General features: G+C 61.2%; 51 protein-coding genes and 1 tRNA gene (2 of these 52 cut by a window edge). 26 read left to right on the top strand and 26 right to left on the bottom strand.

The window, feature by feature from the left end; all coding sequences use genetic code 11:
• A protein-coding gene (locus Q8K08_RS17910; RefSeq protein ID WP_304804393.1) for a leucyl aminopeptidase crosses the window boundary here: on the bottom strand, positions 1-306 show its start. Its footprint begins 1,167 nt before the window's first position; the window shows 306 of its 1,473 coding nt (coding positions 1-306); it begins with the start codon at positions 304-306; the stop codon falls past the left edge of the window.
• Positions 307-453: 147 nt separating this feature from the next.
• On the opposite strand from Q8K08_RS17910, the gene lptF reads away from it, so the two are divergent.
• The 6 genes from lptF to rsmA all read left to right on the top strand — a co-directional run bounded on the left by lptF (position 454) and on the right by rsmA (position 8,089).
• A complete protein-coding gene (gene lptF / locus Q8K08_RS17915) occupies positions 454-1,590 on the top strand; it encodes an LPS export ABC transporter permease LptF (RefSeq protein WP_305251023.1) in 1,137 nt (378 codons plus the stop codon).
• Complete coding sequence (lptG, locus tag Q8K08_RS17920; protein WP_305251025.1) at positions 1,587-2,684, top strand: LPS export ABC transporter permease LptG; 1,098 nt, start codon at positions 1,587-1,589, stop codon at positions 2,682-2,684. Before lptF ends, lptG begins: the two co-directional genes overlap by 4 nt.
• Complete coding sequence (locus tag Q8K08_RS17925; protein ID WP_304804790.1) at positions 2,684-4,852, top strand: LPS-assembly protein LptD; 2,169 nt, start codon at positions 2,684-2,686, stop codon at positions 4,850-4,852. The genes lptG and Q8K08_RS17925 overlap by 1 nt, the downstream gene beginning before the upstream one ends.
• A 104-nt stretch (positions 4,853-4,956) precedes the next feature.
• Positions 4,957-6,156: a peptidylprolyl isomerase gene (locus Q8K08_RS17930; RefSeq protein WP_305251028.1), complete on the top strand. Its 1,200-nt coding sequence runs from the start codon at positions 4,957-4,959 to the stop codon at positions 6,154-6,156.
• Positions 6,157-6,173: 17 nt separating this feature from the next.
• Positions 6,174-7,139, top strand: coding sequence for a 4-hydroxythreonine-4-phosphate dehydrogenase PdxA (gene pdxA, locus Q8K08_RS17935; protein ID WP_370870563.1), 966 nt, complete (start codon positions 6,174-6,176; stop codon positions 7,137-7,139).
• 107 nt (positions 7,140-7,246) lie between these two features.
• Positions 7,247-8,089: a 16S rRNA (adenine(1518)-N(6)/adenine(1519)-N(6))-dimethyltransferase RsmA gene (rsmA, locus tag Q8K08_RS17940; RefSeq protein WP_305251030.1), complete on the top strand. Its 843-nt coding sequence runs from the start codon at positions 7,247-7,249 to the stop codon at positions 8,087-8,089.
• 53 nt (positions 8,090-8,142) lie between these two features.
• On the opposite strand, the gene Q8K08_RS17945 is transcribed toward rsmA, so the two are convergent.
• From Q8K08_RS17945 to prfA, 3 genes are all read right to left on the bottom strand, one after another.
• A complete protein-coding gene (locus Q8K08_RS17945; protein WP_304797314.1) occupies positions 8,143-8,988 on the bottom strand; it encodes a DUF4167 domain-containing protein in 846 nt (281 codons plus the stop codon).
• A 254-nt stretch (positions 8,989-9,242) separates the two neighbouring features.
• Positions 9,243-10,061, bottom strand: coding sequence for a peptide chain release factor N(5)-glutamine methyltransferase (gene prmC, locus Q8K08_RS17950; RefSeq protein WP_305251098.1), 819 nt, complete (start codon positions 10,059-10,061; stop codon positions 9,243-9,245).
• An 11-nt stretch (positions 10,062-10,072) separates the two neighbouring features.
• Positions 10,073-11,128, bottom strand: coding sequence for a peptide chain release factor 1 (gene prfA / locus Q8K08_RS17955; protein ID WP_304797316.1), 1,056 nt, complete (start codon positions 11,126-11,128; stop codon positions 10,073-10,075).
• Positions 11,129-11,377: 249 nt separating this feature from the next.
• Here prfA and Q8K08_RS17960 point away from each other — a divergent pair, with 249 nt between their 5' ends.
• Positions 11,378-12,436, top strand: coding sequence for an AI-2E family transporter (locus Q8K08_RS17960; protein WP_305251032.1), 1,059 nt, complete (start codon positions 11,378-11,380; stop codon positions 12,434-12,436).
• Positions 12,437-12,452: 16 nt separating this feature from the next.
• On the opposite strand, the gene Q8K08_RS17965 is transcribed toward Q8K08_RS17960, so the two are convergent.
• From Q8K08_RS17965 to Q8K08_RS17980, 4 genes are all read right to left on the bottom strand, one after another.
• Positions 12,453-12,983, bottom strand: a complete 531-nt coding sequence (locus Q8K08_RS17965) for a dihydrofolate reductase family protein (protein ID WP_304797320.1) — start codon at positions 12,981-12,983, stop codon at positions 12,453-12,455.
• Positions 12,984-12,993: 10 nt separating this feature from the next.
• Entirely contained in the window at positions 12,994-13,416 is a 423-nt protein-coding gene (locus tag Q8K08_RS17970; protein ID WP_304797322.1) for a DUF1499 domain-containing protein, read from the bottom strand.
• 69 nt (positions 13,417-13,485) lie between these two features.
• Positions 13,486-14,451: an agmatinase gene (gene speB, locus Q8K08_RS17975; RefSeq protein WP_305251035.1), complete on the bottom strand. Its 966-nt coding sequence runs from the start codon at positions 14,449-14,451 to the stop codon at positions 13,486-13,488.
• Between the two features lie 123 nt (positions 14,452-14,574).
• Complete coding sequence (locus Q8K08_RS17980) at positions 14,575-15,738, bottom strand: M20 aminoacylase family protein (RefSeq protein ID WP_305251037.1); 1,164 nt, start codon at positions 15,736-15,738, stop codon at positions 14,575-14,577.
• Positions 15,739-15,795: 57 nt separating this feature from the next.
• Here Q8K08_RS17980 and mazG point away from each other — a divergent pair, with 57 nt between their 5' ends.
• From mazG to Q8K08_RS17995, 3 genes are all read left to right on the top strand, one after another.
• Positions 15,796-16,638 carry a nucleoside triphosphate pyrophosphohydrolase gene (mazG, locus tag Q8K08_RS17985; RefSeq protein WP_305251038.1) on the top strand — a complete coding sequence of 281 codons (843 nt, stop codon included), beginning with the start codon at positions 15,796-15,798 and terminating at the stop codon, positions 16,636-16,638.
• A 78-nt stretch (positions 16,639-16,716) separates the two neighbouring features.
• Complete coding sequence (locus tag Q8K08_RS17990; protein ID WP_304800227.1) at positions 16,717-17,724, top strand: Fe(3+) ABC transporter substrate-binding protein; 1,008 nt, start codon at positions 16,717-16,719, stop codon at positions 17,722-17,724.
• Positions 17,725-18,105: 381 nt separating this feature from the next.
• On the top strand, positions 18,106-19,053 hold the full coding sequence (locus Q8K08_RS17995) for a nucleoside hydrolase (RefSeq protein WP_304800229.1): 948 nt from the start codon (positions 18,106-18,108) through the stop codon (positions 19,051-19,053).
• On the opposite strand, the gene Q8K08_RS18000 is transcribed toward Q8K08_RS17995, so the two are convergent.
• Positions 19,054-20,076: an ATP-binding protein gene (locus tag Q8K08_RS18000; protein WP_305251041.1), complete on the bottom strand. Its 1,023-nt coding sequence runs from the start codon at positions 20,074-20,076 to the stop codon at positions 19,054-19,056.
• Positions 20,077-20,244: 168 nt separating this feature from the next.
• Between Q8K08_RS18000 and Q8K08_RS18005 the strand changes: the two genes are divergently transcribed.
• Positions 20,245-20,607, top strand: a complete 363-nt coding sequence (locus Q8K08_RS18005) for a hypothetical protein (protein WP_304803082.1) — start codon at positions 20,245-20,247, stop codon at positions 20,605-20,607.
• On the opposite strand, the gene Q8K08_RS18010 is transcribed toward Q8K08_RS18005, so the two are convergent.
• The 3 genes from Q8K08_RS18010 to Q8K08_RS18020 are packed head-to-tail and all read right to left on the bottom strand — an operon-like array spanning position 20,604 to position 22,662.
• Complete coding sequence (locus Q8K08_RS18010; protein ID WP_304803080.1) at positions 20,604-21,131, bottom strand: gamma carbonic anhydrase family protein; 528 nt, start codon at positions 21,129-21,131, stop codon at positions 20,604-20,606. The two genes, Q8K08_RS18005 and Q8K08_RS18010, sit on opposite strands and share 4 nt — an antisense overlap.
• Positions 21,128-21,763 (bottom strand): guanylate kinase, encoded by a 636-nt coding sequence (gene gmk / locus Q8K08_RS18015; protein ID WP_304803078.1) that lies wholly within the window; start codon positions 21,761-21,763, stop codon positions 21,128-21,130. Before gmk ends, Q8K08_RS18010 begins: the two co-directional genes overlap by 4 nt.
• Positions 21,764-21,765: 2 nt before the next feature.
• On the bottom strand, positions 21,766-22,662 hold the full coding sequence (locus Q8K08_RS18020; protein WP_304803076.1) for a YicC/YloC family endoribonuclease: 897 nt from the start codon (positions 22,660-22,662) through the stop codon (positions 21,766-21,768).
• Between the two features lie 244 nt (positions 22,663-22,906).
• Between Q8K08_RS18020 and Q8K08_RS18025 the strand changes: the two genes are divergently transcribed.
• Positions 22,907-23,545, top strand: coding sequence for a PAS domain-containing protein (locus Q8K08_RS18025; protein ID WP_305251044.1), 639 nt, complete (start codon positions 22,907-22,909; stop codon positions 23,543-23,545).
• A gap of 59 nt (positions 23,546-23,604) precedes the next feature.
• Here Q8K08_RS18025 and Q8K08_RS18030 read toward each other — a convergent pair whose 3' ends face one another.
• The gene (locus tag Q8K08_RS18030) at positions 23,605-24,975 is read right to left on the bottom strand and encodes a class II 3-deoxy-7-phosphoheptulonate synthase (protein WP_305251046.1); all 1,371 of its coding nucleotides are present in this window, start codon (positions 24,973-24,975) and stop codon (positions 23,605-23,607) included.
• A gap of 168 nt (positions 24,976-25,143) precedes the next feature.
• Between Q8K08_RS18030 and Q8K08_RS18035 the strand changes: the two genes are divergently transcribed.
• The 3 genes from Q8K08_RS18035 (at position 25,144) to Q8K08_RS18045 (ending at position 28,093) form a co-directional block, all read left to right on the top strand.
• Entirely contained in the window at positions 25,144-26,160 is a 1,017-nt protein-coding gene (locus Q8K08_RS18035) for a GlxA family transcriptional regulator (RefSeq protein WP_304796902.1), read from the top strand.
• A gap of 62 nt (positions 26,161-26,222) precedes the next feature.
• On the top strand, positions 26,223-27,317 hold the full coding sequence (locus Q8K08_RS18040) for a caspase family protein (protein WP_305251050.1): 1,095 nt from the start codon (positions 26,223-26,225) through the stop codon (positions 27,315-27,317).
• Positions 27,314-28,093: a M15 family metallopeptidase gene (locus Q8K08_RS18045; protein WP_305251052.1), complete on the top strand. Its 780-nt coding sequence runs from the start codon at positions 27,314-27,316 to the stop codon at positions 28,091-28,093. Before Q8K08_RS18040 ends, Q8K08_RS18045 begins: the two co-directional genes overlap by 4 nt.
• Here the strand turns inward: Q8K08_RS18045 and Q8K08_RS18050 are convergent.
• Positions 28,090-29,217, bottom strand: coding sequence for a PQQ-dependent sugar dehydrogenase (locus Q8K08_RS18050; RefSeq protein WP_305251054.1), 1,128 nt, complete (start codon positions 29,215-29,217; stop codon positions 28,090-28,092). The genes Q8K08_RS18045 and Q8K08_RS18050 overlap by 4 nt on opposite strands.
• A gap of 234 nt (positions 29,218-29,451) precedes the next feature.
• Here Q8K08_RS18050 and Q8K08_RS18055 point away from each other — a divergent pair, with 234 nt between their 5' ends.
• The 6 genes from Q8K08_RS18055 to Q8K08_RS18080 all read left to right on the top strand — a co-directional run bounded on the left by Q8K08_RS18055 (position 29,452) and on the right by Q8K08_RS18080 (position 37,272).
• Entirely contained in the window at positions 29,452-30,633 is a 1,182-nt protein-coding gene (locus Q8K08_RS18055) for an ABC transporter substrate-binding protein (protein WP_304796913.1), read from the top strand.
• A 120-nt stretch (positions 30,634-30,753) separates the two neighbouring features.
• Entirely contained in the window at positions 30,754-31,545 is a 792-nt protein-coding gene (locus Q8K08_RS18060) for an ABC transporter ATP-binding protein (RefSeq protein WP_305251057.1), read from the top strand.
• Complete coding sequence (locus tag Q8K08_RS18065) at positions 31,538-32,248, top strand: ABC transporter ATP-binding protein (RefSeq protein ID WP_304796919.1); 711 nt, start codon at positions 31,538-31,540, stop codon at positions 32,246-32,248. Before Q8K08_RS18060 ends, Q8K08_RS18065 begins: the two co-directional genes overlap by 8 nt.
• 3 nt (positions 32,249-32,251) lie before the next feature.
• Positions 32,252-33,262 (top strand): branched-chain amino acid ABC transporter permease, encoded by a 1,011-nt coding sequence (locus Q8K08_RS18070; protein ID WP_305251060.1) that lies wholly within the window; start codon positions 32,252-32,254, stop codon positions 33,260-33,262.
• On the top strand, positions 33,259-34,593 hold the full coding sequence (locus Q8K08_RS18075; RefSeq protein ID WP_305251062.1) for a branched-chain amino acid ABC transporter permease: 1,335 nt from the start codon (positions 33,259-33,261) through the stop codon (positions 34,591-34,593). Before Q8K08_RS18070 ends, Q8K08_RS18075 begins: the two co-directional genes overlap by 4 nt.
• A 258-nt stretch (positions 34,594-34,851) precedes the next feature.
• Complete coding sequence (locus tag Q8K08_RS18080) at positions 34,852-37,272, top strand: FAD-dependent oxidoreductase (protein WP_305251064.1); 2,421 nt, start codon at positions 34,852-34,854, stop codon at positions 37,270-37,272.
• A gap of 59 nt (positions 37,273-37,331) precedes the next feature.
• Here Q8K08_RS18080 and Q8K08_RS18085 read toward each other — a convergent pair whose 3' ends face one another.
• On the bottom strand, positions 37,332-38,366 hold the full coding sequence (locus tag Q8K08_RS18085; RefSeq protein WP_305251066.1) for a DUF2332 domain-containing protein: 1,035 nt from the start codon (positions 38,364-38,366) through the stop codon (positions 37,332-37,334).
• Between the two features lie 152 nt (positions 38,367-38,518).
• Here Q8K08_RS18085 and Q8K08_RS18090 point away from each other — a divergent pair, with 152 nt between their 5' ends.
• A complete protein-coding gene (locus Q8K08_RS18090) occupies positions 38,519-39,118 on the top strand; it encodes a nucleotidyltransferase family protein (protein ID WP_305251068.1) in 600 nt (199 codons plus the stop codon).
• Here Q8K08_RS18090 and Q8K08_RS18095 read toward each other — a convergent pair.
• The 4 genes from Q8K08_RS18095 to Q8K08_RS18110 form a co-directional block, all read right to left on the bottom strand.
• Positions 39,104-41,590 carry a Hint domain-containing protein gene (locus Q8K08_RS18095; protein WP_305251070.1) on the bottom strand — a complete coding sequence of 829 codons (2,487 nt, stop codon included), beginning with the start codon at positions 41,588-41,590 and terminating at the stop codon, positions 39,104-39,106. The genes Q8K08_RS18090 and Q8K08_RS18095 overlap by 15 nt on opposite strands.
• A gap of 223 nt (positions 41,591-41,813) precedes the next feature.
• Positions 41,814-46,301 (bottom strand): Hint domain-containing protein, encoded by a 4,488-nt coding sequence (locus Q8K08_RS18100; protein WP_305251072.1) that lies wholly within the window; start codon positions 46,299-46,301, stop codon positions 41,814-41,816.
• Positions 46,302-47,061: 760 nt separating this feature from the next.
• Positions 47,062-47,146 (bottom strand) — tRNA-Leu (locus tag Q8K08_RS18105).
• Between the two features lie 55 nt (positions 47,147-47,201).
• Positions 47,202-48,044, bottom strand: a complete 843-nt coding sequence (locus tag Q8K08_RS18110) for a neutral zinc metallopeptidase (RefSeq protein WP_304799738.1) — start codon at positions 48,042-48,044, stop codon at positions 47,202-47,204.
• 147 nt (positions 48,045-48,191) lie between these two features.
• On the opposite strand from Q8K08_RS18110, the gene Q8K08_RS18115 reads away from it, so the two are divergent.
• Positions 48,192-48,770 carry a YqaA family protein gene (locus tag Q8K08_RS18115; RefSeq protein WP_304799736.1) on the top strand — a complete coding sequence of 193 codons (579 nt, stop codon included), beginning with the start codon at positions 48,192-48,194 and terminating at the stop codon, positions 48,768-48,770.
• The gene (locus tag Q8K08_RS18120; RefSeq protein WP_305251075.1) at positions 48,770-49,243 is read left to right on the top strand and encodes a disulfide bond formation protein B; all 474 of its coding nucleotides are present in this window, start codon (positions 48,770-48,772) and stop codon (positions 49,241-49,243) included. The genes Q8K08_RS18115 and Q8K08_RS18120 overlap by 1 nt, the downstream gene beginning before the upstream one ends.
• Before the next feature lie 7 nt (positions 49,244-49,250).
• On the opposite strand, the gene Q8K08_RS18125 is transcribed toward Q8K08_RS18120, so the two are convergent.
• On the bottom strand, positions 49,251-50,456 hold the full coding sequence (locus Q8K08_RS18125; protein ID WP_305251077.1) for a deoxyguanosinetriphosphate triphosphohydrolase: 1,206 nt from the start codon (positions 50,454-50,456) through the stop codon (positions 49,251-49,253).
• 81 nt (positions 50,457-50,537) lie between these two features.
• Between Q8K08_RS18125 and Q8K08_RS18130 the strand changes: the two genes are divergently transcribed.
• Positions 50,538-50,864 (top strand): iron-sulfur cluster assembly accessory protein, encoded by a 327-nt coding sequence (locus Q8K08_RS18130; RefSeq protein WP_304799740.1) that lies wholly within the window; start codon positions 50,538-50,540, stop codon positions 50,862-50,864.
• A gap of 61 nt (positions 50,865-50,925) precedes the next feature.
• On the opposite strand, the gene Q8K08_RS18135 is transcribed toward Q8K08_RS18130, so the two are convergent.
• The 3 genes from Q8K08_RS18135 to Q8K08_RS18145 all read right to left on the bottom strand — a co-directional run bounded on the left by Q8K08_RS18135 (position 50,926) and on the right by Q8K08_RS18145 (position 53,300).
• The gene (locus tag Q8K08_RS18135; RefSeq protein ID WP_304799730.1) at positions 50,926-51,864 is read right to left on the bottom strand and encodes a DMT family transporter; all 939 of its coding nucleotides are present in this window, start codon (positions 51,862-51,864) and stop codon (positions 50,926-50,928) included.
• Entirely contained in the window at positions 51,861-52,928 is a 1,068-nt protein-coding gene (locus tag Q8K08_RS18140; protein WP_305251079.1) for a hypothetical protein, read from the bottom strand. Before Q8K08_RS18140 ends, Q8K08_RS18135 begins: the two co-directional genes overlap by 4 nt.
• A gap of 69 nt (positions 52,929-52,997) precedes the next feature.
• Positions 52,998-53,300, bottom strand: a complete 303-nt coding sequence (locus Q8K08_RS18145) for a hypothetical protein (RefSeq protein WP_304799726.1) — start codon at positions 53,298-53,300, stop codon at positions 52,998-53,000.
• A gap of 201 nt (positions 53,301-53,501) precedes the next feature.
• Between Q8K08_RS18145 and xth the strand changes: the two genes are divergently transcribed.
• Positions 53,502-54,281 carry an exodeoxyribonuclease III gene (gene xth / locus Q8K08_RS18150; protein WP_304799722.1) on the top strand — a complete coding sequence of 260 codons (780 nt, stop codon included), beginning with the start codon at positions 53,502-53,504 and terminating at the stop codon, positions 54,279-54,281.
• On the opposite strand, the gene rarD is transcribed toward xth, so the two are convergent.
• The 3 genes from rarD to eno form a co-directional block, all read right to left on the bottom strand.
• Positions 54,248-55,195 carry an EamA family transporter RarD gene (gene rarD, locus Q8K08_RS18155; protein WP_305251081.1) on the bottom strand — a complete coding sequence of 316 codons (948 nt, stop codon included), beginning with the start codon at positions 55,193-55,195 and terminating at the stop codon, positions 54,248-54,250. The two genes, xth and rarD, sit on opposite strands and share 34 nt — an antisense overlap.
• A 71-nt stretch (positions 55,196-55,266) precedes the next feature.
• Positions 55,267-55,683: a cupin domain-containing protein gene (locus Q8K08_RS18160; protein ID WP_304799717.1), complete on the bottom strand. Its 417-nt coding sequence runs from the start codon at positions 55,681-55,683 to the stop codon at positions 55,267-55,269.
• A 93-nt stretch (positions 55,684-55,776) separates the two neighbouring features.
• Positions 55,777-56,902 carry the 3' portion of a phosphopyruvate hydratase gene (eno, locus tag Q8K08_RS18165; protein ID WP_305251083.1) on the bottom strand. Its footprint extends 152 nt past the window's final position, so the window shows 1,126 of its 1,278 coding nt (coding positions 153-1,278); its start codon lies beyond the right edge, outside the window; it ends in the stop codon at positions 55,777-55,779.

Consider the following 56,902-nt stretch of genomic DNA (forward strand, 5'->3'; position numbering starts at 1 on the left):
CCCCACCGCAGCGCCCGCTTTGCGCGCCTGATCCTGCGTCACCTTGCGCGCAAGCCGGATGATCTGCACCCCATCGGCCGCCAGCCCGGTGGGAAAGCCCAGATCCAGCGACTCGCCGGGTTTAAGCGCGGCAAAGGCCTCAGACCCGACTGCCCGCATCACCGCACCACGGGTCAGTTTGTCCAGCTTGCGCGCAAGTGGCGCAAGGCTGGCCCCCTGCTCGGCCAAAAGCGCAATCCGGCCGGGCTGGCTGGCAAGGGCATCGGCATCGCTGTCGCGGAACTGGATCGGCACGGGTTGGGTCATTATGGTCCTCAGGGCTTGGCTCGGGCGGATATGCGTGCCCTTCGGCAAAGGCTAGCCCGCGCCTGCCGCAATGACCAGATACCAGTTTCCAACCGCGCGCATTTGGCCTAGTTTGACGGCAACGCGAGTGAGGGAGCGATTGCAGCCGTGCCAAGATTCGACAGATACCTGCTGTCGCAACTTCTTGCGCTGTTCGGGTTCTTTTCCCTATTGCTGGTGTCTGTCTACTGGGTGAACCGCGCCGTCGGGCTGTTTGACCAGTTGATCGGTGACGGGCAATCGGCGCTGGTTTTCGTGGAATTCTCGCTTTTGACCCTGCCCAATGTGATCCGGCTTGTGCTGCCGATTTCATCTTTTGCTGCCGCCGTCTACATCGCCAACCGGCTGATGAGCGACAGTGAGCTGGTGGTGATGCAGGCGACCGGGTTTTCGTCCTTTCGTCTGGCGCGTCCGGTGATTGTCTTCGGGCTGATCGTCATGCTGATGATGTCGGCGCTGACACATGTTCTGGTTCCCGCCAGCCGCGCCGCCCTGACCGAGCGCAGCGCCGAGATTGCCGACAATGTGACCGCCCGCTTCCTGCGCGATGGCCAGTTCATGCACCCGGCCACTGGCATGACCTTGTATATCCGCGAGATCAGCCAGAACGGTGAGTTGCGTGATGTGTTCTTGTCAGACGACCGCAACGCAGGCACGACTGTCACCTATACAGCCCGCCGAGCGCTGCTGGCGCGGGGCGATCAGGGGCCAAAACTGTTGATGTTTGATGGCATGACACAGGATCTGGACCACGCCAGCCGCCGCTTGTCAGTCACGCGTTTTGCCGATGTCACCTATGATTTGGGGGCCTTGCTGGGCGGAGGTGTGCAGGGTGCGCGCACCGTGGATGAGGTCTCAACGCTGGAGTTGTTGCGCGCTGACGACGCTTTGGTGGCCGAGGTGCGCTCGACCCGCGCCAACCTGCTGCAAGAAGGTCACAGCCGCATCGCGCAGCCGTTTCTGGCGGTGGCGGCGGCGCTGATCGGCTTTGGCGCGCTGCTTTTGGGCGCGTTCAGTCGTTTTGGTCTTTGGCGTCAGATCGGGGTGGCGGTGGTGCTGCTGATCGTGGTGCAGATGATCAACACCCAAGGCACTGGACTTGCCATCCGGTCAGAGAACGCCTGGCCTGCGGTATATGCGGCTCCGATTGTGGGGATCGCCATTGGTCTGGCGCTGCTGTGGTTGTCGCAGCGCCCGCGCTGGCTCAGCCGCGAACAACGCGCGGCGGCGGGGGCTTTGGCATGATCTTGTCAACTTATATCGCGCGGCGGTTTCTCTGGGCCTATGCACAGGTGCTTGGCACGTTCTGGGCGATCATGATGCTGATCGACATGGTGGAACAGCTGCGCCGCTTTTCCGGGCGCGGCATCGGCACGGCGGGGGCCTTGCATCTGGCCGCGATGAACACGCCTGCCAGCCTGTACCGCATTTTGCCGCTGATCACCATTCTCGCCGCGATCACGCTGTTCTTGTCGCTGGCGCGGTCCTCTGAACTGGTGGTGATCCGGGCGGCGGGGCGATCTGCCCTGCGCTTTCTGGTGGCTCCGGTCCTGATGGCGCTGATGATCGGCGGGCTTACGATTGCGGTTTTCAACCCGCTCGTAGCGGCCACTCAAAAGGAATACGACCGCCTTTGGGCTGCCGCTGCCGATGGCGCGTCAAGCACGCTGTCTCTGGCCGATTCCGGGTTGTGGCTACGCCAAGGGACCGAGGACGGGCAGACCGTCATCCGGGCGGCCCGCGCCAATTCCGACGGGACCGAGCTTTTTGGCGTGACCTTCATTCTGTTCGGGGCCGATAGTCTGGCCGCCGAACGGGTCGAGGCCGACAGCGCGCGGCTGATCCCCGGCGCTTGGGCGTTGACGGGGGCCAAGCGTTGGGACATGTCAGGCGCAAACCCTGAACGAGAGGCCGTGATCCTGCCCGCCGATGCCACCCTTGCCTCGAACCTGACCGCTGCTGGTATCCGTGACAGCTTTGGCGAGCCGTCGGCGGTGCCGTTCTGGGGCCTGCCCGCCTATATCGCCGGGCTTGAACGGGCAGGCTTTTCGGCGCGCGCGCACCGGGTCTGGTATCAGATGGAACTGGCGCAACCCTTGCTGCTGGCCGCCATGGTGCTGATTGCCGCGGGGTTCACCATGCGCCATGCCCGCTTTGGGAAAACCGGGGTTTATGTCTTGCTTGCGATCCTTGGCGGATTCTTCATATTTTTTCTTAGAAACTTTGCGCAAGTTCTTGGTAATAACGGTCAAATACCAATAATCTTTGCCGCCTGGGCCGCTCCTGTAGCCGCCGCTTTACTGGCGCTTGGTCTGCTTTTGCATCTGGAGGATGGCTGATGCGTCCGCGCTCTTTCCGCCATCTGCTGACAGCGCTTGCGACCATCGGTCTGCTGACGTTCGCCCCCGTCAAATCTACCCTTGCGCAGGATATGGCGGCGCTTGTTGCCAACAGCGTGCGGATTGATGCTTCTGGCCAGTTGATTGCCGAGGGCGGGGTCGAGGTGTTTTATCAAGGCCGCACCTTGCGCGCGTCGCGAATTGTCTATGACCGCGCCGCCGACCGGCTGACCATCTCTGGCCCGATTGTGCTGGTCGATGGCGATACGGTCATTCTGGTGGCCGATCAGGCCGATCTTGCCGCAGACCTGACCGAAGGCGTGCTGATCAGCGCGCGCCTTGTCCTGAACCGCGAACTGCAGCTTGCCGCCAATCAGATTCAGCGCGTGGGCGGGCGCTATACGCAACTGGACAATGCCGTTGCCTCGTCGTGCAAGATCTGTGCTGATGCAGCGCCCTTGTGGGAAATCCGGGCACGACGGGTGATCCATGACCAAGAGGAACGGCAGATCTATTTCGATCACGCACAGTTCCGCGTCTCGGGCCTGCCGATCCTGTATTTCCCACGGCTGCGCATGCCCGACCCGACGCTGGCGCGGACCTCGGGCTTTATGATGCCGCAGTTGCGCACCACCTCTGGCCTCGGCACCGGGGTCAAGCTGCCATATTTTCTGACGCTTGGGCCGCATCGTGACCTGACGATCACGCCTTATCTGTCCACCAAATCAGGCCGCACGGTTGAACTGCGCTACCGGCAAGCCTTTGCCACCGGCGAGATTGAGGTGAACGGTGCGCTGTCGCGTGACAGGCTGGTGCCCGGCGACACCCGGCACTTTCTGACAGCCAAGGGCGCATTCGATCTGCCGCGCGGTTTCGGGCTGACCTTTGACGGTATCATCGTCAGCGATCCGGCCTATCTGCTGGATTACGGCCTGCCCGCCGCTGACCGTCTGACCAGCCGGATCGAGGTCAGCCGTACCCGGCGCAATGAGCATCTTTCGGGCCGTCTGATCGGTATACGCTCGATCCGCGCGGGCGAGATCAACTCGACCCTGCCCACGATCATCACCGATTTCACCTATCACCGCCGCTTTTCCGGCGGGCCGTTGGGCGGCGAGGCCGGATTGCAGTTCCAGACCCATGGCCACTACCGAAGCTCGACCGACCCGACCGATCCCGATGGTGCGGCGGGCCCCCTGCCAGCCCTTGGTCGCGATGTCAGCCGTGCGTCCTTGCGGCTGGATTGGCGGCGCAACTGGGAATTGCCGATGGGCATCATGGCCAGCGTGCTGGGTGAGGTCACGGCGGACGCCTATAAAATCGGGCAAGATGACAGCTTTGGCGGCGGCCCCTCACGCCTGCACGGCGGAGCAGCGATGGAATTGCGCTGGCCATGGGCCAAGTCCGGGGCGCAAGGTGTAGGCCATCTGATTGAACCGGTGGTGCAATTCGTGTGGGCCCCAAAGGGCACAGAGAACCTGCCGAATGAAGATTCCATTCTAGTCGAGTTTGACGAGGGCAACCTGTTTTCGATCAACCGCTATCCTGGATCAGATGCGACAGAACGCGGCGGGCGGATCAATGTCGGCCTGTCCTATACCCGCGTTGATCCGGCGGGCTGGACCCTGTCCACAGCCGTTGGCCGGGTGTTTCGCACCGAAGATCTGGGCCAGTTCACTGTCGCATCGGGCCTTGATGGCCGTCGGTCGGACTGGCTGGCGGCAGCCCAGTTGAGCCTGCCGATGGGTATGGGGATCACGCAGCGCCTGTTGATTGACGATGATTTCAAGCTGACCAAATCCGAAACCCGGCTCGCGCTTGCTGGCGAACGATACGGCGTGTCCGGGTCTTATGTCTTTTTGACCGCAGATCCGTTTGAGGAGCGCCCCGATGACATTGCCGAACTGGCTGTTGACGGCAGCTATAAGGTCAACGAGGTCTGGACCGCCCGCGCCGGGGCGCGGTATGATATCGAAGCAAAACGCGCCAACCGGGCCGGGCTTGGCCTTCAGTTCCGCAATGAATGCGTTTCGCTCGATCTTTCTCTCTCGCGTCGGTTCACATCCTCGACTAGTGTGAAGCCGACAACGGATTTCGGCCTTTCGGTCGATCTGGTCGGCTTTGGCGCCGGAACAGGCGCCGGACCCTCTCGCAGCTGCAGGCGCTGACTGTGAACGGGTATGGGCAGACCAATCGGGCGCAAGACGTGAAAGGCGCAAGAGCAGTGACGGCAGAACGCATGACAACAGCAGTGTCTCATATCCTTCGGGCCATGGCCCTGACCGCAACCCTTGCTGCCCCGCTTGTGGCCCTGCCCCAGATCGCAGCGGCGCAGGAAGGATCGCCGTTTCAGGTGGTTCTACGGATCAATGACGGGGTTATCACCCGCTATGAGATGGAGCAGCGCAAGCTGTTTCTGAAACTGTTGCGCGTGCCGGGCGACCCCGAGGCCGAAGCGCTGAAGGGCCTGACGCAAGACCGTCTTGCCACCGCCGAAGCCAAGCGTTTCGGCCTGCGCCTGACGCGTGAACAGCTGAACGCCGGGATGGAAGAATTCGCCGCCCGCGCCCAGCTGACCGCCGACCAATTTGTCGAGGCATTGGCTCAGGCCGGGGTGTCGATGGAAACCTTCCGCGATTTTGTCGGCAACGGGCTTTTGTGGCGCGAACTGGTGCGCGGGCGCTATGTCGGCACCTTCTCGATCACCGAGACAGAGATTGACCGCGCCATCGTCAGCGCCACGGTCAACACCGCGATGCAGCTTTTGCTGTCGGAAATCATCCTTCCTGTCCAAGGCGACCCTGAGGCACAGCACGAGCTGGCACGCCAGTTGCGCCGTGACATCAGCACTGAAGACGGCTTTGCCGCAGCGGCCCGGCGCTATTCCGCATCTCCTTCTGCCGGGCGCGGCGGTCGGCTGGACTGGACGCCAACCTCGGAACTGCCCCCCCAGATCGTCGAACTGGTGCTTGCGCTTGGCCCCGGTCAGGTGTCGGAACCTGTTACGCTGCCAAGCGCGGTCGCCGTGTTCCAGCTGCGCGACGTGGTCGAAGACAAAACTGCCTCTGCCCCGCTGGTGCAGGTGGAATATGCCGAGTTTCTGTTGGCCAATACCCCCGATGTTCAGGCCCGCGCTGCGGCCTTGCACAACCGTGTAGACACCTGCAAAGACCTGTATGAGGAAGCACGCGGCCTGCCCGAAAGCCAGTTGAAGGTCGAAACCCGCACCGTGCCGGAACTGCCTGCCGATGTGGCACTGCAGCTAGCCCAGTTGGACCCCGGTGAATACTCCACCGCGATCACCCGTGGCGGCGCACGCGTGTTCCTGATGCTCTGCGCGCGTGGCCCGAAGCTTGAGACAGCGATTGACCGAGCGGCGATCCGTGAACAGCTTGTCTCGCGCAGACTGACGTTGCTGGCCGAGGCGTATCTGGAAGAGCTGCGCTCGGAAGCCATCATCGTCACACCGTGATCCCGCTTCCTTTGGTCATGACCTGTGGGGAGCCGGCCGGGATCGGCCCCGAGCTTTCCGTGCAGGCGCGCGCCATTCTGGGGGCGGACGTGCCCTTTGTCTGGCTGGGTGACCCACGCCATCTACCCCCCGGCACCACATGGACCGAGGTGCGCACGCCCTCGGATGCGGCTGATGTGCCGTCCGATGTGCTGCCAGTGCTGACCCACCGCTTCGCCGCGCCCAATACTCCTGGTCAGCCTGACCCCGCCAACGCGATTGGCGTGATCGAGGTGATTTCCCGCGCGGTGGCGCTGGTGCAGTCCGGGGCTGCGTCCGCAATTGTGACAGCACCTTTGCATAAAAAGGCGCTGAAGGACGGCGCAGGATTCGCGTTTCCCGGCCATACCGAATATCTGGCGCATCTGGCGGGCGATGTGCCGGTGGTGATGATGCTGGCCTCGCCCCTGTTGCGCGTGGTGCCAGCCACAATCCACATTCCGCTGGCTGGTGTGCCGGGCGCGCTGACGCCCGCCCTGCTGGAGCAGGTGATCCGTCTGACCCATGCTGGGTTGATCCGCGACTTCGGGATTGCCAAGCCGCGCATTGCCGTGGCCGGGCTGAACCCGCACGCGGGCGAAGGCGGCGCGATGGGACATGAAGACGCCGCCGTGATCGCGCCGGTGGTGGCGCGTCTGGCGCAAGAGGGCATGGCGGTGACCGGGCCGCTGCCCGCCGACACGATGTTTCACACCCGCGCCCGCGCCCGCTATGACGCGGCAGTCTGCGCCTATCATGATCAGGCGCTGATCCCTATCAAGACGCTGGATTTTGACGGCGGGGTGAATGTGACGCTGGGCCTGCCCTTTGTGCGCACCTCGCCCGATCATGGCACGGCGTTTGACATTGCGGGCAAAGGCATCGCGCTGCCGGACTCTTTGGTTGCGGCGGCGCGGATGGCGTGGGACATGGCAGCCGCAAGGTCAGTCCAGAGCTCGCGGTGAGGGCGGACTGGGGCACTGCCGCCAGCCCATTGGTTTCTTGAACCAATGGCGAAACCACTAAGCTACCTGTGATATTTGAGAACAGAAAATGAAAAGGGTGCGGGGATATGGCGACGATTGATGGATTGCCACCCCTGCGCGAGGTGATCCGGGCGCATGATCTGGTGGCGAAAAAACAGCTGGGGCAGAACTTTCTGCTCGATCTGAACCTGACCGCCAAGATCGCGCGGATGGCGGGCGATCTGGCGGGCTGCGATGTGCTGGAGGTGGGACCGGGACCGGGGGGGCTGACGCGCGGGCTGTTGGCAGAGGGCGCACGCCGGGTGCTGGTCGTAGAGAAAGACCCGCGCTGTGTGCCGGCGCTGGAGGAGATTGCCGCGACCTATCCGGGGCGGCTGGAGATTGTGCAGGGCGATGCGTTGGAGCTGGATGTGGCGTCGCGGCTGAACGCGCCGATCCGGGTGGTGTCAAACCTGCCCTATAATGTGGGGACGGAGCTGTTGATCCGTTGGCTGTCGCCTGCTGTCTGGCCGCCGTTCTGGACCTCGCTGACGCTGATGTTCCAAAAGGAAGTGGCCGAGCGCATTGTGGCCCGCCCGCGCAGCGACCACTACGGGCGGCTGGCCTTGCTGACGCAATGGCGGGCGGAGCCGAAGATCGTCATGCATCTGCCCCCCGAGGCGTTCACGCCTGCGCCGAAGGTGCATTCGGCAGTTGTGCATCTGACCCGGTTGGAGGCGCCGCGCTTTCCTGCCGATGCAGCGGTTCTGTCGCGCGTGACGGCGATGGCTTTCAACCAGCGCCGCAAGATGCTGCGGTCAAGCCTCAAGGGGCTTGGCGGCGATGTCGAGGCGTTGCTTGAAGGTGTGGGAATTGTGCCGACCCAGAGGGCCGAAGAAATCGGGCTGGAGCAGTTTTGCGCGCTGGCCAGAGCGGTGGCGGCGCGTTGAGCCGCAAAGCACAACGCCGCCTCTGAAGGGCGGCGTTGCGGGGTGTTTCACCTTTATTCAGCAGCTTCGCGTGGGCTACCATCGTCCGGTGCTGCACTGGCCTCACCGGCATCTTTGGGTTTTTTCGGCGCGCGGGCGCGGCGGGGCTTCGGCTCTGCCGCCGGGGCTGCCACATCGGCAACCGGCGCAGGTGCTGGTTGCGGCGCAGGTGTTGGCTGCGGCGCGGGGGCTTCTGCGTGCTGAGGTGCGACCTCTGCCGGACGGTCCTCAACGTTGCGCTCGGGGCGCGGCGGGCGCGGACCACGGGTGTTGCGGTTTTCGTCGCGGTTGCGATTGCGCTCGCCTTCGGGGCGGTCATTGCGGCGCGGACGGTCTTCGCGGCGCGGCGCATCACCCACCGGGCGCGCTTCGGGTGTCTCTACCAGACCGCTATCCTGACCGCGCGGATCGTCGATCATGCCGAGTTCGGGCTGATCGCCCTGCCCGGAATCGGTATGGCGGTCATCGCGCCAAGGACGCGCATCGCGCCCGTCACGGGTATTGTTGTTATTGTTATTGCCCTGCTGGCCACCCTGCTGACTGCTATGTTGGCCATTCTGCTGGCCTCCATTCTGGCCAAACTGCTGCTGGCGCGCCTCTTGCTCGGCCGCCATTTCTCGCTGTGCCTCACTGAGCATACGGGTATAATGTTCGGCGTGCTGCAGAAAATTCTCGGCCGCCACACGGTCATTCGACAGCTGCGCGTCACGCGCCAGAAGCTGATACTTTTCGATGATCTGCTGCGGGGTGCCACGCACCTTGCCCTCGGGGCCCGAGCTTTCGAACACCCGGTTGATGATATTGCCGAGCGTGCGCGGGCGGTTCTGCTTGGAACGCGAACGGGACTTGGAAGAGCGCATCTTGTCCTTTGATCCGACTGTCCGACTTGCCCGCATGTAAAGCACCGGGATGGCGCACCCCCTGTTCAGGGCAAATGAGGCAAGTTCGGGTTTAAGCATTGTCTGAACGGGGGCTGAGATGCCCACCGCGCTGTAACAACGCCTAAGTTTGAATAATCATGTGGCGCGGCGTCTGACAAGCCGATTCTGCATCAATTTATGTGGATTACTGCCCCAGTGACGCTTTTCCGCCGCTTTGTGAGCCAAAGTCGCGCTTAGGCAACCTGCCCCGCAACCACCCGGTCACGGCCGTCCATATCCGGCAAGACCCGGATTCTGTGCAAACCGGCGCCTTCTAACAGCCGCGAAACCGCTACCCCTTGGGTCGGCCCGATTTCCAGCACAAGCCTTCCCCCCGATGCCAGATGTGCCACCGCGCCCGCCGCAATAGCGCGATACGCGTCCAGCCCGTCACCGCCGGGGGTAAGCGCCAGATGTGGCTCGTACAGGCGCACTTCGGGGGACAGATCCGTCATTTCGGACGCCGCAATATAGGGCGGGTTTGACACGATCAGATCGAACCTGCCCTGCACCGGATCAAACCAGGAACCTGTAGCAAAGCTGCACCGGCCTGAAAGACCCATCGCTTGGGCATTGGCTTTTGCCACCTCCAGCGCGGCGGGCGACAGATCAACCGCCATGCCGTTGGCCGCAGGCCGATCGGCCAGCAGCGACAGCATGATCGCGCCTGACCCGGTGCCAAGGTCTAGAACGCTTGCAAAGGGGGCTGTCAGCGCCTCGGCCACCAGCGCTTCGGTCTCGGGGCGCGGGTCCAGCACATCGGGGGTGACGATGAAGCGCCGACCCCAGAACAGCCGCCCCCCGGTCAGATGCGATACCGGCTCACGCAGGCTGCGCCGCTGGACCAAGGACGCAAAGCGCGCGAGGACGTCCGCCGCCGTATCATCGGGCAGATGCAGGGTCAGCCGGTCGGGCGCAATGCCCGCCGCATGAGCCAAAAGCACGCGCGCATCTTTTGACGAATCCGGCACGCCAGCGGCGCGCAGATCGCGCACCGCCTGGGCCAAGGCCATTGCATAAGTGCTCACAACCCGGCCTCGGACAGCTTTTGCGCCTGATCTTCGGCTTGCAGGGCGTCAATGATCGAATCCAGATCGCCCGCCATCACCTGTGCCAGCGAATAAAGCGTCAGGTTGATCCGGTGATCGGTCATCCGGCCCTGCGGGAAATTATAGGTGCGGATGCGTTCGGACCGGTCGCCTGACCCCACCTGCGCCTTGCGGTCGGCGGATCGTGCGGCGTCAATCCGCTCGCGCTCCATCTCGAAGAGACGCGCACGCAAGACCTGCATCGCAATCTCGCGGTTGCGGTGTTGCGACTTTTCCGCACTGGTCACGATGATACCTGTCGGCAAATGGGTGATCCGCACCGCGCTGTCGGTCGTGTTCACATGCTGGCCGCCGGCGCCCGACGCCCGCATCGTATCGATGCGGATGTCGCTTGCGGGGATGTCCAGATCGACTTCCTCGGCCTCGGGCAGCACTGCGACCGTGGCGGCGCTGGTGTGGATGCGGCCCTGCGCCTCGGTTTCGGGCACGCGCTGCACGCGGTGGGTGCCGGCCTCATACTTCAGCCGGGCGAAAACTCCTTCGCCCTGCACATGCGCCGTCACCGATTTGATGCCGCCAAGGTCAGACAGCTGCTGCTCCAGTATCTCAAACCGCCAGCCCTTGGCCTCGGCATAGCGCTGATACATCCGCAAAAGATCGCCCGCGAACAAGGATGCCTCATCCCCCCCGGTGCCGGGCCGGATTTCAAGGATCGCAGGCCGCGCATCGGCGGCGTCGCGCGGCAACAGCGCCACCCGCAAGGCCTGCTCAATCTCGGGGATACGCGCGCGCAGGCGGGGCAGTTCTTCTTCGGCAAGCGCCTTCATCTCGGGGTCGGCCAGCCAGCCCTCGGCGTCGGCCATATCATCCAGCGCGCGGCGATAGGCGGCGACCTGATCGACCACGGGTTTCAGCTCGGAATACTCGCGACTGAGCGCCGCGATGTCACCGGGGGCTGCCCCGGCATTCAGGCGCGCTTCGAGAAACTCGAACCGCTGGGTGATCTGCGCAAGTTTATCAAAAGGAACCATCCGCGCGGTGTCGCGCGATTGCGGGGGCTGGTCAAGGGTTCGCCCTGTTACAGCTGCATATCCCTGAAAATTTCTTGAAAGAAAGGAACCCATGGCTACCATCGGCGTTGTGTCTGGTCATGCGATGCTTTGGGCACGCTTTTTAGGGGACTGTGGGTCAAAATGGCGCCTGTGAATTATCAAGCGGTCCACAAATTTCCCACCAATCCCGAAAGTGCGACCGACCGGCCCAAACCGTCATGGCCCCTGGTGGGCCTGTTCATTCTGGCCATGATCGCAGCAATAGCCTTTGCCCGCGATTTCCTGATGCCGATCACCTTTTCAGTGCTGTTGTTCTTTGTGTTTGTGCCCGTCCGCCGTCGCCTGTCACGGCTGGGCGTGTCCCCCGGCATTACCGGCGCCGCGATTGTCTTTGGCCTGTTCTTCGGCATCATCGCTCTGTTCTGGTCGGTCTCTGGTCCGGCAGGACAATTGATCGCGGATATGCCGGAAATTCAGTCGGCCCTGACCGAAAAGCTGCAACGTCTGCGCGGCACGTTCGAGACCATCGACAGCGCCATGAGCCAGATGGAGGCCGAAGCCGACCCCGAGGCTGAAACCAGCCCCGGCTTTGACGTGGCGTCGGCTATTCTGAACGGGCTTTACACCACGCCCGGCGTTCTTGGGCAGGTGGCGTTGACGCTGTTCTTGCTGTTTTTCCTCATCGCCTCGGGTGACCTGATTTACCTCAAAATCGTGCAAAGCTTTGATACCTTGCGCGAAAAGCGCAACGCCTATTCCGCCCTGCGCGAGATTGAGGAAAGCCTTGGCAGCTATCTGGGAGCCATCACGTTGATCAACGCCTGCCTTGGCCTGACCATCGGGCTTGCCATGTGGGCGCTTGGCATGCCGTCGCCGCTGTTGTTCGGGCTGTTGGCATTTTCACTGAACTTCATTCCCTATCTGGGGGCGATTACCGGGGTTGGTATTGCGCTTCTGGTGGCGCTGGTGACATTTTCCGATGTGTTCTGGCCCGTGATGATCGCCATGACCTACCTGACGATCACCACGTTAGAGGGGCAAGTGATCACCCCCTATTTCGTCGCGCGCCGCTTGCAGATGAATGCGGTGGTGGTGTTCTTGACAGTCGCGCTTTGGGCCTGGCTGTGGTCGGTGATCGGCATGATCATCGCGGTGCCGCTTCTGGTGGTGATCTCGGTCATCTGCGACCATGTGCCGGGTTTGGAAAAACTGGGCAATTTCCTTGCGGGGGATGATCCGGTCCCGCTGGCCGAAGAAGAGCCAAACCTGAAACCCGACACCACATAGGGCTTGGGCGTCCGCGCTAGTGCGGCACATAGCTCAGCCGCAGCACATCGCCTGCCATCTGGTCGCAACTGACCAGCCGCAATGCAGGGCGAGGGCTGGCGAAAAAGGGGGTGCCCTGCCCCAGCACCACCGGATGAAGATAGATGCGGTATTCGTCTATCAACCCAAGTGCGGTCAGGCTTTGTGCCAGACAGGGGCCCGCCACCTCGATCTCGCCGTCATGCTCGGCTTTCACCGCGCGCACCTCTGACTCCAGATCGCCCCCGATCAGTGTGGCATTGGGGCCGACGGCCCCCAACAAGCGCGAGGCCACCCATTTCGGCTGACGCCGCCACGCCGCCGCAAAGGCATGCTCCGCAGCTTCCCATTCCGGGTGGTCATCATCCCAATAGCGCATGATTTCATACATCTGACGGCCATATATGCTGCCCGTCTGGGCCTCGGCCTCTGCGATGAAATGGCGAAACAGCGCAGGCGCCGGAGCAAAGGCCATGTGATCGACATAGCCATCAAGTGACTGGTTCATCCCGAAAACAAGTCTTGCCATGCCTTGCTCCTTACAGTGCCGCCAGCCAGTCCTCCAGCCGTGCGGCATTCACGCCGATATCCTCACGGCCAAAGCGCAGGCGGGCGTGGACATAAAGCCCGTCCGGCCGCACCTCTGCCGTGGTAAAATCGGGAAATCCCCACAGGGCAGACCGCGTGACCCAGGTGATCCGCCCCTCGGCCACCGATCCGGCAAGCCGGGCCGTGCGGGGTGTCTCTTGTGCCAAGGCATCCAGCCACACCAGCAGTTCGCCCGGCGCACCCTTGCTCTGCGACAACCGCAACCGCGCGCCGCCGGGTTCGCGCAACACGCTGTCCCACGCCCCTGTCACATCGGGTGACACATGCCACCGCGCTGGCTCTATAGGGGCCAAGCGCACAAGGGCCATCAGCCCCAACAGCGCAATGATCCCAAAGGCAAATATCAGCCCCATATTGCGCACCCCTGCCCATCTCATCTGAAAAAACGTCTCATCTGAAAAAAGTCTCATTTGAAAAACGGCTCATCTGCGAAACTTTGCCCAATGATACAGACAAATCAGTTCATGCGCCACATGCGCGCCCGCAATCGCGGTGGCCCCGCTGGTGTCATAGGCGGGGGACACCTCGACCACATCGCCGCCGACCATGTTGATCCCGGCAAGATCCCGCAAACACGCCGCCGCCTGCCAAGAATGCAAGCCCCCCCACACCGGTGTGCCGGTGCCGGGTGCGCAGGACGGGTCAAGGCAGTCAATATCAAAGGTCACATAACAGGGCCGGTCGCCGACGATCTGCCTTGCCCGCGCCACCGCATGGGCTGTGCCCTTTTCATGCACCGTGCGGGCGTCGATATACTCGACCCCCAGATAATCATCACAATGAGTGCGGATGCCGATCTGAACGCTCGCCGCCGGATCAATCACGCCCGATTTCACCGCCTTGTAGAAAAACGTGCCGTGGTCGATCCGGTCCATAGCATCATCGGCCCAAAGGTCGGAATGGGCATCAAAATGGATAACCGCCATAGGCCCGTATTTCTCGGCATAGGCGCGCAGGATCGGCAGGGTGATGAAATGATCCCCCCCCAGGGTGACGGTCCCCGGCCCCGCCGCCAATATCCCTCGGATATGGTCGGTCAACAGCCCCGGAAAGCTGGGCGTATGGGCATAGTCAAACGCCAGATCGCCGTAATCGACGATGGCCATCTCCTCCAGCGGGCTGGTCGGCCAGCCATATGGAGGGTCAAACGGCTGCAACGCGCTCGCCTCGCGGATCGCGCGCGGGCCAAAGCGCGCGCCGGTCCGATGTGTCACCGCCTGATCGAACGGCACCCCGGTGATGGCCAGATCAACCCCCGCCAGATCCTTGGTATAGGTCCGGCGCAGAAAGCTGGTTGCCCCGGCAAAGGCGTTTTCGAAGGCCAGCCCTTTTAACCCCTTGCGGGTAAAAGCCGTATCCACCTGCTGTTTTGCATCTTCCAAAGCCATGTCAAAAAAACCCCGTTTGCCAAACGGTCGTCATTCTGTCCCTCGGAGACGCGCCAAATCCGGATGGGCCGAGATGGCCCGAGCGTTGCCTTGCTGTCAACCCCGGCCCCTGCCCTTGTGATGCTACCCCAAGGGCTGTGCGCGCTCGACCAGTCGGGCAAAGAAGCTGGCACCAATCGGGGCGGCATCATCGTTGAAGTCATAGGCGGCGTGGTGCAACCCCGCGCCCGGACCGATGCCCATGAACAGATAGGCCCCCGGTCGGGCCTCTAGCATGTAACTGAAATCCTCCGACCCCATTTCCCGGCCAGATCTGGCATTCACCGCCGCCTCACCCGACACTTCGACCGCGACCGACGCCGCGAAATCGGCTTCTTCCGGGTGGTTGATCGTGGCCGGATAGCCCCAGTCATAGTCAACCTCGGCGGTCACATTGAACGCGGTCGCTTGACCGGCCACGATCTCCAGCACCCGGCGCTTGAGCAGATCGCGCACATCGGGTTTGAAGGATCGGATCGTCGCGCAGAACGTGGCGACCTCGGGAATGATGTTTGACGCCGTTCCCGCATGGATTTGCGTGACCGAAATCACCGCCTCATCCATCGCGTAAACATTGCGCGGAATGATGGTCTGCACCGCCTGCACCATGGCCACCACCGCCACCACCGGGTCGATACATTCATGCGGTGTGGCCCCATGCCCGCCTTTGCCGGTCACCGTGACCCAAGCCGTATCGACCGACGCCATCAGCGGCCCCGGTGTGGTCTGGAAATAGCCCAAAGGAATGTTGGGCGCGTTGTGGATGCCAAAGACGCGGGCGATGTTGAACTGGTCCATCACGCCTTCCTGCACCATCACATTGCCGCCGCCACCTTCTTCCTCGGCAGGCTGGAACAGGATCGCCGCCCGCCCGGCAAAATTGCGCGTCTCGGCCAGATATTTCGCCGCGCCAAGCGCCATCGTCACATGCCCGTCATGCCCGCAGGCATGCATCCGGCCGGGTACGGTCGAGGCATAGTCAACGCCCGTCATTTCCTCGATCGGCAGCGCGTCCATATCGGCGCGCAGGCCAATCGTCGGCCCTGCGCCCTGCCCGTTGATAATCGCCACCACCCCGGTTTTCGCGATCCCTTCATGAATTTCATCCACCCCCATCTCGCGCAGGCGGTCGACGATGAAGGCGGCGGTGTTGTGGCAGGCAAACTCCAGCTCGGGATTTGCGTGCAGATGCCGACGCCAGCCCTTCATTTCTTCGGCAAAAGCCGCGATACGGTTCAGGACGGGCATGGGTCTTCTCCTTTGGACTTCGGCCTTTGATCAAATCGGAAAACGAAGGCCGCCGCAATGCCCCCAACCTCTGATGACCTGAGCAGACGCAACCAGCTTGTTCACGATCCCGATGGTGGCCTACCGCGCCTGCGCGAAATCATGGCGCGGTTGCGGGATCCCGCCACGGGTTGCCCGTGGGATCTGGAGCAGGATTTCGCAAGCATCGCCCCCTTTACGATTGAGGAAGCCTATGAGGTGGCCGACGCCATAGAGCGCAAGGCGTGGGATGAGTTGCGTGGCGAGTTGGGCGACTTGCTGTTTCAGTCGGTGTTTCACGCGCAAATGGCGTCCGAGGCCGGGCATTTTGATCTGGATGATGTGATCCGGTCCATTTCTGACAAGATGCTGGCCCGGCATCCGCATGTGTTTGGCACCGAGTCGCGCGACAAATCCGCCGAGCAACAAACCGCCGACTGGGAGGCGCTAAAGGCGCGCGAACGCGGCCCCGCGCGTGTGCTGGACGGTGTGGCGCTTGGTCTGCCGGCACTGATGCGCGCCGTCAAACTGCAACGGCGCGCGGCACGGGTGGGGTTTGACTGGCCCTCCACCGATGAGGTGGTGGCCAAGATCGCCGAGGAAGCCGCCGAACTGGTGGAAGCGCGCGATCAGTTGACCACAACCGAAGTGGCTGAGGAATTCGGAGATTTATTGTTTGTTATGGCAAACTTGGCGCGTCATCTTGAAGTGGACCCTGAAGCCGCCTTGCGCGCCGCAAACGCCAAATTCACCCGCCGGTTTCAACGGATCGAAGATTGGCTGGCGGAAACTGGCCGCCGCCCGGATCAATCCGATCTGGCCGAAATGGACGCTTTGTGGAACCGCGCCAAGGCCGAGGAAAAGGCACAGGTTGAAAAATAAAGTTTTTCACTCAACTATTGACCAAAGTGAAATTGTCGGATTTATGAGCAAGGCAATTTCCGACAAAAGGACTCAACCATGACCTTCCGTCTTTCCCTCGCAGCCCTTGCTCTTGGCACTGTGGCGATGCCCGCGCTGGCACAAGAGATTAACATCTACTCGCACCGCCAGCCGGAACTGATCCAACCGATCATTGACGCATTCACCGCCGAAACCGGCATCGCAGTCAATATTGCCTTTGTTGACAAGGGTATGTCGGAACGTCTGGTTGCCGAAGGCGACCGTTCGCCCGCCGATCTGGTCCTGACCGTCGATATCGCGCGTCTGACCCAGGTGGTGGATGCGGGCGTCACCCAACCGGTCGAGTCGCCGGTTCTGGCCGCCAATATCCCGGCAGAACTGCGGGACGATGCGAACCATTGGTTCGGCGTGACCACCCGCGCCCGCATCGTCTACGCCAGCAAAGACCGCGTGGCACCGGGCGAAGTCACCACCTATGAAGATCTGGCCGATCCGAAATGGGCCGACCGCATCTGCATCCGCTCGGGCACCAATGACTATAACGTAGCGCTGACCGCCGCTGTCATCGCGCACCATGGCGAAGAAGCCGCGAAAACCTGGCTGGAGGGCGTGAAAGCCAACCTCGCCCGCAAACCCGATGGCGGCGACCGGGACCAGGTCAAGGCGATTGCGGCTGGCGAATGTGATATCGCTGTCGGCAACACCTATTACATCGGCCAAATGCTGGCAGACCCGGAACAGCGCGCGGCGGCCGAAGCGGTAAACATCGTTTTCCCGACATTCACCGATGGCGGCACGCATGTGAACGTCTCGGGCGTGGCGCTGACCAAAGCCGCCCCCAACAAAGACAACGCCATCAAGTTCATGGAATGGCTGACGGGGGATGCGGCGCAAAAGATCTACGCCGAAACCAACTACGAATTCCCGGTGAAGGCTGGCGTGGAGAAATCCGAACTGGTGGCAAGCTGGGGTGAATTCACCGCCGATACCAAGCCGCTGACCGAAGTGGCCAAGCTGCGCCCTGCCGCGCTGAAGTTAATCGAAGAAGTAAACTTCGACGGCTAATAATTTGATAGTATTACGAAAGGCTCCGGGTTTTCCGGAGCCTTTTTCTATCTGACTGCAGACCATACGGTTGCCAGCCAGAGGAAAGCGCCTCATCTGGCTTGGCCTACCCGGAACGACAACACCGCAAGCTTTGCTGGCTCGGTTCTGGCTATGCCGGATTGCATCCATACAAATCGAACCCTCGACACACGGGCCGTCATCGCCCTAAACTCATTCCAGCCGATGGGCGTGCAGTCGACAGTTGGGCATTTTGCATGACCTTTTGCCCGCAACGCGGTCGACCTGACTCGATCACAGCACAGAACGCAGGGTAATTATTTTACCGTATGGACAAATCATTCACCTTGAGATTGAACGGCGCGCTCACAGGAGACTCCGATGACTGACAGTCCGCGCAAAATCATTATCGACACCGATCCGGGACAGGATGACGCTGTCGCCATTCTTCTGGCTTTGGGCAGTCCTGAAGATGTTGAAGTGCTGGGTGTCACCGCCGTCGCCGGAAACGTGCCGCTGGCCCTGACCGAACGGAATGCCCGGATCATCTGCGAACTTGCGGGCAGGACCGACATTCTTGTTTTTGCGGGCTGCGACCGTCCATTGACGCGCAAGCTGGTGACGGCGGAATATGTACATGGCAAGACGGGTCTCGATGGCCCGCAATTGGCCGACCCGACCATGCCGTTGCAAGAACAGCATGGCGTTGATTTCATCATCGACACCCTGCGCCATGAGCCGCCAAACACTGTCACGCTGTGCCCGTTGGGGCCGCTGACCAATATTGCCACCGCGCTGCAACGCGCGCCAGATATCATTGATCGTATTGAGCAGATCGTGCTGATGGGGGGCGCCTATTTCGAGGTGGGCAATGTCACTCCCGCTGCCGAGTTCAACATTTACGTTGACCCGCAAGCCGCTGATATCGTTTTTAAATCTGGAATTCCGATTGTGGTCATGCCGCTGGATGTGACCCACAAGGCGCTGACCACGGAAGAACGGGTGCAAGCCTTTCGCGACATGGGGACAGAGCCAGGCCGGATGGTGGCGGAATGGACTGATTTCTTTGAGCGTTTTGACATGCACAAATATGGCAGCAATGGCGCGCCGCTGCATGACCCCTGCGTGATCGCCTATCTGATCCGCCCAGAGCTGTTTCAGGGCCGTCAGATCAATGTTGAAATCGAAACCCAGTCAGAGCTGACCATGGGCATGACCGTGGCCGATTGGTGGGGCGTGACCGACCGTCCGGCCAATGCGATGTTCATGGGTGATGTTGACGCAGATGGGCTGTTTGCCCTGCTGTCTGAGCGGATTGCGCGGCTTTGATCACTCCAACGGCAGGATGACGGCGAAGGTGCTGCCCTTGCCGCGCTCGCTGACAATGTGCAGGCGGCCGCGGTGACGTTGCACGATATGTTTCACAATCGCCAAACCCAGCCCGGTGCCACCCTTCTCGCGTGAGCGGTGGCTGTCAACGCGGTAGAATCGCTCGGTAAGACGTGGCAGGTGCTGGGGGTCAATGCCCTCACCCTGATCAATTACCTCGATCCGAAGCGCCGCTGATTTTGGCAAGGTGTCCTGCGTGAGCCGCACCACCACATCACCCCCCGCGCCTCCGTATTTTACTGCGTTTTCCATCAGGTTCTGGAACACCTGCACCAGTTGGTCTGCATCGCCGGGAACCTGCGTGCGAATTCCTTCGGCAATATCCAGCCGCACCATCACACCCGACGTGTCTGCCACGGGCCGCAAAGTCGCCTTGGTAGAGCGCAAGATCTCGACCATATCGACCAAAGTTGTCGGGCGCACCCGTTCTTCGGCCTCTACCTTACTCAGGTGCAAAAGATCGCGGATCAGGCGGTTCATGCGCCCGGCCTCACGCTCCATGATCAACAAGAACCTCTCACGCGCGACCGGATCATCCTTGGCGGCGCCTTTCAGCGTTTCGATAAAGCCCGACAGCGCGGTCAGCGGAGAGCGCAATTCGTGGCTGACATTTGCCACAAATTCGCGCCGCATCTGGCCCATCTGCTCGGCCTCGGAAAGATCTTCCAGCACGCACAGCACACCCGCAGACTGCGGCAGAGGGGTCACCGTGACCCGATGCACCGCATCTTGCGATGGCCCCGGCACCACTTGCCGCGCAACGCTGGCCTCACCCTCGCGCAAGGCACGCGTCAAGGCCGCCTGCACCTCGGGATGTCGCAGAGCAATGGCGTGATGCCGCCCCAGCATTGCCGCCCCCAGCATGGTGACGGCGGCAGGATTCATCAATGTTATCCGCTCGTTAGGGCCAATAATTAGCGCGGGCAAAGGAATCCCCCCCAATATTGCCGTTTCGATCATCATTTACCCCGGATAGCTCTGTTGCCCTGCAATTACCCGCTTTGTGTTTCAATTACGAGACGCTGGGTTGAACTGGTTCAATTCAAGACTAAGATTGTGACACGGTATGACGTTGCGTCACTCTGTTCTATTTTTCCGCGATCACTCGACTCTCTCAGCAGGAGTGTTTTCTTGCCCATCGATGACGCCATTCCAGAAGGGGATGCAGCCCGCAGGCAGAACGAAACGGGTTCCGTTGTCAGCATCGGCTTGCCAGATACAGTTGCACAGCGTCTTGCAGGCCAGCGGCCCATTGTATCGCTTGCAGTCAAGGATATTCACACGGCGGGGCTGGATCGTCAGGACAATGTGGAAATCGGCTGTCTGCTGTTGGGCGGCGATATGGATGCGCTGGATATCATCACAAATCTGGGCAAGGCGGGGTTTTGTGGTGTTGTGACGGTTTTTTCCCCGCTCTTGCCCAATCCGCGCATGGTTGAACGTGAGCTTCGGTCCGCAGGCAAGGCAATGACTGTGCGGCTGGTGGTGCGCTAGGCAGTGGAGAGCGCGCGCAAGCCCACCCGGAACCGTGCGGCATTGGCACGGTAGCTTTCTGCAGATTGCAGCAATCGCGCCTGCGTCTCGGCGTCCAGAACCCGCACCACCCGGCCGGGGCTTCCCATCACCAAAGAAAAATCTGGTATTTCTTTGCCTTCGGTGATCAGCGCGCCAGCCCCTATCAAACAACCGCGCCCGATCTTTGCGCCGTTCAGCACAGTGGCCCCCATCCCGATCAACGTGCCCTCGCCAATGGTGCAGCCATGCAGCATCGCCTTATGGCCGATCGTGCAATTGGCCCCGATGGTCAGAGGATATCCCATATCGGTGTGCAGCACGCAGTTTTCCTGCACATTAGATCCTTGCCCGACGTGGATCACCTCGTTGTCACCGCGCAATGTGGCCCCGAACCAGACCGAGCTTTCCGCCTCCAGCACGATGCGCCCGATGATGTTGGCATCAGGCGCGGCCCATGCCGACGGGTCGATGACGGGGGCGATATCGCCTAGGACATAGATCATCTGGACTCAAACTCCCGGTTCAGGCCGCGCACGAAATCAGACAAGGCTGGCTGGCGGTCGCGGCGCATGCGTTCTGCTTCAAGAATGGTCAGCAAGTTATTGAAAGATTGGTCAAGATCGTCGTTCACAAGCACATAGTCATATTCCGCCCAATGGCTGATCTCATCGCGGCTTTTCGCCATCCGGCCCGCGATCACCTCATCGGTGTCTTGCGCGCGGCCCCGCAGCCGTCGGTCCAGTTCGGCAATCGACGGCGGCAGAACGAAGACCGAGACCACATCGCGGCCAAGCGCCGAGTTGCGGATCTGCTGGCCGCCCTGCCAGTCGATGTCAAACAGCGTGTCGCGACCCTCGGTCATCGCGGCCTCGACCGGGCCACGGGGGCTGCCGTAGAGGTTCCCGAACACCTCGGCATGTTCCAGCATCTGGCCCGTTGCGACAAGATCTTCAAACGCGGTCCGGGTCTTGAAGTAATACTCGCGCCCGTCTTGTTCACCGGGACGGGGCGCGCGCGTGGTGGCCGACACCGAAAAACGGATCGTCGGGTCCCAGTCCATCAACCGTCGCGCCAGCGTCGATTTGCCGGCACCAGACGGCGAGGACAAGATAAGTAAAAGACCGCGCCGCTGCATCGTCACTCCACGTTCTGAACCTGCTCGCGCATCTGATCTATCACGGTTTTCAGGTCAAGCCCGATCCGGGTCAGGGCAAGCGCCTGCGCCTTGGCGCACAGCGTATTGGCCTCGCGCATGAATTCCTGCATCAGGAAATCAAACTTGCGGCCTACGGGTCCGGTGTCGGCCAGCAGCGTGCGGGCGGCGTCGATATGGGCAGCCAAGCGGTCCAGCTCTTCGGTCACATCCTGTTTCACCGCGATCAGCGCCAGTTCCTGCGCCACCCGGCCCGCATCCGCGCCATCGGCATGGTCCAGCACCCGCGCCAAGGCGTCGCGCAAGCTGGCGGCGGCAGTGTCGCGGCGCGCGTCAGCTTGCGCCTTGGCGGCTGTGGTCAGCGTTTCAATCTGGCTCAGTTGCCCGGCAATCACTTTTTGCAGTGCCGCCCCTTCGGTCGCGCGCATTGCAGCAAACTCGGTCAGCAACGCGGGCAGATCGGCCATCAGCGCCGCGCGCAACGGCCCGGTGTCGTCATCCATCGATGCCGTTTCCAGCACGCCGCGCACCGCCAGCACATCGGCGGCGGTGGCTTGTGCCAGTGTCACGCCTGCATCCATCGCAGCCCCTTCGACCTGTTGCAGCGCCGCCAGCACCGCGCCCAGAACCGGCGTGTTCACCCGCAACCCCGACTCGGCCTCGGCGCCCTCACGGCTGACCTTCAGCGACAGACTGACATTGCCGCGCGACAGCGCCTTTTGCACATCGGTCCTCAGGGCCAGCTCCAGCCCATCCACCCAATCGGGCAGACGCAGCCGCAGATCCAGCCCCTTGCCATTCACAGACCGGATATCCCAAGCCCAGACAAACCCCGCGCCCTGCCCCTTTCGGGCGGCAAATCCGGTCATTGAAACGGTCATGAGTTCTCCTCGCCGCCGCTGCGGCGTTTACCATTTGTTAAGAATGCGGGCCCGCAGACCCATCCGTTCGTGTAGGGTGAACCCCAGACGGATGGCCAGCTTTGCGCAAACGGACCGTTGACCCGCCATCAGGCAGGCTCGGTCCGAACGGCATATCACGGCGGGAAAGGTCTGGGCAACCAACTGGCAAGCCGACAGGCGGGCGACCAGAGGGCGGCGCGGGCCAACAAGAAGGAATGGGAAGATGACGTTTGGCTGGAAAGGCCGCGACTCGGGCGGCAGCGATCATCAGGACAAGGGCCTGATCGCCGAGTTGCGCGCCTATTGGGAAGCGCTGCGCGAAGGCGAAATGCTGCCCCGACGTGATCGCGTGGACCCGCGCGGCATTGCTGGTGCGCTGGAGCATAGTTTTCTGATCGAGCGCATCGCGCCGGGAGTGGCGCGTTTCCGCATCTCGGGCATGGTGTTCAATGATCTGATGGGCATGGATATTCGTGGTATGCCAATGTCTTGCCTGTTTCTGGGGCCCGCGCGTGACCAGTTGCAACTGGGTCTGGAGCGGGTGTTCCGCGCGCCGTCCATTGTCACAATGGACTTGCTGGCCGAACGTAGTCTTGGGCGTGGCAATCTGTGCGGGCGCATGCAGGTTCTGCCGATGCTGAGCAATAAGGGCGAGAGCAATCTGGCGATAGGCTGTCTGGAGGTGAGCGGCGAAATAGGTCGTGCACCGCGGCGGTTTTCCATCACCGACACACGGCTGGAGCCGGTTCACCCCACCGATGCACCACCCGAACCCCACGCAGAGCCGCAGATTGACCCCGTGCTGCCGCGCCCGCCCCGCGCGCAACCGGGCGTGCCCTATTTACGTCTGGTCAAAGCCTGAACGCAAAAGGGCGGCGCCGATGGCACCGCCCTTTGAGTATGTGCAACAAACGCTGTACCCTACAGCGCAACGCGGTGGCCAACCTGACGGAAGGCCAGCAATTCTTCGGCCACCAGAAACGCCAGTTCCAGCGATTGGCTGGCATTCAGGCGCGGGTCGCAGGCGGTGTGGTAGCGGTCGGACAGATCCTCATCCGTCACAGCGCGCAAGCCCCCTGTGCATTCGGTCACGTCCTTGCCGGTCATCTCGAAATGCACGCCACCGGGGATCGTGCCCTCGGCCTTGTGCACCGCAAAGAACTCGCGCACTTCGGACAGCACCGCGTTGAACGGCCGCGTCTTGTAGCCCGAAGGCGACTTGATTGTGTTGCCGTGCATCGGGTCACAGGACCAGACCACATTGGCACCCTCTTCCTTGACCGCTTTGATCAGGCGCGGCAGATGTTCGGCGACCTTACCTGCGCCAAAACGCGCGATCAGGGTCAGACGGCCCGCCTCGTTCTGCGGGTTAAGCTTGGCCATCAGCACCTTGAGGTCTTCGGCGGTCGTGGTAGGGCCACATTTCAACCCGATCGGGTTCAGCACACCGCGGCAGAATTCCACATGCGCGCCGTCGGGCTGCCGGGTACGGTCGCCGATCCAGAGCATATGGCCCGACCCGGCAACGTTCTGGCCCGAAATGCTGTCCACCCGGCACAGGGCTTCTTCGTATTCCAACAGCAGCGCTTCGTGGCTGGTGTAGAAATCCACCGTGGTCAGCATATGGGCGGTGTCGGAATTCACCCCGGCCGCCGTCATGAAGTCCAGCGCGTCAGAAATTCGGTTCGACAACTCGCGGTAGCGTTCAGCCTTATCATGCTCGGCAAAGCCCAGCGTCCAGGAGTGAACGCGGTGAATGTCGGCAAAACCACCAGTAGAGAAGGCGCGGAGCAGGTTCAGGCTGGCCGCCGCCTGTGTATAGGCTTGCAGCATCCGCGCCGGGTCAGGCTGGCGTGCCTCGGGCGTGGCATCAAACCCGTTGATGATGTCGCCGCGATAGCTGGGGTATTCCACCCCGCCGATCACTTCCGTGGGGGCCGAGCGCGGCTTGGCGAACTGCCCGGCCATCCGGCCCACCTTGATGACAGGCACTTTCGCGCCATAGGTCAGCACAATGGCCATTTGCAGCATCACGCGGAAGGTGTCGCGGATGTTGTCGGCGCTGAATTCGGCGAAACTTTCAGCACAATCGCCGCCCTGCAACAAAAACGCCTTGCCCTCTGCCGCCAAAGCCAGTTGCTTTTTCAGCCGCCGCGCCTCGCCTGCAAAAACCAGCGGCGGATATTTTGCCAACTGAGCCTCAACAGCATTCAGCGCGGCACTATCCATATAATCAGGCATCTGCACCCGCGGTTTCGCGCGCCAGTCTGATTTCTGCCAGCCTTTGGTCATGGCCTTCTCCCTCCCACTCCGGGGTCGTTAGCGGTATCGCGGCGCTGTATACGATCTGAACCGCCGATTGCAAAGGCCCAAACGCCCCATCTGCCCGCCATCTGCCCCCTTGCGAAGGGCGAAATTTCCTGTCTGATAGCGCCATATCCGACATGAACAGGTCGCAAGATGCCCACGCCCCCTGCCCGCGCCCAGAAAACCGACCCGACCCCAGCCACAAAGCGCTTTGTCTTTGTGCTTCTGGACCGCTTTACAATGCTGTCGTTTTCCTGCGCAATCGAGCCGCTGCGCCTGGCAAACTACGTTGCAGGCAAGCCGCTTTACACATGGCTTCTGGCCGGTGAAGGCGGGATTGAGGCGACGTGCTCCAACGGTGCCACCTTCAAGCTGGATATCGGATTAGAGGATGTGGACCGTGACGACACGATCCTTGTCTGCGGTGGCATCGACATTCAGCGCGCCACCACCAAGCCGGTGCTGAACTGGCTGCGGCGTGAGGCGCGGCGCGGCAATGTCATTGGCGGGATGTGCACCGGCGCGCATGCCCTGGCCAAGGCCGGTCTGCTGGATGGCAAACGCGCAACGATCCATTGGGAGAACCAGGACGGGTTTCTGGAGGAGTTTGAGCAGGTAAAGCTAACCAAATCGGTGTTTGTGATGGACGGCAACCGTCTTACCACGGCGGGTGGTATTTCATCCATTGACCTGATCCTGAAAATCATTGCCGCCGATCACGGGCAGGATCTGGCAAACACGGTGGCGGATCTGTTGATCTATTCCACCATCCGCACCGATCAGGACACACAGCGCCTGTCGATTCCGACCCGGATCGGGGTGCGCCATCCGAAACTGTCGCAGGTCATTCAGATGATGGAAGGCAATATCGAAGACCCTCTGTCGCCTGCCGATCTGGCCGATCAGGTCGATATGTCCACCCGCCAGCTGGAACGGCTGTTCCGTCGCTATCTGAACCGAAGCCCCAAGCGCTATTACATGGAATTGCGTCTGGGCAAGGCGCGCAACCTGTTGATGCAGACGGATATGAGTGTGATCAACGTGGCCCTTGCCTGCGGCTTCGCCAGCCCGTCACATTTTTCCAAATGCTATCGCAGCCACTACAACACCACCCCCTACCGCGAGCGCGGGTCTCAGGGCATCACCCCGCCGGGTCGGTTGTCGATCTGATCAGCTTGCGGGATTGAAAATCGCTATGGTACGCTGGAATAGATGGTGAAGTGGGGTTTGAGATGCGGCGGCTGCTGATTGGCTTTGTGGTGACGCTGCTGGCCTTTGCCGCCAATGCCGCGCCTGAACGGCGCGCGCTGGTCATCGGCAACGATACCTATGAAAGCCTGCCCATACTGAAAAAAGCCCGCAACGATGCGCAGGCTGTTGCGGCCAGTTTGCACGATCTGGGCTTTGGCGTGGCGACCCTGACCGATGCCGACCGCCGGGCAATGACGCGCGCGGTGTCTGATCTGGCAAGCGCGGTCCAGCCCGGCGATGAAGTGCTGTTCTACTTTGCCGGACACGGGGTTGAGGTGAAGGGCCGCAACTATCTCTTGCCTGCCGACGCCCCCACTGTGCGTCCGGGGGATGAGGCGTTTCTGACTGCCGAGAGCCTTGCGGTAGATGACATCCTGTTCACCCTGCAATCGCGGGGCGCGCGGGTGACCGTGCTGATCCTTGACGCCTGCCGCGACAACCCTTTTCCGCGCGATGGTATGCGGTCGGCGGGTGGCGCGCGCGGGTTGGCCCCGATTGCTGCACCCGAGGGGGCGTTCATTTTGTTTTCGGCCGGCACCGGGCAATCGGCACTGGATGCGCTGTCGTCCGGCGACGCTGACCCGAATTCGGTTTTCACCCGCGCGCTGCTGCCCTTGCTGGCGGCCCCCGGCCTGCCCTTGCAAGAGATGGCGCGCGCGCTGAAATCGCAGGTCGAGGAAACTGCGGCCACCATCAATCACAAACAGCGCCCCGCGTATTATGACGAGCTGACGGGCGATTTCGTGCTGAACGCAGGCGCGCTGGTCAAGGCAGCCCCCGGCGTCGCCCTTCCACCACCCGTGCCAGCCGTCGCGGCTCTGCCCGCCCCAGTTGCTGCTGCGGTGGTCGTGCCGACATGGCGGGTCAAGGCGGGGGTATCACAGGGGTTTATGAACGCCCGCACCGGCCCCGGCACCATGCACGCGATTTTGTTTCGCATCACAGAGCGCAGCGGCGGGTTGACCTTGGCTGAATGTCGCAAATCCGATCCGGGTGGCGGTCGGGGGGACTGGTGCCTTGTCAGCTTTGACGGCAAGCAGGGTTGGGTCTCCAAAACCGGGCTGGAACAGGAATGAAGCGGATTGTTCTTGCGGCGTTGCTCACCTCGCCCGTCGGGGCCGAACCGTTGCCCCCCGGCTTTGTGCATCTGTCCAGAGTTGCGCCACAGATCGCGCAAGACATCCGCTATGCGCGCGACTTCAACTTCATCGGTGCGCCAGTTCCCGGATATGACGCCGCCGAATGCATCCTGACCACCAACACCGCGCAGGCGCTGATCCGGGTAGAGGCGCGGCTGGCAGAGCAGGGCTTTGGTCTGGTGGTATATGACTGCTACCGGCCCAAGCGCGCGGTGGCGCATTTCGCCAGATGGGCCACCCAATCCGAACCACCCGACCACCGCCCCCCCGGCGTGGAACCCGCAGGCGACACCCCGCCCGAGGCCCCGACCCCGGCGCAGGTATTCTACCCTGACCTGACCCGCAACCAACTGATCCCCGGCGGTTATATCGCGCGCCGTTCCGGGCATTCCGTTGGCCATACGGTCGACGTTTCTCTGCGCCTAAAGGGGACAGCGGTGCCGCTGCCTGACTTCCCCGATGCTGGCCGTTGCGATGCGCCCCAGCACAACCGCGCCGATGAAGGGCTCGATATGGGCACCGCATATGATTGCTTTTCATCGCTGTCTGCCGATAAAGCCACGGTCTCAAGAGAGGCGCAGTCCAACAGAAAAGTCCTTACCCGCGCGATGGAGGCAGAGGGGTTCAGAGGCTATGCCAAGGAATGGTGGCACTTTCGTAATACCACCGACCCATCAACAAAGGCGCATGATTTCCCAGTCAGCGCGCCCTAGCTGGCATTCTCCGGGGCCAAGCGGTAAATCGCGCCTTCGATCACCGACACAAACCAGATCGAGCCGTCCGGTGCCTCGCGCACATCGCGCACGCGGGCGGTTTCTGCCGATTCGATGCGTTCTTCAGCAAAGCCGGTTTCTGCTGGCGTGTCGGGATCCAGACGCGACAGAAAACTGGTGTTCAGCGATCCGGTAAAGATGTCGCCCGCCCATTCCGGCACCAAAGCGCCGGAATAGACGATCATGCCAGATGGCGCGATGGACGGATCCCAATAATGCGCGGGTTGCTCCATTCCATCCCGTTCCTGCCCCTCCCCAATGCTGGCACCGTTGTAATTCACGCCGTAACTTATGACGGGCCAGCCGTAGTTTTTGCCCGCCTCGACACGGTTCACCTCGTCGCCGCCTTGCGCACCATGTTCGACCAGCCACAACGCGCCGTCAGGGCCAAGGGTGGCCCCTTGGGCGTTGCGATGGCCGATCGAATAGATCCCGCGCCGCCAGCCCTCGATTGTGGTCGCGGTTGATCCGTCACGGTTCAGGTGAATCACGCTGCCCTCGACCGTTTGCGGATTTTGTGCCTGCATGCCCGCCGGCCCGGTGCCCCGGTCGCCTGTGGTGATGAACACGGTGCCATCCTGCGCCTCGACGATGCGACTGCCGAAATGGCGCCCGCCGGACATGCCATCGCCGACGTAAAGCATGTCGAACCCTTCCAGCGCCGATCCGTCATCCGACAGGCGCCCCTTGCCAACGGCTGTGGCGGCCCCGCCATCCACGCTTGCCGAATAGGTCAGCCAGACCTCACGGCTTTGCGCGAAATCGCGCGGGATCATCACATCCAGCAAGCCGCCCTGCCCTTCGGCGTAAACCTCTGGCACGCCGGTAATGTCGGTGGGCTCGCCGTCGCGCAGCAGCAACAGCCGCCCCGCACGCTCGGTCACCATCACCGCGCCATCCGGCAAAAAGCCAACCGCCCAAGGCTCATCAAACCCACTGGCCACAACGCTGATCTGCATTGGTCCGGCCGAGGTATCGACCGTGGTTTGCGCCGCCGCGATGCCCGTCATCAGGGCCAAAGCGGAAACGGGGGCGATAAGGGCTGAAATGCGGGTGCGGGACATGAAACCTCCTGAAAATTCGTCTTATGGAACAATGCGACCGCACCATCACAGGTTCCAGCAGACTCGCGCGACTGTGATGCCACGTGAAAGTCCGCACAAGGTTTATCCCAGAGATTGTGGTGCAAGTTGACCCAGCGTCACCTTGAGAAAATCCCTGCTACAAGGCGCTTTTCTTTTGTGAAACGGCCCTCTAGTTTCATGCGCAGGATAAAAGTCCGACATGGGAGACATAAAATGAAGAAACTGCTTCTTGCCACCGCAGCCACAGCGCTGATTGCCGGAGCCGCGCAGGCCGAAGATGTGAAAATGGGGATCATTCTGGGCTTCACCGGCCCGCTGGAATCGATCACGCCGAACATGGCGACCGGGGCCGAACTGGCGATCACCGAGGTGAACGCGTCCGGCAAATTCGCGCTTGGCACCGTGGTTCCGGTCCGCGCAGACTCGACCTGCATCGACGCCGCTGCTGCAACTGCTGCCGCTGACCGTCTGGTCACCGCCGAAGGCATCAAGGCCATCATGGGCGCAGATTGTTCGGGCGTGACCGGGGCGATCTTGCAAAACGTCGCACGCACCAATGGCGTGGCGATGATCTCGCCTTCCGCCACCTCGCCTGCACTGTCCACCGCCGAAGATGACGGGCTGTTCTTCCGCACCGCCCCGTCTGATGCACGTCAGGGCGTCGTCATGACCGACATTCTGATGGACAAGGGCATCAAGACCGTCGCCCTGACCTACACCAACAATGACTACGGCAAGGGTCTGGCCGACAGCTTCGCCGAAGCCTTCACCGCAGCCGGCGGCACAGTCACCATCAACGCCCCGCATGAAGACGACAAGGCCGACTATTCGGCCGAAGTCGCATCGCTCGCCTCGGCTGGTGGTGAAGTGCTGGTCGTGGCGGGCTACACCGACAAGGGTGGCAAGTCGATCATCCAAGCCTCGCTTGATTCGGGCGCGTTCTCGACCTTCGTTTTGCCCGATGGCATGGTTGGTCAAAAGCTGGTGGATGATATCGGCGAAGGTCTGAACGGGTCGTTCGGCCAGTATCCCGGCACCGATAGCCAAGGCGCTGAAGTCTTCCAGAGCCTTGCAACTGCTGCTGGCTTTGACGGCACCTCGGCCTTTGCGCCGGAATCCTACGATGCGGCTGCCCTGATCATGTTGGCCATGGCCGCTGCCGGGTCGACCGATTCCAAGGATTGGGCCGGCAAGGTGATGGAACTGGCCAACGCGCCGGGCGAGCCGATCCTGCCGGGTGAACTGGGCAAAGCGCTGGAGCTGATCGCAGCTGGCACCGAAATCGACTATGTGGGTGCCACCGCCGTAGAGCTGATCGGACCGGGCGAAAGCGCCGGCAACTACCGCGAGATCGAGATCAAGGACGGCAAGATCGAAACGATCAAGTTCCGCTGATCGCGGCCTGATAAACCTTTGACAACGGCCCGGAGATATTCCGGGCCGTTGCCACATAAGACAAAGCCTCCGCGCCCGGAAAATCTGGATGATGCGACGGAAGGTTCAGGGGAAAACAAGATGATCGAGGTTGAGAACCTTCACCGGCATTTTGGCGGATTTCGCGCTGTTGACGGCGCGTCGCTATCGATTGCGACAGGCTCTGTCACCGGGCTGATCGGACCGAATGGCGCAGGCAAGACCACGCTGTTCAACGTGATCGCCGGGCGCCTGAAGCCCACCAGCGGCACCGTTCGGATGGCGGGCGAGGATATCACCGGCCTGCCGCCGCATGAGCTGTTCCACAAAGGCCTTTTGCGCACCTTTCAGATTGCGCACGAGTTCGGGTCGATGAGCTGCGTTGAAAACCTGATGATGGTGCCGGGCGCGCAGATGGGGGAAACCCTGTGGAACGCATGGTTCCGCCGGGGTGCGGTGCAGGCCGAGGAAGCGCGCCTGCGCGAAAAGGCCCATGATGTGCTGAAATTCCTGACCATCGACCATCTGGCCGATCAAAAGGCCAGCCAGATTTCAGGCGGGCAGAAAAAGCTGCTGGAACTGGGGCGCACGATGATGGTCGATGCCAAGATCGTCTTTCTGGACGAGGTGGGCGCTGGTGTAAACCGCACCCTGCTGAACACCATCGGCGATGCCATCCTGCGGCTGAACGCCGAACGCGGCTATACGTTCTGCGTGATTGAGCATGACATGGATTTCATCGGTCGGTTGTGCAACCCGGTGATCTGCATGGCCGAGGGCCACGTTCTGGCGCAGGGCACGGTCGAGGAGGTCAAGAACGATGAACGCGTCATCGAGGCCTATCTGGGGACCGGATTGAAGAACAAGATCAAGCAGGAGGCCGCCCATGGCTGAGCCGTTTTTGATTGGCGAGGCGATGACCGGCGGCTATGGCGGCGCGGATATTCTGCACAGCTGCACCATAGCGGTTGATCCGGGCCAGATCGCCGTGATTGTCGGGCCGAATGGCGCTGGCAAATCCACCGCGATGAAGGCGGTGTTTGGCATGCTGAAGCTTCGCGGCGGGTCGGTGCGGCTGAAGGGTGAGGATATCACCCAGCTTTCGCCGCAGGCGCGGGTGGCCAAGGGCATGGCCTTTGTGCCACAGACCAGCAACATCTTTACCTCGATGACGGTAGAGGAAAACCTTGAGATGGGCGCATTCCTGCGCCGCGATGACATCAAGGGCACGATGGAGCAGGTGTATCATCTGTTCCCGATCCTTAAGGACAAGCGGCATCAGGCGGCGGGCGAGTTGTCGGGCGGGCAGCGCCAGCAGGTCGCCGTGGGCCGCGCTCTGATGACCCAGCCAAGCGTGTTGATGCTGGACGAGCCTACTGCCGGGGTCAGCCCCATCGTGATGGACGAATTGTTCGACCGCATCATCGAGGTGGCGCGCACCGGCATCTCCATCCTTATGGTGGAACAAAACGCCAGACAAGCACTTGATATCGCAGACAAAGGCTATGTTCTGGTGCAAGGCGCCAACCGCTTTACCGACACCGGGCAGGCCCTGCTTGCCGACCCGGATGTGCGCAAATCTTTCCTCGGGGGCTGAGCCATGGATATTCTCAACGCCCTTGTGGCTTTTCTGAACTTCGTCTTCATCCCCGGGCTGGCTTACGGCGCGCAGTTGGCGCTGGGGGCGCTGGGGGCGACGCTGATTTACTCGATCCTGCGGTTTTCCAACTTTGCCCATGGTGACACCATGGCGATCGGCACGGTGTTTGTGATCCTGCTGACATGGGGTCTGCAATCGCTGGGCGTCAGTTTTGGCCCGCTGCCAACCGCCCTTCTGGCGCTGCCCTTTGGCATTTTGCTGACCGCCATTCTGCTGCTGGGCACAGACCGAGTGGTCTACCGATACTATCGCCGGGTCAAAGCCGCGCCGGTGATTTTGGTGATGGCCTCGCTGGGGGTGATGTTCATCCTTAACGGGGTCACCCGATTTATCATTGGCACCAGTGATATCAGCTTTACCGATGGCACAAGGTTCATTGTGTCGGCGGGCGATTTCCGTGCGTGGTCAGGGCTGGCCGAGGGGCTTGCGATCCGCACCACGCAAGGCGTGACACTGGTGGTGGCGATCATCGCGGTGGCGCTGCTGTTCTGGTTCTTGCAAAAGACCCGCACCGGCAAATCAATGCGGGCGTTTTCCGACAATGAAGATCTGGCGCTGTTATCGGGCATCAACCCCGACCGGGTCGTTGCCGTGACATGGATCGTGGCGGCGGCGCTCGCCACCACCGCAGGCACGCTTTACGGGCTGGACAAAGGCTTCAGCCCATTCACCTATTTCCAACTGCTGCTGCCGATTTTCGCCGCCGCCATCGTCGGCGGCCTTGGCAGCCCGATTGGCGCGATTGCGGGCGGCTTTGTGATCGCCTTTTCCGAGGTGATGGTCACATACGCCTGGAAAAAAGTGGTGACCTATCTGGTGCCTGACAGCATGGCGCCCAGCGGATTGGTGCAGTTGATGTCGACTGATTACAAATTCGCTGTCAGCTTTGTGATCCTGATCATCGTGCTGCTGGTGATGCCCACCGGCCTGTTCAAAGGAAAATCGATATGAGCGGCGCACAGATGACCTCTCAGGCCCTGCCCCAAGGCCCCGCGCGCGGGCTGCTGCTGGCGGCGTTCGTTGCGGCGCTGTTCATCGCAACCGGCATGTTCCAAAGCTGGACCCTCGCGTTGCTGATCGTGAACATGGCGCTGATTTCGTCGATCATGGCCTTGGGTGTGAACATTCAATGGGGCTATGCCGGGCTGTTCTCAGTCGGCACCATGGGCTTTGTGGCGCTGGGCGGATTGTCGGTGGTGCTGGTGTCATCCTCGCCAGCGCCGGGGGGGTGGGCCGCGGGTGGTCCCGGCATCCTGTTGGGGCTGATGATGGGGGCGGCCACCATTGCCGCCGCTGTGATGGCTGCCGCCAAGGTGCCAAAGGGCCGCAAGCGCACAATAAGCGTGGCAGTGATCCTGATTGTCGGATTTTTCATCTTCCGCGCCATCTTTGACCCCGCCGTGCAGGCGGTCGAGGCGAACAATCCGTCGGCCCACGGCAACCTTGGTGGTCTGGGCCTGCCGGTCCTGCTGGCTTGGCCGGTGGGGGGGCTGTTGGCCGCCGCCGCCGCATGGGCCATCGGCAAAACCGCACTTGGCCTGCGATCGGATTATCTGGCCATCGCCACGCTGGGCATTGCCGAAATCATCCTTGCGGTGATGAAAAACGAAGACTGGCTGGGACGCGGCGTGAAAAACGTGATCTCCCTGCCCCGACCTGTACCCTATGAGGTAGACCTGCAACGCACCCAAGCCTTTGTTGACTGGGCCACGAGCTGGGGCTTTGACCCGATCACCGCCTCGTCCATCGTGGTGCGGCTGATGTATACCGGGCTGTTCGCCGTGGTGCTTCTGGCGCTGATCTGGCTGTCACAGGCCGCCCTTCACAGCCCTTGGGGCCGGATGATGCGCGCGATCCGCGACAATGAAGTATCGGCCGAGGCGATGGGCAAAGACGTGACCCGCCGCCATTTGCAGGTGTTCATCCTTGGCAGCGCCGTCATCGGCATTGCGGGCGCGATGATGACCACCCTAGACAGCCAGCTGACGCCCGGTTCCTATTCGCCTTTGCGCTTCACCTTCCTGATCTGGGTGATGGTGATCGTGGGCGGCTCGGGCAACAACTGGGGATCTGTCCTTGGCGGCTTTCTGATCTGGTGGCTTTGGGTCATGGTGGAACCCATTGGCAACTGGGTGATGACGCTTATTACAAGCGGCATGGCGGATGGCTGGCTCAAGGGTCACCTGATCAACTCTGCCGCCCATATGCGCCTGCTGACCATGGGCGTAGTGCTGCTGCTGGTGCTGCGCTTTGCGCCAAAAGGGCTGTTGCCGGAGCGCTAAGGGCGCCAACCCTTGCCAACCGCCTGACCGTCAGACGCCTCCGGCGGGAGTATTTCGAAAGCAGCAAACCAAGCTCATGTTTGCTGCTTTCGAAATACTCCCGCCGGAGGCGTTCAACGTCAAAGGGCGCACAACATTGCCTAGCTGCAGCCAAGCCCCGCCCAACGACAACCTATCCGCGACATTTGCTGTCGCGCTTTGACATGACCCCCGTCGCCGGCGCGGCCACTCTGCGGTCAAAGGCAACGGAGTCCTGCAATGAAATCCCATACCCGCGTGGTTGTCATCGGCGGCGGTGTCGTCGGTTGTTCGGTTCTGTATCACCTGACAAAGCTGGGCTGGTCTGATGTGACCCTGATTGAGCGGTCTGAACTGACCTCGGGCAGCACGTGGCATGCGGCGGGTGGGTTCCACACCCTGAACGGCGACACCAACATGGCCGCGCTGCAAGGCTACACCATCCGACTTTATAAAGAACTGGAACAGATCACCGGCATGTCCTGCGGCCTCCACCACGTCGGCGGCATCACTCTGGCCGACAACGAGGCGCGCTTCGAGCAACTGAAAGCCGAACGCGCCAAGCACCGCTATATGGGGCTGGATACCGAGATCCTTGGGCCAGAGGAGATCCACAAGCTGACCGATGGGATGGTAAACCTGCAAGGCATCCTCGGCGCGCTTTACGACCCGCTCGATGGCCACCTCGACCCCTCGGGTACAACCCACGCCTATGCAAAGGCGGCGCGAATGGGTGGGGCCGAGATCATCCTGCACAACCGCGTGTTGGAGACCAACCCAACCAAAGACGGCTGGGAGGTGGTCACCGAAAAAGGCACCATCACCTGCGAGCATCTGGTCAACGCCGGCGGCCTCTGGGCGCGCGAAATCGGAGCGATGGCGGGCGTCTACCTGCCACTGTTGCCGATGGCACACCAATATCTTGTGACCGATGATATCCCCGAGATCATGGATATCCTGAAATCGGGCCGCGAATTTCCGCATGTCATGGACCCCGGCGGCGAATCCTACCTGCGGCAAGAGGGTCGCGGCCTTTGCATCGGCTTCTATGAGAAACCCTGCGAGCCATGGGCGGTCGACGGCACGCCCTGGACCTTCGGCCACGAACTGCTCAACGAGCAATTCGACAAGATCGAGGATTCGGTCAATTTCGCCTACCGCCGCTTTCCGGTCCTCGAACGTTCCGGCGTCAAACGGGTGATCCACGGCCCCTTCACCTTTGCCCCCGACGGCAACCCGCTGGTCGGTCCGGTGCAGGGCTTGCGCAACTACTGGTCCGCCTGTGCCGTAATGGCCGGGTTCAGCCAGGGCGGCGGCATGGGCCTTGCCCTTGCGCAATGGATGATCGAGGGCGAGGTCGAGCGCGACCCGCGCGGCTTTGACGTCTCACGCTTTGGCACATGGACCAGCCCCGGCTACACCGTGCCCAAGGTGATCGAAAACTACCAAATGCGCTTCAACGTCTCTTACCCGAATGAGGAACGCCCCGCTGCCCGTCCGTTCCGCACCACGCCGATGTATGAGGTGTTCGACGGGCTGAACGCCGTCTGGGGCCAGCAATACGGGTTAGAGGTGGTCAACTACCACGCCCTGCCCGATGAGCCGCGCTACGAAGAACCGTCCTTCAAACGCTCCAACGCATGGGAGGCAACCCGGCAAGAGGTCATGGCCGTCCGCGGCAGCGTTGGCATCAACGAAGTGCAAAACTTTGGCAAATACCTGATCAAGGGCGAAGGCGCGCGCGCTTGGCTTGACCGCATCATGGCAGGCCGCATCCCCAAACCAGGCCGCCTGTCGCTGACCCCGATGCTGGCGCATTCGGGCAAGATCATAGGCGATTTCACCGTCACTTGCCTGTCCGAGCATGAATTCCAGCTCACGGCCAGCTACGGCGCGCAAGGCTGGCACCAGCGTTGGTTTGAGCAAAACGCCGCCCCCGGTGTAACTGTGGAAAACATCTCCGACACCCGCTCCGGCTTTCAGGTCGCCGGCCCCCTTGCGCGCGAACTGTTGTCGCGCGTCACCCGCGCCGATGTGTCGGCGGAGACGTTCAAATTCATGGATGCCAAACGCCTGACCATCGGCATGGCGAACTGCCTTGTGCAGCGCGTCAGCTACACCGCCGATCTGGGCTATGAGATATTCACCGATCAGATGTCGGTCCGCCATCTGTGGGATATCCTCAACCAGCACGGTGCCGACCTTGGCCTGCGCCCCTTCGGTATGCGCGCGATGATGTCCTTGCGTCTCGACAAATGGTTCGGTTCATGGGGTCGCGAGTTCAGCCCCGACTACACCCCGGCAGAGACCGGCCTTGACCGCTTCATCGCGTGGAACAAGCCCGCCGACTGGATCGGCCGGGCCGCCGCCACTGCCGAAAAGGCAACCGGCCCGAAACGCCGCCTTACGCAGTTCATCGTCGATGCCAAAGACGCAGATGTGGTGGCATGGGAACCGATCTGGCTGAACGGTTCGGTGCAGGGCTACTGCACCTCGGGCGGCTACAGCCATACCACCGGACAATCGGTCGCCATGGGTTTCCTGCCATCGGGCGCCATCAAGGAAGGGCTGGAGGTTGAAATTGAAATTCTGGGCCACCGCCGCCCCGCCCGCGTTCACCTTGCCCCTCTATGGGACGATGCAGGCCGGATGCGCGCCTGATCCATTTTCTGTTCTCAAATATCCTCAGGGGTCTGGGGGGCGAGCCCCCCCAGTCCACATCAGCCCCCCGCGCCACGCCACTCCAGCCATTGCCCGTGAAACCCGGCACGCCCCAGCGTGATCCGCAGATCGCCCGGCCACAGCCGCAGCGTCACTGCTGCGCCATTGTCTGCGCCATCTGCCTCCATTCCCAGCCAGACCAGCGGGGCGTCAGGGGTGGCCCTTTCCCCTGCCAGCGCCATCGCCACCGCAATCCGGTCTTGGGCGATCGCGGGAAAGTACTGGTGCGCAATGGTGTGATAGACCAGATGCACCGCCCCCGGTCGCGGCTGGCTCAGCCGTGCCTCCAGCCAGTCTGCTGCGTCGCCCGCATCCACCACCGCGCTCTGCCCCACCCCGAGGGCTGCCTGCAACCGTGCCAGCCGGTCCGCCTGATCGGCCCAGACAAAGGCCATCAGCCGTGCGCCATCGCGCGTGGGGTCTAGCGGGTGCAGATCCACCCCGCGCCGCGCCGCCACTGTGATCCGCGTCACAGGTGGCACCACCCCCCCGCGCCAGTCAGGGCACAGACGCACAAGGCTGGCTGACGCCCCAATAACGCCCTCCGGCACCTGCAATGCATAGCGGTCGAACCATAGGTTCAGCCCCGCGCTCGCCCCCAGTTCCGACAGCACCAGCGGCAGGCCATAGCGCCGCGTCACCTCTGCCGCCGCCGCCAGCAGAACGGCAGATCGTCCGACCTCGTTGGTCTGTGGCGCGGTCTTGACCCAATCGCACAGGAACGCATCTTCGGCCAGCAAGGCTCTGACCAGCGGCGCCGCAAGGTCCCTGCCCGCGTCCGGCGGATAGAGGGCGGCCAGATCCGGCACCCGCCCCGCCAGCACCAGCGCATGCAGCCCGCCTGCAATCCGCAGCGGCACCGAGGCCGCACGCGGCCCCAGATCACCCGGCCATGCCGCCACCTGTTGCGCAAGCATGGTGCCGCGCGGCCAGACCTGTCCCAGCACCCGCAAGAGACGCGCAGTAAAGGGCGACCCAAGGGCATCACAGGCGCCGGCCTGTTCCTCCAGCGCAAAGCCAAAGCTGTCTGTCATTGCAGCCTCCATCTTTTTCACATGCTTGCGCAGAGCGGACCAAAGGTCAACAAAGTTGACCCTTTATTTTCTTGTCCCATGTCCGACCCGGAGTCATGAAGACGCAAGGACCAAGCTGACTTGCGCCCGCCCCCGATGAAAGCCGCCAAACCGTGCCAAAGCCCCCCCTGCATATCCTGATCCTTGCGGCGGGCGCGTCCAGCCGGATGGGGGGTGGTGACAAGCTGCTGGAGCCGGTCGACGGTCAGGCCTTGCTGCGGCAAGTGGCGCAACGGGCGCTGGCCAGCGGATTTCCGGTCAATGTCGCCCTCGCCCCCGATCGGCCGGGGCGAGGTGCGGCGCTGGCAGGCCTGGCACTGACCCGTGTGACGGTTTCCGATCCCGGCGAAGGCATGGCCGCCAGCCTGCGCGCCGGACTATGCAGCCTGCCCGAAGATGCTTCGGTGATGCTGATGTTGGCCGATCTGCCCGAGATCACGACCGAAGACCTGACCCAGATGGCACAGGCCCATGCCGCCACCCCCGAGATGATTCTGCGGGCCACCGATGCGGCAGGCCAGCCCGGTCATCCGGTGGTGTTCCCGGCTTGGGTGCGGGGTGATCTGATGGCGCTTGGCGGCGATGATGGCGCGCGGGCGGTGCTGCGCGCCCATTCGAACCGCCTGCGGCTTATTGCGTTGCCGGATCAGCACGCCACGACCGACCTCGATACCCCAGAGGCCTGGGCGCAGTGGCGCTTAGGCCGAGAGTAGCACCCGCGCCTCATGCGCTCTGAGCGTCGCCCGTGCTGCCGGATAGGCTTCCACCGACAGCGCCAGTTCCGGGAACAGGGTCAAGACCTCTGCACGCTGCTCGCGGCCCATCGACTTTAGCGTCGATGATCCCGGCTGGAAACTTTCCGTCCACGCGCCTTCAGCCTGCACAATCTCGTGCTGGCTGCACATCACATGCACATAGCTGACCCCGCGCGGCGTGATTTGCTCGATCCCCGGCTGACCCACAAGATGCAGGGCAGCCACCAGCACCTCGCGCTCGCCAAACAAAAGCTCCGACCGCGCGCCTTCGACCAACATTCGGTGCTGCGGTGAAACCAGCATATCGCGCTGCGGCAACCCGTTGCCAAGCGCGCCGCGGGCAATCCGCACCGGGCGCAACGCCGGGTTCACGAACAGATCGGCCAACCCCAGATCGCGCCGTCCGACCCAGCACAATTCCTGAAATCCGCTGTCGCGGGTCAAGACATGATCCCCCGGCTCCAGGGTTTCCACCGGGCGCAACCCTTGTAACGTGGTAATCAGCGTGCCGAGGGTAAAGCAAGGGATCAACCGCTCGATCCCGTTGAAAGACAAAGTCCCCGCGACAGAGCCGTCTTCGTTCAGGAACTCGACATAGCCATTCTGACGGTTGCCTTCTTCGAAATAGATGTTGGTCGCTTCCTTGCCCCAGGCTTGCAGATCGAGGGTGTCGTAATTGTCGCCATCATCGCCCCCGAAAATCGTGTCGCCGGGACCGCCGAAGAACAGGTCGCGGCCCGCGCCGCCATAAAGGACATCTGCCCCATCACCACCGTAAAGCGTGTCATTGCCATCGCCACCATACAGCGTGTCGTTGCCGTCGCCGCCATACAGTTCGTCATCGTCGCCTTCACCAGACAGAACGTCGTCGCCCGCGTCGCCGTAAAGCGTGTCATTGCCGCCGCCAGCCCAGATGGTGTCATTGCCATCACCACCGTAAAGCAGGGCATTGCCCTGCAATTGGGCGCCTGCGACATCATCAATGACATCATCTCCGGCCCCGCCATAAACGGTGTCATTGCCCGCGCCGAAGTAGATCGTGTCATTGCCGTCGCCGCCATAGCTGACGTCATCACCATCGCCAGCCTCGAGATAATCGGCCCCGTCGCCGCCATACAGGGTGTCGGTGCCAATACCGCCATACAGGAAGTCGTCGCCAGCGCCGCCGGACAACACATCGTTTCCCTCGTCACCATGGATCGTGTCGGTGCCCGCCCCGCCGGTGATGGTGTCATTGCCCGCGCCGCCATAAGCAAGATTGTCATCGGCGGTGCTGATATAGGCGGTGTCTAGGCGCGTGGCGTACAGATTTGTGTTCGCCTCAATGACCGTGCCCAACGTGATCGAAGTGATCGGCCCCGATGCCAGCAAGGCCGAGTCGATATTGGACTCAAATTCGGGGGCCAAATAGACCCGGCCATCGGTCATCTGGATGACAACGGCGGAGAATGTCCCTGAGGTGCCATCAGCAAAGGTGACTGTGGCGTTATAAACCTGCACCGAATCGAGGAAGACCTGCTGACCATCGATCAGGAAATGTTCACTGGTCGGTCCAGCGTCATTGTCCGCAAGCGTGTTATCCCCGTTCAGGTCAACCGCCGTGGCCCTGACAATATGGTCCGACAACGGATCATCGACTGACCCGTGAGTTATGGAGAGGTTGGCGGCAAGTTCCGAAATACCACCATCCGACTCGTTCACATCGACGTCGGGATAGGTGCCAAGGAGGATCAGGTTATAGGTAAGCGATTGAGTTCCGGTCGCGTAAGATGCGCCGGAATCAGAACCTAGGATGATGGTGTCGTTGCCATCGCCGCCATAAACAGTGTCGTTTCCAACCCCCGAATTGATCGTATCATTGCCGGCACCGCCGTAGATCAGGTTGCTGTCGTTACTGCCGGTGATCGAATCGTTAAAGCTTGTGCCAACCACGTTTTCAATCGAGGACAGGCTGTCGGTGCCCGAACTGGTCCCGGTTGCGGTACCAGTGTTCAGGTTGACAGTCACCGCCGCCGTTTCATCGGCATAGGTTACCGTATCCGTCCCAGCGCCGCCGTTGATCGTATCATTGCCTGCGCCGCCATCCAGCGTGTCATTGCCAGCCCCGCCCAAAAGCGTATCGGCCCCCGCCCCGCCATAAAGCAGGTCGTTGCCGTCGCCGCCATCAAGCGAGTCATTTTCGGTGCCACCATAGAGCGTATCATTGCCCGCGCCGCCAAACAGACGATCAGCGCCTGCCTCGCCAAACAGCAGATCGTCCCCGGCCTGTCCGTTCAGCGTGTCGTTGCCAGTGCCGCCATAGACCGTATCGTTGCCGTTTCCGGCATTGACGACATCATTGCCGCCAAAGGCGTTGATAAGGTCATTGTTGTTGGAATCGGTATCGCCGTTCAGGGTGTTGTTGTTGTTATTGCCATTGATCGTTGCCATGAGCGGGTATCCAAGAACATTTATCTCAATTTTGATTAACGTTCGATCCGGGCGCGACTGGGGCAAATGTTGGCCAAAAGGTGTCAAACTGCTTTTTTGTTTCCAATAGCGCAGCAATTCATTCGCAGCTTGACCCGCAAAAAACAAAGGGGCCCCGAAAGGAGCCCCCTTGCCGTCGGATCGGGATGCTATCGCTGACCCGATCCGCGCTGCATAACCCTTATCAGCGCACCAACAGGCTTGCTTCGTGTTTCTTCAACGTCTTGCGGGCGGCTTGATACGCCTCGACCCCGGCAGGTGCCTTGAGTTCCGGGAACAGCTCCAACAATTCGCTGCGCTGTGCATTGCCCAGACCTTTGAGCGTATAGTCACCCGGCTGGAAGCTTTCAGTCCAGGCGCCATTGGACAGAACCACCTCATGCTGGTCGAACATGAAGTGGAAATACGTGGTGCCCACCGATTCCACCTGTTGAATGCCCTTGCCGCCGATCAGATGCTTGGCAGCGACCAGAACCTCATGCTCGTCGAAATACAGCGCGGTGCGGTCGTTGGCCACCAGAAGCCGGTGGTTTGGGGACAGCATCATGTCGCGCTCGGGCAGACCATTGCCAAGGCTTCCGGCCTTGACCATCACCGGGCGCAGATGCGGGTTCCCGGCAAAGTCGCGCCAGCCCATTTCCTTGGCACCCATCCAGCGAATTTCCTGAATGCCGTTGTCACGAGTGATGACCTTGTCGCCCAGACGCAACTGTTCGACTGCAACCTCACCCTTTGGCGTCGCGATCATCGTGCCGGGGGTAAAGCAAACAATGCTTTCGATGTTGGTAAACTCGGACCGGCCGATCACGTTGCCGTCTTCGTCGAAGTATTCGACATAGCCGTCAAAGCCGTTGCCATCGCTGTCAACATTGGTGCGCACCACGTTGCGCGGACCAGTGCCCGCCAGATCCAAGGTATCAAAGTCATCGCCCTCAGAGCCACCAAACACCGAGTCGCCCACGCCCACGCCGGTAAAGGTATCACGACCCGCACCGCCAAAGGCCTGATCGGCAAAGGCATCGGGCGCGCCGGTGGTTGGATCGCCAAGCTGGATCAGATCGTTTCCATCACCACCAAACAAGGTGTCAGAACCATCGCCGCCGATCAGCGTGTCATCGCCCACATCACCGACAAGCAGGTCGTCGCCGGTACCACCATCCAGCAGGTCATTGTCGAACCCGCCTTCCAGCGTGTCATTCCCGGCCCCGCCCAGCAACGTATCGTCGCCATCGCTGCCTTGCAGAACATCATCGCCATCGCCGCCATCCAGCAGGTCATCGCCCAGACCGCCTTCAAGCAGATCGTCGCCGATACCACCAAAGATGGTGTCATTGTCGCCACCGCCATAAAGCGAGTCATTGCCATGATCGCCATAGAGTGTGTCTTCGCCGACACCCCCAAAGATCAGGTCATTGTCAACGCCGCCATAGATCAGGTCATTGCCTTCATCGCCGAAGATGGTGTCGTCATCGTCCATCCCATAAATGGTGTCGTTGCCGAAACCGCCCGTGATGAAGTCAGCATTGTTGGCAGGACGCAGGTCGCCCTCGTCGTTCGGGATGTTGATGGCATCAGGGAAGGACAGATCCAGCCCCCCGAAGATCAGGTCATCACCACGACCACCGTCAATGCTGTCGCGGCCTTCGCCGCCAATGATCGTGTCATTGCCCGCCCCGCCATAGAGCGAGTCGTTGTCAACGCCACCGTCGATGTAGTCGTCGCCGTCGCGGCCAAAGACCATATCAGCATCGTCGCCCGAAAAGATCGTATCATTGCCGTTGCCACCATAAATGGTGTCGCGGTTGTTTTCAGGATCAGTATCGGCCGGGTAAAGGCCCGGATAGTCAACGTCGGGCAGAGGGGACGGCGTGCGCGTGTCGATGAAGTCATCGCCATCGCCGCCATAAATCACATCGCGGCCACCGTCACCGATGATGGTGTCATCGCCATCTTCGCCATACAAAACATCGTCGCCCGGACCACCAAAGATCAGGTCGTTACCAATGCCGCCGAACACGGTGTCATTGCCAAGCCCGGCCAGAATGGTGTCATTGCCGTCGCCAGCAACGATCCTGTCATCATTCGGGCCATCGCCCGGAATGATAGCATCTCCGCCATCAACCACATCGCCATCGAGCGGGTCCACATAGGTGCCGTCGATCAGGTCATCGCCGGGCGTGCCGCCCACGATGCCATCGCGCCCGTCACCCACACCAACCTGCACCACGACAATCGCCGGATCGGTGCCACCATTGCCGTCGGTCACGGTATAGTTGATCACCGCAGCACCGTTGAAACCGGGGTTAGGCGTAAAGGTGATGGTGCCATCCGGGTTTACAACAACCGTGCCGTCAGCGGTGGTTGGCGTGCCAAGAATGGTCAGCACATCGCCATCCGGGTCACTGTCATTGGCCAGCACGTCGATCACCACCGGCGTATCCAGCGGGGTCGTGGCATAGTCATCCTCGGCCACCGGCAGATCGTTCAGATTGGTGATGGTCACCGCAACGGTCGAGGTCGAGGTGTTCCCGTCCGGATCGGTGACCGTATAGGTGATGGTGTCGTCCGGGCCGTTGTAATCGCGGTCGGGCGAATAAGTGATGGTGCCATCAGGATTGATGGTCACATCGCCGTTGATCGCGGTGGCCGAGGTTACGGTCAGCGTCTGTCCAGTGGGGTCGGTGTCATTGGCCAGAACGTCGATCGTCACATCGGTAAACTGCGGCGTGGTCACAGCATCGGGGTTGGCGACAGGTGCGCCATCGACCGGCAGGATCACGTTTTCAATGTTGATGAATGTCATGGTGCCTGTGCTGACGCCGTCAGCACCAAAGAACTCAACTGTGCCGTTTTCCGGGTTGGTCGGGTCATAGGTCACGGTCAGCGGGCCAAGGCCCCGCAGATCGAGCGTGTCAAAGTCATCGCCCTCTTCGCCGCCATCGACAAAGGAACCGGGGCCGACGTTGACAAAGGTATCACGGTCAGCGCCGCCATACATGGTATCGGACTCGCCGCCACCGTCGATGGTGTCATTGCCGGCACCGCCGTAGATTTCATCGTTGTCGATGCCACCAAACAGCAGGTCATCGCCCGCGCCGCCGAACAACGTGTCGTTGTCGTCGCCGCCATAGATGGTGTCATTGCCCAAGCCGCCGTACAGTTCATCACGGTTGTTATCCGGGTCCGGGTCCACACCATCGGGCAGATGGGTCGGGTCGGACGCATCATCCGGCGTTCCACCATAGATCAGGTCATCGCCCGCGTCGCCGAGAATGGTGTCGTTGCCTTCACCACCAATCAGCGTGTCATCGCCATCGCCGCCCGAAACGCTGTCATCATCATCGCCAGCATAGACCAGATCGCTGCCAGCCCCGGCAAAAATCACGTCATTGTCGTCACCGGTAAAGATCGTGTCGGCGCCGTCGCCACCATAAACGGTGTCGCGATCATCCATCGGGTCGGCATCTGCGGTATACAAACCCGGAAAGCTGCGATCAGGCGAAGAGACATCAGACCGGGTATCAATGAAATCATTGCCCGAACCGCCGAAAACAAGGTCATTGCCATCGCCGCCGATCAGGAGGTCGTTACCCTCACCGCCGTCCAGCGTGTCGTCGCCGTTGCCACCGTCCAGCACATCATTGCCAGGCCCACCAACAAGACTGTCATTGCCGTCACCTCCAAACAGGGTGTCCTGATCCGGTCCACCGGTCAGCACGTCATCCCCAGCGCCGCCAAACAAAAGATCATTGCCCGCGTCGCCGCTCATTGTGTCGTTGCCGGGGCCGCCATACAGCACATCATTGCCGTCGCCGCCAAACACGCTGTCATTGCCTTCGCCCGCAAAAACGGTGTCATTGCCGCCATAGGCGAACACGATGTCATCCTGCGGACCCTGGCCCGCAATGATCGCATCGTTGTTGTCGATCAAGTCACCATCCGGGTCGCCGGTATACGAGGCGTCGATCAGATCGCCAGCGATGGTGCCCTCGACAATGCCGTCACTTGCCGATGGCTCTGGGTCGACAGGCGTATTGTCCACCGTGTTGGAGATCGAGAAATACTCGACCGAACCCTCAAAATGTTCGTCAATATTCATCAAGGTGCCCGCAGGCGAGGTGTCCTGGCTGGCACCGATCACCCAGTTCTGGTTGATCTCGCCCATATCCATGGTCAGCGTGCCCGGCACCACATCGTCAAAGCTGTCGCCTGTGGTCAGGTTGTTGATCTGAACAAAGCCACCCGGACCGGACGCATCCCACGAATAGGTAACGCGGATCTCGTCGCCGGGGTTCATGAAGCCGGGTTCGGTTTCAAACACCGTTGTTCCGCTGGCACTTTCGTGGCTGATACGGATCGCACCATTGGGCAGGATTTCAATGCGGAAACCGCCTTCCGTCTCGCCTTCACTGTCACGTGACAGAACGGTCTGCGGTTCGGTCAGCGTCGAGTCTGCGTCTTGGCTGAACTGAATTTCCAATGTGCCGCTGGAAAGCTGAAAGGCCGTATCCTCTTCGATCTTGATGATGTCATCCACACCATCCAGAACGCCGCGACCGTCAACAGAGGATGCGCCATTGAAATAGCCTCCGTTCTGTGTCCCATCATCGGAAGCGCTGTCCACTACGGTTGTCGAAATATCACTCAGGTTGTACAGCGCAAAAACCGGCATTGTCTTCATCCTCAAAGCAGCTGGGCGTTCACACACCCGAGCGGTACACCAAACATCGACCGTTAACCTGGCCGACACATCGGCGCTTTTGCAAAGGACAAACGCCCCGCGCATCACGCCACGAGACCTGTTCGCCTGAGACATCAAAAAGCGGGGCCGTCGAAGGCAAGTGCCTGACGGTGCATTCAAAAGTGAACATTCAGCCTGATGCTACCATCAGACCAAATCCCGTTTTTGTTAAGGTGTGCGGCAGCACACTGTCACAAGACGACCGCCCCCACGGCCATTCGTCTTACCCAGAGAGACAAGCAGATGGTTACCTTTGATTAAGGCTGACGGAAAGTAAAAAAAGGCGGGCGGATGGCCAACAGACGGTTGGAGTGCCAAGCCTCAATCCCCAAAAGCACGCTCTGGTTGATATCCGCGGCCTAATTAATCACGCTCTGGCTGTCTGCTTGTTTCCGATAATGAAACCGGAACGTCAGATCGAATTAAAAAATTTCCGGGAAAATGGCGGCTTGTGACGATCTGACCCGCCCCACGCCTGCGATTTACGCGCGCTACAGAAACAATGTCGTGAACGACCCCGGCACAGTTAACCAACGTCTCAATTCTGCCTTTTTTTGGCCGGATTTTGTTTGATCGAGGTGCTTTGTCGGCACCAATAATAAGATTTAACCATAATTGGTGCGTGTACACATCCAAAACCTTGATTCGCATCCGCGAATCAAAGCGACGTTATCACTGACATCAGAGAGGATGGTGCCCGAGGTCGGACTCGAACCGACAAGCCTTGCGGCGGCGGATTTTGAATCCGCTGCGTCTACCAATTCCACCACTCGGGCAACGTGTTGGATGCTTTAACCGCACCGTCATGCGGCGTCAACAGGCTCTGTGCGCTTACAGTGCATCGGTGGAGAACGTGTCGCAATCGGCGATCTGCCCAGACTGAAACCCGGTCACAAACCAGCGCGAGCGTTGGTCTGCGGTGCCATGGGTGAAGGTGTGCGGCATCGGACGCTTGCCGGCAGCCTTTTGCAATGTGTCATCGCCGATCTGGCGGGCCGCGTTCACGGCCTCTTGGATATCGGCGCGGCTGATCGTGCCGAAGTTTTGCGCGGCGGTGCGCGCCCAGACCCCCGACAAGCAATCGGCTTGCAATTCGATCCGCACAGAGATGGCGTTGCTTTCGGCTTGGCTGACCTGTTGGCGCAACTGGTTGGCCTGCCCCAATATCCCCAATTCGTTCTGCACATGATGCGCAATTTCATGCGCCACCACATAAGCGGCCGCAAATTCGCCCTTGGCCCCAAGACGGCGGTCCAGCACGGTGAAGAATTCAGTATCCAGATAGGCCTTTTTGTCGGCCGGGCAGTAGAATGGCCCAGTGGCACCGGATGCGCCGCCACAAGGGCTTTGCGTCACGCCCTTGAACAGAACCAGCGTGGCTGGGCGGTAGGTCCGGCCCAGTTGCGCGCGAAACAGCTCGGCCCAGACTTCTTCGGTATCAGCCAGCGTAACCGATACAAATTCGCCCGCCTCGCGGTCGGCTTGCGTCAGTTCAACAGGGGCGCCCGATTGCGTGCCTTGGTCTTGTAACAATGGCGTCACATCGATGCCGAGGAAATAGCCGATCAGCAAGACCGCGATCACCCCAACCCCGCCAACGCCGCCAACCTTTGCACCCGTGCTTGCGCGACGATCTTCGATATTGCGGCTGCCCCGCCGTCCACGCCATTCCATCGCACACCCCATGACTCGTTGCCAATGACTGGCTGCCAATGACCCGTTAACAGACAACACTCTAGCGTGATGTCTGGTTCCCGCAAAGCGTGCTTGACCTTAAGCAGCCATCATGATGCAAGCGGCGCAGTCGCGATGGGAAAACACATGATCCGCGCTTTGTATGACTGGACGATCCGGCTGGCCGAACATCCAAGGGCGCTTTGGGCCTTGGCCTTTGTCGCCTTTATCGAAAGCTCGATCTTTCCGATCCCGCCCGACATTCTGATGATCCCAATGATCATTGCCGCCCCCCGCCGGGCCTTTTTGATTGCAGGCGTCGCCACGGTGGCGTCGGTTCTGGGGGGGATGTTCGGCTATTGGATCGGAGCGGTGCTGTATGAAAGCGTCGGCCTGCCGGTGCTGGAATTCTACGGCAAGACCCAGAACTTTGAGGCCTTCAGCGACACCTATAACGAATGGGGTGCCTGGGCGGTGCTGATCGCCGGGGTCACGCCGTTTCCCTACAAGGTTGTCACGATCCTGTCGGGCAGCACCGGGCTGGATCTGATGGTGTTCACCTTTGCATCCGTTCTGGCACGCGGCCTGCGGTTTTTCGTAGTGGCCGCGCTGTTGTGGAAATTTGGCGCACCCATTCGTGATTTCATCGAACGACGGCTTGGGTTGATGTTCACGCTGTTCGTGCTGCTGCTTGTGGGCGGCTTTATTGTGCTGAAGGTGCTGTGATGCGAACCACACTGTCATCTCGCGTGTTGGTTGCTGTTGCCGGAGCCGGGTCCGCCGCGACTCTGGCCGGAGCATTTGCATTTCAATACATTGGCGGCATGGCGCCTTGCGCGCTGTGTCTGTGGCAACGCTGGCCACATGCGGCGGCTGTCCTGATCATGGTGCTGGCGCTCTTGGTGCCAAACCGCTGGCTTATGGCTTTGGGCGCAGTGGCTGCACTTACCACGTCAGGGATCGCCGGCTTTCACATGGGCGTCGAATATGGCTGGTGGCAGGGGCTGCAATCGTGCAGCGGCGGATCTATTGCCGGCATCAGCATGAATGACCTGCTGAACCCCAATGCCGCCGTGGCCGCCCCCGTGCGCTGCGACGAAGTGCCGTGGTCGCTGTTTGGCCTGTCGATGGCCGGGTGGAACATGGTGCTGTCACTGGGCTTGACCGGGGTCTGGATCATGGCCGCGCGCCGGGCCTGACCACTGCTCAGGCCGGGAAATTCGGCCCGGTATGGGTGTCGATCAGCGCACCGCCACACAGCCGCCCGTGTTCAAGAATTGCAAAACGGTCTGTCATTCCGGCGACATAATCGGCAATCGTGCGCGCAAGTTCGGTCTGGTCCTGACAGGCCACCACCGCATGTTCCCATTCCTCTGGCAGCAAGCGCGGGTCGGCCATGAAGGCCGCGAACAGGTCTTGCACCACCTGCGTCACCTTGGCCCGCACCTCCATCACCGTGGGCGCGCGGTACATGCGGTGGAACAGGAAGCTGCGGATCGCTTTCAATTCTTGATAGAGCGGCTTGGAAAAGCGGATGATCGTGGTGCCCATCATGCGGATATCATCAACCGATTGCGGCTGCGCAGCCTCCAGCCGGCCTTGGGCGACCGCGATCACATCCTCGACCATGCGGCCAAACACCCGGCGCAGCGCCTCATGACGGCGGCGCATCGGGTCAAGGTCAGGATAGAGCGCATCCACCTCGGCAAAGGCGGGGCCAGTCACGGGCAATTCCATCAGGTCAGCTTCGGAAAACAGCCGCGAGCGCAAACCGTCATGCAGATCGTGGTGGGAATAGGCGACATCATCGGCAATAGCCGCCACCTGCGCCTCGGCCGATGCGTGGGTGTGTAGGTGAAGATCCCATTGGGCATTCACCTCGGCCAAGGCATAAGGCAGCGGGCCCGCGTGCTTTTCATCAGCATTTTCACCGATAACCGGGCCATTGTGCTTGGCGATGCCTTCCAGTGATTCCCATGTCAGGTTCAACCCGTCGAAATCGGCATAATGCCGTTCCAGCTTTGTCACGATGCGCAGCGCCTGCGCGTTGTGGTCAAACCCGCCGTAGGGGGCCATCAGCGCCGACAGCGCATCTTCGCCGGTGTGGCCAAACGGCGTGTGGCCAAGGTCATGGGCAAGCGCAATACATTCCGCCAGATCGGTGTTCAGGCCCAAAACCCCTGAAATGGTGCGCGCGACTTGCGCCACCTCAATCGAGTGGGTCAGGCGGGTGCGATAATAATCGCCCTCATGCTCCACAAAGACCTGAGTCTTGTGTTTCAGCCGCCGAAAGGCCGAGGAATGGATGATCCGGTCGCGGTCGCGTTGATAGGGCGAGCGGAAGGACGACATGCGTTCTTCGTGCAGGCGACCAAGGGAAGCATCGGGTTGGCAGGCAAAAGGCGCAAGCATGGAACTGCCCGTTCTTGTTGAAGTCTTGTTGAACCCTTATATTGCACCATGAACCCCAAGGATATGTGAAAAATCATGGACCTGACCCTGCCCCCCCGCGTCACCGACCGCGCCTTTGCCCGCCTTGCCGAAATCGCTCAGATGACAGGCGAGCATAAATCGCTGCGCGTCGCGGTTGAGGGCGGCGGCTGTTCGGGGTTTCAGTATGAGATCAAGCTGGATGATCCGGCCTCGGATGATCTGGTACTGGAAAAGGATGGGCAGCGTGTGCTGGTTGATCAGGTCTCGCTGCCGTTTCTGCAAAACGCGGTGATCGACTTTACCGAAGAGCTGATAGGTGCGCGTTTTGTGATCGAAAACCCGAACGCCAGCAGCAGCTGCGGATGTGGCACGTCGTTCTCGATGTAAAGCCGATCTGGCGCTGCATATGAATGCATATGAAAAGGCCGCCCGAAGGCGGCCTTTTTTATTATTCGGCTGGCACAGTCCCCGGCGACCGTGATTGCGACGTACGAGCCAACTTGTCCACCCGCGCCTGTTCCAGCAGCGCAATGCCCCCGGCAGACATCACCAGCAGCGCACCCAGAATCGTTGTCGCTGCAGGCACTTCGCCAAAAAACACAAAGCCCACACCCACCATCCAGACGAACTGAATATTCATCAAAGGCAAAGCGACCGGAGCGCGCAGGCGCTGCATCACCATCACCATTGTCCAGCGGGCAAGGAACAACAGCCCTGAATAAAGGCAGATCCGCGCCACATCGGCCATGCCCAGCGGCTGCCAGATCGCAGGCAACATCAGCGCAGCAACACCAGCAAGCGCCAGATTGGGGTAGAACACCTGCACCAGAGTGTTCACCTCACGCCGCGCCATCAGCCGGGACAGCACCAGCGACACGGTTCCCGCCAAAGCCCCGGCGAAACCGGCAAAATGCCCCATGCTCAGGCCTGACAGGCCGTTGGGGAACAACATCAAAACACCAAGCAACCCCAGCCCAAGCCCGGCCCAAGCCCCCAGATCAACGCTTTCCCCCAGCAAATGCCGCGACATCAGCGCCGACATCAGCGGCATCAGCCCGACGAACAGGAAAATCTCGGCCAGTGGGATCATCGCGATGGCATAGAAAAAGCCCAGCGATGCCACCACCGTCGCCACCGACCGCCACAAAAGCAGCCCCGGCACTGTGGTTTTCAGACAGCTTGTGGTGAACAGCCCGATGCGAGATCCGGCCCGCGCCGCCAGCAAGCTAAGTCCGGCCATGATCAGACCAGACAGGAAAAACACCTGTGGCGCTTCCAGCCGGGCCGACAGATCCTTGACCGTGCCATCCGCCAAAGTCGCGGCAAGGGTAGAGGCGACAAGGAACCCAACCCCAAGAACCAGCGGTGTACGCAACGCGGTCTTCATTGTTTATCCCCATCCCCCTGCCCTGCTCGGGAGAACCCGGCAAAGAAACCTTCAAATTCAGGCATCGTCTCGACGCTCAAAAGGCAATCGCGCGCCGGTTCGGACAGTTTTGCCCAAAGCCGCCACCGCATCCGCGGCCAATCCGGTTGGCGCGCATCGCCCATATCCAGTAAAGCCAGCGACATTTCGTGCAAAGCGGCCCCTTGGCGCAGTGGCTGGCGGATGATCCGCGCATTCCCCGGCACACCGCCGCCAAAAGCATCGCCGCCCGACAAGGCAAACGCCCAGTTGAGCACAAGATACTGGTGATAATCGTCGTCAAACGGTCCAGCCGCATGGCCCGGCTCAAACTCCACCCTATCCGCAGCCCGTGCGACGGCGTTCGCCCATACCTCTGGTACATCCTCGCCCGACAGCCGAAGGGCCAAGGTCACCTCGGCCAAAAGATCAAGATTGCCTTCCAGCCAGGCGACAAGCCCGGCATGGATCAGGCTGATCCTGCGCTGCGGATCGCGCGCCAACGGCTTGCGGCCATAATCCGAAGCATGAAACACAATATGCGTCAGGTCATAGGCCGCCCGACGGTTCGGCAGACAAAACGCGGTAGAATTCGCCGCAAAACGCACAAGACGCGCCTCTAGCGCCGGATCTTCGACCAACACCCCGGCACGACGGAGCAGCAGCTGCGCCTCACCACGATGGGTATCGGAAAGCTCAACCGCCGTAAGATCCCGCGCCTGCACAAAGGCCGCCATCTCCTCAACCGGAGAATCGGCCATGCCCAAAGCCCGAAGATCGACCGCCAGCGACAGATACATGCGGTAGTACTGCGGGAAGAACCGAAGCTCTTGCATCAACGTTCCGGCGCGCAGACGAAGCGGCTCCAGATCCACCTCTGCACCGGCGCCAAGGGCCGCCAGAATTTGCAGAAGCTCGGCGTTTTCCTTCAGCCAGAACGCATCATGACGCCCACGGCGCCGGCTGGCGAACATGTCAATCAGGCCAGGAATGGCCGGTTGAAAGGCATCAGCCTCTTGACGCCGAAGGGATACGACATTGGTCATAGATACGCCCTAACTTGTTCAGGGGAGCGCGGGGCCATGGCAGGGACCATGCACTCCCCCAAGCGTGGATCAGATGTCAGCGACGCTAGTCATCAGGCAGGTTTGCGCGCCCGACAGCTTGCCAGCCAGATCAAGTGCAGCTTGCTCATGTGCAACGCTGGTCATTGCGGAAGAGGCAACCGAAGTCATCATGGACGATGCCACCGATGTCATCATGGACGATGCCACAGAGGTCATCATGGACGACGCCACCGATGTCATCATGGACGATGCCACAGAGGTCATCATCGAGGCGGCTTCGCCCGAAAACATTTCGGCGGAGCGTCCGGCGTCTTCAACAATGTCCAGGCGCAGTGCGGTGTTCGAGATCATTTTGTCCCTCCAGGTTGCTTGTGATCCATCGCCTCACGCTAACGATAAAATACCGATTCGATACATAAATTTCACGCTTAGGTTGTGTTATCCACAGATTTTTCTCCCTGTGGATATCTCTGGCTGCTCCGCCGCTGACAAGACTTGCGCTAGCTGGATCATTGTCCGATAGCTGTGGCCGCAACAGGAAAGGCCGGCGCCATGCGGATCGCAACCTTCAATATCAATGGAATCAAGGCAAGGATTGACGCCCTGCCCCGCTGGCTGACGGCGGCAAAGCCCGATGTTGTCTGCCTTCAGGAAATCAAATCCGTTGACGAAGGCTTCCCGCGCGAGATTTTCGAAGACATGGGCTACCGCGTCGAAACCCACGGCCAGAAAAGCTTCAATGGCGTCGCCATCCTGTCACGCCTGCCGCTCGAGGATGTCACGCGCGGCCTTCCGGGGGATGAGACCGACGAACAGGCCCGCTGGATCGAGGCCACGGTAATGTCAGCCCAACCCGTCCGGGTCTGCGGTCTGTATCTGCCCAACGGCAACCCGGCACCGGGGCCAAAGTATGACTACAAGCTGGCGTGGATGGCTCGGATGGAGGCGCGGATGCGTGACCTGCTTGCGCAAGAGGAAGCTTTCCTCTGCGCGGGCGATTATAACGTGATCCCGCAAGCACAAGACGCCGCCCGCCCCGAGGCCTGGGTAACTGACGCGCTGTATCTGCCCCAGTCGCGGCAAGCTTATCAGCGGATGCTGAACCTTGGCATGCTCGACGCGTTCCGCGCCCGCGAACAGGGGCCGGGACACTACAGCTTCTGGGATTATCAGGCCAATTCATGGGAGCGGAACAACGGCATCCGCATCGACCACCTTTTGCTGTCGCCGCAGGCCGCCGACCGGCTGACTGGCGCAGGCATCGACCGCGAGGTGCGCGCAGGCGACAAGCCGTCAGATCACGTCCCGGTCTGGATCACGCTGGACGACTGACGCGCGGCCTCACGCGCCTGGCCCCGTGCCCGCAACATTGACACGGTATAGATTACCAACGCCGCCCAGATCATCGGGAAAGCAATCAGCCTGACCGCGCCGAATGGCTCGCCAAACACAAAGACCGCGATCAGGAAAATCATCGTCGGCGCGATATATTGCATCATGGCAATCGTCGACAACCGCAGCCGCTTGGCCCCGTTGGCATAGATCATCAACGGAATGGCAGTCACCAACCCAGTGCCGATCAACAGCAGATCATCGCGCCCCACGCCTTGCAGAAAATGACCCTGCCCCTGCCATTGCACCCAGACCAGATAGCCAAGAGCAAACGGCGCCAGCAGCATCACTTCCAGTGTAAAGCCCTGATTTGGGCCAATCGGCAGCGATTTCTTCAGATAGGCATAGGCCCCCCAAGAGACCGTCAGCCCAAGCGCCACCAGCGGCAAACGCCCGGCCTCAACCGTCAACAGCACCACCGCCGCCGCAGCCAGCCCGATCGCCGCCCATTGCGCCCAGGTCAGCCGTTCCTTGAGCAAGACCCGCCCCAACAACACACTGAACAACGGGTTGATATAGTAGCCAAGCGCCGCCTCCAGCGCATAGCCCGCCCCGATGGCCCAGACATAGATCCCCCAGTTGACCGAGATCAGCGTCGCCGTCGCCGCCCCCATCATCAAGGTGCGCGGCGTGCGAAAGGCCTGGCGCAAATCCTGCGTCCGGCCCAGCCAGACAATCACCGCCAGCGCAATCGGCAACGACCACAGCACCCGATGCGCGATCACCTCGACCGGGGGCACATGCGACAGCACCTTCATGTACAGCGGCAAAAACCCCCACATTACATAAGCGGTCAGGGCGTAGAAAAAGCCAGACAGGCTGTCTTCGTTCTTGAGAAGGGATGCGTCACTCATAGCGCCCGCATAGCGCGTTGGCCCTGCAGTCACCAATGCCAATTTGTGACGGGAACAATCATGGGGCGCGATCAGCGCGGCAGATCAAACCCCGGCGCCGCCAGCACAAAGCCCGCAAAATCAAAACCGGGGCTGACGGTGCAAGACACCAGACTATACTGCCCGGTCGAGCGCGCCGCCTGCCAATGGCCCAAAGGCACCACGATCTGTGGCGATTGCCCGGCCAGAACCTCTGGCCCCAGCACATGATCCACCGCTCGTTCCGCGCCCACCGACAGCACCACCGGCGCGCCCGCATGCCAAAGCCAGATCTCATCGGCATCCACATGATGCCAGTGGCTGCGCTCGCCTTCTTTCAACAAAAACAGAATCGCGGTGCCAGTCGCGCGCCCGTCAACCAGCGGCCCGGCCCAGGTCTGGCGATACCAGCCGCCTTCGGGATGCGGGGCAAGGTTCAGATGCGCAATGATCCGGTCAGCTTCTGTCATCCTGACTCTGCCCCATTCATCTTGGCAAAAACACCCCCACGCGGAGCGCGACCGACATAAGCCGGACACGCCACCGCCGGAAGCTTGCGCGCCTTACGCCTTAAGGATCGACCGTCCGGCATATTCCGCCGTCTCGCCCAGCATTTCCTCAATCCGGATCAGCTGGTTATACTTCGCCAACCGGTCCGAGCGTGACAGCGACCCGGTTTTGATCTGGCCACAGTTGGTGGCAACCGACAGGTCGGCAATCGTGCTGTCCTCAGTCTCACCCGAGCGGTGGCTCATCACATTGGTATAGCGCGCGCGATGCGCCATATCGACCGCTTGCAGCGTCTCGGTCAGGGTGCCGATCTGGTTGACCTTTACCAGCATGGAGTTGGCAACGCCCTTTCTGATGCCCTCGGCCAGACGGCGCGGATTGGTCACGAACAGATCGTCGCCCACCAGCTGGATCTTGTCACCGATGGTGTCAGTCAACAGCTTCCAGCCGTCCCAGTCATCTTCAGAGCACCCATCCTCAATGCTGATGATCGGGTAGTCACGGGCCAGCCCGGCAAGAAATTCGACATTTTCCGCGATGCTCAGCGATTTGCCTTCGCCCTTCATCTCATACTTGCCGCCCTTGAAATACTCGGTCGCAGCGCAATCGAGCGCAAGATACATGTCGACACCCGGCTTGAACCCAGCTTTTTCGATGGATTTCAGAATGAAATCAAGCGCGTCACGGGCAGAGCTCAGGTTAGGTGCGAAGCCGCCTTCGTCACCGACATTGGTGTTATGGCCTGCCTGTTGCAGCTCTTTTTTCAGGGTGTGGAACACTTCCGACCCCATGCGAATGGCGTCGCGGATATTGTCCGCGCCAACCGGCATGATCATGAATTCCTGAATATCAATCGGGTTATCAGCATGTTCGCCGCCATTGATGATGTTCATCATCGGAACCGGCAGCACGCGGGCCGAGGTGCCGCCGATGTAGCGAAACAGCGGCTGCGCGGTGAATTCGGCGGCGGCTTTGGCAACGGCAAGGCTCACCCCCAGAATGGCGTTTGCACCTAAACGGGATTTGTTCGGCGTGCCGTCCATTTCGATCATGGTGCGGTCAATGCCGACCTGTTCGGTCGCGTCATAGCCCACCAGTTCTTCGGCCAACTCGCCGTTGACGGCGGCGACCGCTTCCAGAACGCCCTTGCCCTTGTAACGGTTCTTGTCGCCGTCGCGC

It is taken from the genome of Pseudotabrizicola sp. (genome assembly GCF_030684215.1).
Classification (GTDB): domain Bacteria; phylum Pseudomonadota; class Alphaproteobacteria; order Rhodobacterales; family Rhodobacteraceae; genus Pseudotabrizicola.

Bases quoted from the DNA above. Each gene is read 5' to 3' on its own strand.
- lptG (WP_305251025.1), top strand. From the start codon at position 1,587: ATGATCTTGTCAACTTATATCGCGCGGCGGTTTCTCTGGGCCTATGCA.
- Q8K08_RS17925 (WP_304804790.1), top strand. From the start codon at position 2,684: ATGCGTCCGCGCTCTTTCCGCCATCTGCTGACAGCGCTTGCGACCATC.
- Q8K08_RS17930 (WP_305251028.1), top strand. From the start codon at position 4,957: ATGGCCCTGACCGCAACCCTTGCTGCCCCGCTTGTGGCCCTGCCCCAG.
- pdxA (WP_370870563.1), top strand. From the start codon at position 6,174: ATGACCTGTGGGGAGCCGGCCGGGATCGGCCCCGAGCTTTCCGTGCAG.
- rsmA (WP_305251030.1), top strand. From the start codon at position 7,247: ATGGCGACGATTGATGGATTGCCACCCCTGCGCGAGGTGATCCGGGCG.
- Q8K08_RS17945 (WP_304797314.1), bottom strand. From the start codon at position 8,988: ATGCGCTCTTCCAAGTCCCGTTCGCGTTCCAAGCAGAACCGCCCGCGC.
- prmC (WP_305251098.1), bottom strand. From the start codon at position 10,061: ATGGCCTTGGCCCAGGCGGTGCGCGATCTGCGCGCCGCTGGCGTGCCG.
- prfA (WP_304797316.1), bottom strand. From the start codon at position 11,128: ATGGTTCCTTTTGATAAACTTGCGCAGATCACCCAGCGGTTCGAGTTT.
- Q8K08_RS17965 (WP_304797320.1), bottom strand. From the start codon at position 12,983: ATGGCAAGACTTGTTTTCGGGATGAACCAGTCACTTGATGGCTATGTC.
- Q8K08_RS17970 (WP_304797322.1), bottom strand. From the start codon at position 13,416: ATGGGGCTGATATTTGCCTTTGGGATCATTGCGCTGTTGGGGCTGATG.
- speB (WP_305251035.1), bottom strand. From the start codon at position 14,451: ATGGCTTTGGAAGATGCAAAACAGCAGGTGGATACGGCTTTTACCCGC.
- Q8K08_RS17980 (WP_305251037.1), bottom strand. From the start codon at position 15,738: ATGCCCGTCCTGAACCGTATCGCGGCTTTTGCCGAAGAAATGAAGGGC.
- mazG (WP_305251038.1), top strand. From the start codon at position 15,796: ATGCCCCCAACCTCTGATGACCTGAGCAGACGCAACCAGCTTGTTCAC.
- Q8K08_RS17990 (WP_304800227.1), top strand. From the start codon at position 16,717: ATGACCTTCCGTCTTTCCCTCGCAGCCCTTGCTCTTGGCACTGTGGCG.
- Q8K08_RS17995 (WP_304800229.1), top strand. From the start codon at position 18,106: ATGACTGACAGTCCGCGCAAAATCATTATCGACACCGATCCGGGACAG.
- Q8K08_RS18000 (WP_305251041.1), bottom strand. From the start codon at position 20,076: ATGATGATCGAAACGGCAATATTGGGGGGGATTCCTTTGCCCGCGCTA.
- Q8K08_RS18010 (WP_304803080.1), bottom strand. From the start codon at position 21,131: ATGATCTATGTCCTAGGCGATATCGCCCCCGTCATCGACCCGTCGGCA.
- gmk (WP_304803078.1), bottom strand. From the start codon at position 21,763: ATGCAGCGGCGCGGTCTTTTACTTATCTTGTCCTCGCCGTCTGGTGCC.
- Q8K08_RS18020 (WP_304803076.1), bottom strand. From the start codon at position 22,662: ATGACCGTTTCAATGACCGGATTTGCCGCCCGAAAGGGGCAGGGCGCG.
- Q8K08_RS18025 (WP_305251044.1), top strand. From the start codon at position 22,907: ATGACGTTTGGCTGGAAAGGCCGCGACTCGGGCGGCAGCGATCATCAG.
- Q8K08_RS18030 (WP_305251046.1), bottom strand. From the start codon at position 24,975: ATGACCAAAGGCTGGCAGAAATCAGACTGGCGCGCGAAACCGCGGGTG.
- Q8K08_RS18035 (WP_304796902.1), top strand. From the start codon at position 25,144: ATGCCCACGCCCCCTGCCCGCGCCCAGAAAACCGACCCGACCCCAGCC.
- Q8K08_RS18040 (WP_305251050.1), top strand. From the start codon at position 26,223: ATGCGGCGGCTGCTGATTGGCTTTGTGGTGACGCTGCTGGCCTTTGCC.
- Q8K08_RS18045 (WP_305251052.1), top strand. From the start codon at position 27,314: ATGAAGCGGATTGTTCTTGCGGCGTTGCTCACCTCGCCCGTCGGGGCC.
- Q8K08_RS18050 (WP_305251054.1), bottom strand. From the start codon at position 29,217: ATGTCCCGCACCCGCATTTCAGCCCTTATCGCCCCCGTTTCCGCTTTG.
- Q8K08_RS18055 (WP_304796913.1), top strand. From the start codon at position 29,452: ATGAAGAAACTGCTTCTTGCCACCGCAGCCACAGCGCTGATTGCCGGA.
- Q8K08_RS18060 (WP_305251057.1), top strand. From the start codon at position 30,754: ATGATCGAGGTTGAGAACCTTCACCGGCATTTTGGCGGATTTCGCGCT.
- Q8K08_RS18065 (WP_304796919.1), top strand. From the start codon at position 31,538: ATGGCTGAGCCGTTTTTGATTGGCGAGGCGATGACCGGCGGCTATGGC.
- Q8K08_RS18070 (WP_305251060.1), top strand. From the start codon at position 32,252: ATGGATATTCTCAACGCCCTTGTGGCTTTTCTGAACTTCGTCTTCATC.
- Q8K08_RS18075 (WP_305251062.1), top strand. From the start codon at position 33,259: ATGAGCGGCGCACAGATGACCTCTCAGGCCCTGCCCCAAGGCCCCGCG.
- Q8K08_RS18080 (WP_305251064.1), top strand. From the start codon at position 34,852: ATGAAATCCCATACCCGCGTGGTTGTCATCGGCGGCGGTGTCGTCGGT.
- Q8K08_RS18085 (WP_305251066.1), bottom strand. From the start codon at position 38,366: ATGACAGACAGCTTTGGCTTTGCGCTGGAGGAACAGGCCGGCGCCTGT.
- Q8K08_RS18095 (WP_305251070.1), bottom strand. From the start codon at position 41,590: ATGGCAACGATCAATGGCAATAACAACAACAACACCCTGAACGGCGAT.
- Q8K08_RS18100 (WP_305251072.1), bottom strand. From the start codon at position 46,301: ATGCCGGTTTTTGCGCTGTACAACCTGAGTGATATTTCGACAACCGTA.
- Q8K08_RS18110 (WP_304799738.1), bottom strand. From the start codon at position 48,044: ATGGAATGGCGTGGACGGCGGGGCAGCCGCAATATCGAAGATCGTCGC.
- Q8K08_RS18115 (WP_304799736.1), top strand. From the start codon at position 48,192: ATGATCCGCGCTTTGTATGACTGGACGATCCGGCTGGCCGAACATCCA.
- Q8K08_RS18120 (WP_305251075.1), top strand. From the start codon at position 48,770: ATGCGAACCACACTGTCATCTCGCGTGTTGGTTGCTGTTGCCGGAGCC.
- Q8K08_RS18125 (WP_305251077.1), bottom strand. From the start codon at position 50,456: ATGCTTGCGCCTTTTGCCTGCCAACCCGATGCTTCCCTTGGTCGCCTG.
- Q8K08_RS18135 (WP_304799730.1), bottom strand. From the start codon at position 51,864: ATGAAGACCGCGTTGCGTACACCGCTGGTTCTTGGGGTTGGGTTCCTT.
- Q8K08_RS18140 (WP_305251079.1), bottom strand. From the start codon at position 52,928: ATGACCAATGTCGTATCCCTTCGGCGTCAAGAGGCTGATGCCTTTCAA.
- Q8K08_RS18145 (WP_304799726.1), bottom strand. From the start codon at position 53,300: ATGATCTCGAACACCGCACTGCGCCTGGACATTGTTGAAGACGCCGGA.
- xth (WP_304799722.1), top strand. From the start codon at position 53,502: ATGCGGATCGCAACCTTCAATATCAATGGAATCAAGGCAAGGATTGAC.
- rarD (WP_305251081.1), bottom strand. From the start codon at position 55,195: ATGAGTGACGCATCCCTTCTCAAGAACGAAGACAGCCTGTCTGGCTTT.
- Q8K08_RS18160 (WP_304799717.1), bottom strand. From the start codon at position 55,683: ATGACAGAAGCTGACCGGATCATTGCGCATCTGAACCTTGCCCCGCAT.